This is a genomic window from Clostridium sp. Marseille-P2415, assembly GCF_900155545.1.
Lineage (GTDB): Bacteria > Bacillota > Clostridia > Lachnospirales > Lachnospiraceae > Lacrimispora.
The window spans coordinates 981413-1039083 of record NZ_LT732526.1 but is presented as its reverse complement, the minus strand read 5'-3'; the positions used below and the strand labels follow the sequence as shown (position 1 = coordinate 1039083).

The window sequence follows — 57671 nt, the reverse complement described above, 5'->3', positions numbered from 1 at the left end:
TAGAATATCCATATTATGATAGCGATTATTTAAGTACATATTACGAACATTATTCACAGAAATTTAAAAAATATGAAAAATGCTGTTGTAGACTACACTTGGAAAAGGCTGATAATTATTATGGTTATATCACATTACGTCCGACTGTTAGTGGGACAAAGCTTGGAAAAACTTATATTGATCCCCATTTGTTACTGGATAAAGAAGCATATTTAATGCTTGAAAAATATGAAGCCCATATTTCAGGACAAAATTTTGATATTAAATGCTTTCCCTGGCAGCGCCAGCAAACTGATATTTCAGTCTGTGCGCACACAGCTACATGGACCGTAATCCGATATTTTGGAAACAAATATAAGAATTATGCGGATACAACAATAGGAAGCATCGTAGAAAAAATAAAAAATGATTGGGGAAGGAAAACACCTTCCTTAGGATTGAATCCAGTTCAAATTTCTGATATCTTCAAAGAGTATGGTTTCAGTCCCTTAATAGTGGGAGGAGAAAAACGAATTGATTACCAATTTATTGATGAAATAATGTCGTATATTGAATCAGGACTCCCGATGGTAGGTTTTTTATCACCATTAGAACATGCAATATCCATCATTGGACATGGCAAAATCAATTATAGCATATTAGAGAATACGGAAATGATAGAACAACTAGCAGATAAAGAGGTAAAAGTCATACCTCATACAAGGCTGATAAGTTCAATTTATGTAATGGATGATCGATATTTTCCTTATATGGAGGTTCCAGTAGGTTTACCAAATAAGGAAAGTGATGTAGAATATGGAATTAATGAGCTATATTATGCAGTTGTACCTTTATACAACCAGATGCAATTAGTATATAGTGAAGTATATGCACGTATGCTAACATGGATTAAGGCGAAAGTAATGAATTGGGAAGAAATAAATGTATGCAGAATATACATTGCATCTTCTAATTCATTAAAGCGTAATGCCGCAGAATCCGAAACGATGACTCAGGAACTAAAAGATGCTGTAATTAATCTTTCATTACCAAAGTTTGTATGGTGTATCGATTTATCTGGAATAGAAAACTATAAAAATCATCTGACATCAGGTAAAATCATTATTGATGCGACCAGTGCAACCTGGGAAGCCGAACCGTGGATATTACGGCATGATTTGGAAAGAATTGAATATAGAGATTATGATAATGATCCGAATATTGTTTATTCTGTAAAGGTAAAGATGAATCCATATAGAATGTACACGAATAATCTTGAACAGATATATTAGGAGGAAATATAAATGTCAAGTTACATTGCGCCAGAGTATACGGCAATTGAAAATATGCTTAAATCATTTGTAAAAGAGCATGAGTTAGATATGGTAACGGTTAATAGTTTGATTCGTGGAAGTATGGAATTATTAGAACCAGAACCACCAACAGCTTCAGTGGCAATATTAGATTCCAAAGATATGTCATCCGCAGTGAGTGTAAAACCTAGTAATATAAGAATTAATTTAAAATTTGCATTTAATTCAATATTTTCATTTAAGTCATTACTCGATGCGAAAGGAATATGGCTGGTATTGACATTATTAAAGGCAATTGTATTTCTTATCTCTGACATGGAGGTCAAGCTTAATGAAAATGAGGCAGTAGTTTTATTTAGCTTATATAGATTGCGTAGTGCAACGTGCGAAGAAATTATTGATTACATTGAAACAGTTAAGACGGAGGAAATTAATATCGAAATTAATAAAAAAGATGTAAAGACGGCATTGAGTAAACTTGAAAAAATTGGTACAATTAAGTTAGAAGCTGGAAAATATAGCATGTGTGAAGCAATCCTGATTCGGAAACACTAACTTAGAAACACGCTTTGCGAGTTTCTAAGTTATCGCGGCAGTCGCCAGATGCAAGCCAGCTTGTATTTGGCTCGTTGCCCGCGTAAATACAAATTACTTGCATTTATATCGTGAGATTCATATAATAATAAGAGTGTAGAGAAAGAAGGAGATGAATATGGCAAAACTTATTTTGAGTCAGGCTTCTCAAAAAGGAATACAAGGTGCAAGAAAAGGAAAATTAAAAACTGGTAAAAAATATGAAGAATTAGTAAAAGAAGCCGATAATAGGATAGAAGAGAATCATTATCGTTATGCTAACGCATATAAAAAGGCGGAAAAATATTTAGCCAGATAATTGAATGTATCTTGGATTCCATGAAAGCTGGATAATGTACTTTTATATATAATCATCTGTAATACTTTTTTATGGGGCTGTCGCACCAGTTGATTAAAATCAGCTGGTGTCCAGCTCTTTTTGAATGCTTTTTTACTTCGATCTATGAATTCCTTTTTTAGTTTTGCTATCCAGTAAAGCCGCTATATAATGATTAACTTTGAGTGTACATCTGACGGAACTCAGTCGGAGTACAGGATTTTATTATTTTAAACATGCGAATAAAAGCGGATTGGCTGGAAAAACCGGAACGCAGAGCAACTTCTGTAATGGAAAGCTGAGGATTAATCAGCAATGTTTCGGCAATGGCAATCCGTTTTTTATTTACATATTTGTAAAAGGATACATTCGTAAATTGTTTGAACAGGCGGGTAAAATGATATTTACTGAAACCAGCCAAAGAAGCCACTTCTTCTAAGGTCAGTTCTTCCGTGCAGTGGCTGCTGATATAATTGCATATAAAAATAAACTTTTCCGTATATTTCTTTTGCCGGATGTTTGCAGCATCCAATAAGTGCACATTTTCGGTATGATTGCGGCCGATTAATGCAAACATTTCTAAAAGCATTGAGTATATCTTAGTTTCGGTAAGCGGTAAATCTTTTTTGTATTCCTCCATTATTTCAAGCATGCAGTGATAGAGTTTATCATGTATTGCAGGGAAGGTTTCAGGAGTGATAATAAAGGTTGGATTCAACAGGAACAGGATAGACTCTAATTCTTTCATTTCATGAAACATTGGAAGTTCTGCCTGAAAAATAATCCGTCTTCCCGCCTTAGGTGCCTTTAGAGAGTGGATCACTCCCGGACAAATTAAGATGATTTCACCCGGTTTCAGTTCAAAAGCATGTGAGTTATACAAAACGGAGTATGTATTTGTAAGAGGCATAATAATTTCAAGAGGAGTATGCCAGTGTGAGGGATAGTCTTCTGCCTCTGTGTTATCATAAAGGCGTATATTGGTATATTCTTTATAGTTAACCGTTTCGTGGATTCCTTTTAGATTTTCTATCATTTAAATGGCCCCTTTGCGAAAAATATTGCTTCAAAAAATTGCTTTATCATTTAAAAAATATTATAAAATATATGCATTAAAATTTCAATATTAAATATAAAAGTATTATTTTTGTAAATCTTAATGATTAAAAATTATAAAAACGCAAGAATAATTAAACATATTTTGTGTATAACATAAAAAAACTTATAAAAATGAAAAATGAATAATAGCAATAATTAACAACACAGAGGCAATAATTTTAAAGAAATCATGATAGGTTTCTGCTAAAGTAAAAGTATCAAATAAACGCGAATATAAATTGAGGAGGAAAGGTATGAAAAAGGGATTCATTTCAGTTTTTTTAACAGCCGGGCTTATAATGGGGCTGCTCTCCGGGTGCGGCGTATCAACTGATACGGGCTCTGCAGAAAGCTCGTCAGGAAGCTCTGCAGAGAGTTCTGCAGAAACGGTCAAAGCAACCGGGGATGAAGAACAAATTACATGGATGTTTTGGGATGACTTGGAAGCGACAGAAGATTTGGTCAGCAAAGGCTATAAAAAAGTAATTGATCGTTTTAATGAACAGTATAAGGGAAAATATTATTGCAACGTGGTCACAACAAATCTGGAAGAATATGATACAAAATTAAATGCGCTGATAGCGGCTGGCCAAACACCGGACGTATTCATATGCAACCCGGGTCCAAACCTGACTCAGTATGTAGATTCCGGTGTGGCAGCAGACTTAACAGATATTTTACAGAATCAGGAATCCGGCTGGTATCAGACATTCACTGATGGAATTTTTGAAAGAATCACCTATGATGGAAAGATTATGGCAGTTCCGACTAACTTTGCAGCCGCCTGTGTATTTTACAATACCGAAATCTTCGAAAAGGCCGGCGCAGAAGTGCCAAAGACCTATGATGAATTGATTGATGTATGTAAGAAAATAAAAGATGCAGGCTATACACCGATTTCCTGTTCCGCCGGCACTCCATGGTGCTTGTCCATGATTGCCGGATATCTTTGTGACAGAGAAGGCGGCCCGGATAATTTAACCGGCGCAAATGCAGGAACACTTGACTGGACGAGCGAGAGCTTCCTTGATGCCGGAAACAAGTTAAAAGAGCTTTCCCAGTACTTCCAGGATACTGCCGCCGGGGATTCCAATGACCAGTCCACTGCAAACTTCTATAATGGAGATGCTGCAATGCTTGTGCAAGGCTCATGGGCAATCGCTCAGATCAATGGGAACAATCCGGAATTTGAAGACAAATGCGGTGTATTCCAATTCCCGGGAATCAACGGAGCAGCAGATCCCAACCGCATGATCGTAAAAACAGACAATCTGGTCATGAGCGCAACCACAAAGCATCCGGAAGCTTCTATTGCATTAATGAAAATGTTCACCGATGAAACCTCTCAGAAATATACCGCAGAAACAGCAGGTAAAATTCCTGTAACAAATGTAGAAATTGATTACAATAAAGCGCCAAAACAGTTTTCTTACATCAGCGATATTATGAAAAATGTAACAGGTACACTGGGATTCTATAATGAATCACTGGCAAGCGTAGAGGCAGGGGATGTTTTTGATGATGCTATGGTAGATATCTTTCTTGGAAATGCTACCGCTGAAGAAGCATTCCAAAAAGTGCAGGATTTTTATGAAAAAAATGTACGGAATAAATAATTTATAGAATTTTTGGAGGTATACGATGTAATCAGGCATTCGTATACCTTCGTTATGAAAAAACATGCTTTCCATTATCTGCAAGGAGGACAATATGAATAAGCTATTGGAAGATAAAAAAGCGGCTGTGATTTTTATTGCACCGGCATTCCTTTTGTTTACACTGATTTTATTTATTCCGATTATTCAGGTTATCTATTATTCATTATGTGACTACTCAGGACTTACGAAACCAGAATTTGTCGGGTTTAAAAATTACATAAATTTATTTATAAATGATAATACGATGAAGATTGCTCTGAAAAACTCCATATTCTTCATGCTTTTTTCTGCAATAACACAGCAGTTCCTTGGACTGTTGCTTGCAGTTTTATTAACAAACATAAAAATAGGCAGAAATTTATTCAAAAATATTTATTATCTTCCTTGTGTATTATCCTCAGCTGCGCTGGGTCTGTTATGGGCATTTTTATTCAATCCCAAAATAGGAATTAACCAGCTTCTAAGCTATTTCGGAATAAAAGGGCCGAACTGGCTGTTTTCTACCGGCGGTTTTATTTCCCTGCCCATGTGGGTAATTGGATTTGTAGCACTTTGGCAATATGTCGGACAGACAATGATGCTTTATATGGCACAGATCAGCGGTATATCAAAAGATATCTCTGAAGCTTCCTATATTGACGGAGCATCAAAAGCACAGTCTTTCCGTTATATTACCATGCCCTTGATCAAGCCAATGTTAGTTACTACGCTTTCGTTAAATTGCATTGGTTCTTTAAAATTCTTTGACTTGATTTACAATATGACACAGGGCGGTCCGAACCATATAACAGAAGTATTGGCATCACACTTATATACGCAGGGATTTAAGTACTATAAGTATGGATATGCCAGTGCAATCTCTATTATATTGCTCATTTTATGCTTAATTGTAACGCTTCTTATTAATAAATTCATAAAAGCAGAAACTTATGAGACTTAGGAGGTGGAGTGATGAAAACAAATAAAATGGAAAGACAAAGAAAACCCATAACCGCTGTCAGTATATTCCTCTATATCGCGCTTACCATTCTGGCTTTTATATATCTGTTCCCATTGCTTTGGATGCTCAGTGTTTCGTTAAAAACAAACCGGGAAGTATTAACATCACCGTTTTCGATCCCCAAAATACTGCAGCTTGGAAACTATATATTTGCGTGGACAAATGGAAAACTGGGGCTAGCGACCTTGAATTCCATGATTGTCTGTGGAAGTGCGCTGGTTATCAGTTTATTGATCGGTTCCATGGCGGCCTTTGCTATTGCCAGGATGAGATGGAGGTTCTTACCGTTTGCCATGCAATATTTCCTGATCGGGATGATGGTGCCGGTCCATTGTGTATTGATTCCTCTTTTCGTACGTTTTTCAAAATGGCAGCTAACCAATCATTTGATCGGTCTGGTCATTCCTTACATCACATTTTCGCTTCCGATGACAATCTTTTTGCTGGCAGGATTTTTTAAGAGTATGCCAAATGAAATGTTTGAAGCCGCCTGTATCGATGGTTGTTCTATTTATGGTTGTTTTGCAAAAATAGCTTTACCTCTATCCAGAGTTGGAATGTTCGTGGCAGGCATTATGACTTTTGTAGGTAACTGGAATGAACTTCTTTTAGCAATGGTATTTATTTCAGATTCAATGAAAAAGACATTACCGGTTACTCTGACCTATTTTGTTGGTCCTTATGCGACAAATTATGTGCAGATGTTTGCGGCCATAATCATAGCAATTGCACCTACCATAGCAGTGTACAGTATTTTCAGCAACCAGATTGTAGATGGATTGACAACCGGGGCTGTGAAGGGATGAGCGCGTCCAGAAAAGGGCGATTGGTTTAGTGGGTGGAAATCCCATACGGCAAGGCGTAGCGAGCCACCGTTAGCGAGTCTTGGGTGTTGTCTGGTAACAGGCAAGGCTAAGCGTAGACAGTCAGGAAACAGGGTTGCAATGCTATCGAGCTTCGAAATTTTACAAAGTCTTAAAGGCCGACGCAGTTTATCCATGCGGAAGGCAACATCATAACAAGCGTTAAGCGAGTTTGTTATGGCTTTGACGGAGTCCAAGGGCCAATCATGTTTTACAATGACTAATCAGTCAACTGGAGAGAGCCTGTGATTTCCTGCAAAGCAGATAACTGCTGCATGCAGGTATGACGTACAACGATGACAAGGAGGAAATCAAAGGAGTCACAGGCAGTCGGACACTCTCATAGTACCAAAGAAGCCAGTAATGATGGCGGAGGGAAGGGGAGTGCATAATAACACTCTTTCTGAGGGCACATTTACCGCACTCAGGGGCGGGAGGATAAATGCAAACGAAATTAGAAAGAATAGCAGACAAATCGGCTCATGAAAGCCGACCGGTATTTACATCACTGTATCACTTGCTGAATGAGGAACTATTGCTTCAATGCCATAAAGAATTAGACGGAAAGAAAGCAACAGGAGTCGATGGAATAACAAAAGAGGAATACAGCCAAAACTTAAGAGAAAACATCAGAAATCTGGTGAAAAGACTTAGGAACAAGGCATATAAGCCGAAACCGACCCTGCGGGTGTATATACCGAAAGCAAATGGAAAGAAGCGTCCACTGGGTATTGCAGTCTATGAAGATAAAATTGTGCAATTAGGACTAAAGAAGATATTGGAAGCGGTATATGAACCAAAGTTTCAGGAGAACATGTACGGATTCCGGCCGAAACGCGACTGTCATATGGCAATCAAAGAAATGTGTATCAGTATCGTGCGAAAGCGTATCAACTATGTTGTAGATGCAGATATCAAAGGTTTCTTCGACCATATGAGTCACGAATGGACAATGAAGTTCGTTGAATACTACATCAAAGACCCGAACATACTCTGGCTGATAAAGAAGTATCTGAAAGCAGGAGTGCTGGAAGAAGGGAGGTATCAGACGAATGAATGGGGATCCGCCCAAGGAAATATCATCAGTCCGATATTGGCAAATATCTACATGCACCATGTGCTGGTGTTGTGGTACAAAGCATACTTTGAGAAACGCGGAACGGGAATGAGTTTTCTGGTAGTGTATGCAGATGATTACCTGGCAGGCTTTGAANGCGCGTCCAGAAAAGGGCGATTGGTTTAGTGGGTGGAAATCCCATACGGCAAGGCGTAGCGAGCCACCGTTAGCGAGTCTTGGGTGTTGTCTGGTAACAGGCAAGGCTAAGCGTAGACAGTCAGGAAACAGGGTTGCAATGCTATCGAGCTTCGAAATTTTACAAAGTCTTAAAGGCCGACGCAGTTTATCCATGCGGAAGGCAACATCATAACAAGCGTTAAGCGAGTTTGTTATGGCTTTGACGGAGTCCAAGGGCCAATCATGTTTTACAATGACTAATCAGTCAACTGGAGAGAGCCTGTGATTTCCTGCAAAGCAGATAACTGCTGCATGCAGGTATGACGTACAACGATGACAAGGAGGAAATCAAAGGAGTCACAGGCAGTCGGACACTCTCATAGTACCAAAGAAGCCAGTAATGATGGCGGAGGGAAGGGGAGTGCATAATAACACTCTTTCTGAGGGCACATTTACCGCACTCAGGGGCGGGAGGATAAATGCAAACGAAATTAGAAAGAATAGCAGACAAATCGGCTCATGAAAGCCGACCGGTATTTACATCACTGTATCACTTGCTGAATGAGGAACTATTGCTTCAATGCCATAAAGAATTAGACGGAAAGAAAGCAACAGGAGTCGATGGAATAACAAAAGAGGAATACAGCCAAAACTTAAGAGAAAACATCAGAAATCTGGTGAAAAGACTTAGGAACAAGGCATATAAGCCGAAACCGACCCTGCGGGTGTATATACCGAAAGCAAATGGAAAGAAGCGTCCACTGGGTATTGCAGTCTATGAAGATAAAATTGTGCAATTAGGACTAAAGAAGATATTGGAAGCGGTATATGAACCAAAGTTTCAGGAGAACATGTACGGATTCCGGCCGAAACGCGACTGTCATATGGCAATCAAAGAAATGTGTATCAGTATCGTGCGAAAGCGTATCAACTATGTTGTAGATGCAGATATCAAAGGTTTCTTCGACCATATGAGTCACGAATGGACAATGAAGTTCGTTGAATACTACATCAAAGACCCGAACATACTCTGGCTGATAAAGAAGTATCTGAAAGCAGGAGTGCTGGAAGAAGGGAGGTATCAGACGAATGAATGGGGATCCGCCCAAGGAAATATCATCAGTCCGATATTGGCAAATATCTACATGCACCATGTGCTGGTGTTGTGGTACAAAGCATACTTTGAGAAACGCGGAACGGGAATGAGTTTTCTGGTAGTGTATGCAGATGATTACCTGGCAGGCTTTGAACATAAGGGGGAAGCCAAACGATACTACGAAGAGATGCAGATACGGCTGTGTAAATATGGGTTGGAACTAGAGACGAGTAAAAGCAGACTTGTAGAATTCGGGAGATATGCGAAAGAAAGAAGAAAGCGAAAAGGGGAGGGAAAACCCGAGACCTTTGATTTCTTGGGATTTACATTCTATTGCGGAGAAAACCAGGAGGGAAAGTTCTGTGTGATACCGAAAACCAACGGGAAACGAATGCGGACAAAACTGAAGGAGATGAAGCAGTGGCTGAAGAACAATCGAACAAAGCCATTAAAAGAGATAATGCTGATCCTTAATCGTAAGCTGGTTGGACACTACAGATACTACGGTGTGACGTATAACATACCATCGCTGATGAAGTATCACTATTACACAACGCGCCTGTTATACCGCTGGATGAATCGAAGGAGTCAGAAGAAAAGCTACAATTGGGAGGAATTTAAGCAGATGCTGGATTATTATCCGCTGGCATATCCCAAGAGGTACTACAATCTCTATGCGTAGCGGGAATCTGTAAATGTTATTATGAAGAGCCGTATGCGGGAAAGCCGCACGTACGGTTCTGGAAAGGACTTCGCATTGTGAGGTGCGATTTTACTAAACAAACCCTGAATTTGTAGGAGGAGAAAGAAAGCAAGACGGGAAGAAACGCGTAAAAAAGCAGAACAGTTAGCAGGGTTGGATAAACGTGCTTTCATGATTGTAAATGACAAAGGAGAATTGACAGGAAAGAGGGGCTGCCGCGCCGGCTGATTAAAATCAGCAGTGTTCAGTCTCTTTTTCTGTTTCATACCTGATTCCTATATTGCGCCTATTTTGCCAAATAGTGTTGCTTAATCCCAAAAAGTATCTTATAATTATGCAATATGTTGTTAGACGATATTTACCATGGGAAAAATATAGTTATTGCAATTTCTAAAAATCAGAAAATAAAGATTGTATTTCCTTCTTTTATCGGAATCGCCCAAAACAATGTACCTATTAAAAAATGTGCAGACCGCACATCGTAAAAAGGATTTAATATGAGAAAATTAGCTTTATCAGATGAAATTTTGTTAAGAATTGAGAAACCGGCCCGGTATATCGGAAATGAAGTAAACATGGCAGTCAAAGATCCGTCTGCTGTGGACATCCGCTTTGCCATGTGCTTCCCGGACGTTTATGAAATCGGAATGTCCCATCTGGGTATGCAGATTCTATACGATATGTTTAACCGCAGAGATGACATTTACTGCGAGCGTATCTTCTCCCCATGGACGGACTTAGATCAAATCATGAGGGAACAGCACATTCCGCTTTTCGCTCTGGAGTCACAGGATCCCATTAAGGAATTTGATTTTATTGGAATCACGCTTCAGTATGAAATGTGCTATACTAATATTTTGCAGGTCCTTGATCTGGGCCAGATACCGCTTCATGCGGCTGACCGGACAGAATCCGACCCGATCATAATCGGCGGCGGTCCGTGTGCCTACAATCCTGAGCCGCTGGCCCGGTTCTTTGATATGTTCTATATCGGAGAAGGGGAAACCGTTTATTTTGAACTGATGGACCGTTACAAGGAGAACAAGAAAAACGGCGGAAGCCGCATGGATTTCCTTGAGATGGCGGCGGAAATCGATGGAATCTATATTCCGGCCTTTTACGATGTGGACTATAAAGAAGATGGCACCATCGGGAGCATGAAGCCCAACAATCCTCATGCAAAGGAAAAAATAACAAAGCAGCTGGTTGTCAGCATGGATGATGCTTATTACATTGAAAAGCCAGTGGTCCCGTTTATCAAAGTGACCCAGGACCGGGTAGTGCTGGAGATCATGAGAGGCTGCATCCGCGGCTGCCGGTTCTGCCAGGCCGGGAACGTTTACCGTCCTTTAAGAGAACACAGCCTGGAATATTTAAAGGAATATGCCAGCAAGCTGTTAAAAAGCACCGGGCATGAGGAAATTTCCTTAAGTTCCTTAAGCTCCAGCGATTACAGCCGTTTGGAGGGAATCGTAAATTTCCTCATCGATGAATTTAAGGATAAGGGTGTCAACATTTCCCTTCCTTCCCTTCGAATTGATGCTTTTTCCCTTGATGTCATGAGCAAAGTCCAGGATATCCGGAAAAGCAGCTTGACCTTTGCACCGGAGGCAGGTTCCCAAAGGCTTCGTGATGTTATTAACAAAGGCCTGACGGAAGAAATTATCTTAAAAGGAGCCATGGAAGCCTTTCACGGCGGCTGGAACCGGGTCAAGCTTTACTTCATGCTGGGCCTGCCCACCGAGACGGTGGAGGATATGGAAGGGATCGCAGAGCTGTCGGAAAAAGTGGCAGAAGTCTACTATGAGATTCCAAAGGACCAGAGAAACGGAAAGGTTCAGGTGGTAGCAAGCTCCTCCTTCTTTGTTCCAAAGCCCTTTACCCCATTCCAGTGGGCCAGGATGTGTACAAAGGAAGAGTTTTTGGAGAGAGCCTATATTGTTAAGGATAAGTTCCGGAAGATGCTGAATCAGAAGAGCTTAAAATATAATTATCACGAAGCCGATTTAACGGTTCTGGAAGGTGTTCTGGCCCGCGGAGACAGAAGAACATCGGCTCTGATTGAAGAAGCTTATAAAAACGGTGCCATTTACGATTCCTGGTCCGAACATTTTAAAAATGATATCTGGATGAAGGCTTTTGAAACCTGCGGCCTTGATGCGGATTTCTATACGACCAGAGAAAGAGACTTAGAGGAAGTATTCCCCTGGGATTTTATCGATGCAGGCGTTTCAAAGGAATTTTTAAAGAGAGAGTGGCAGAACGCCATCAGCGAAAAAGTTACTCCAAATTGCCGTCAGCAGTGTACTGGCTGTGGGGCCATGAGTTTCAAAGGAGGGGTCTGCTATGAAGGTAAGAATTAAATTTTCCAAACATGGCCCGGTCAAATTCATCGGCCATCTGGATGTGATGCGTTATTTCCAGAAGGCCATGAGAAGGGCTGATATTGATATCAAATACAGCGAAGGCTTCAGTCCTCATCAGATCATGTCCTTTGCAGCACCGCTGGGTGTGGGACTTACAAGCAATGGAGAATATATGGACATTGAAGTGAAGTCCATAACGGATTGTAAGACCATGACGGATCAGTTAAATGAGGTAATGGTGGACGGAATCCGGATCATTGAATGCCATATGCTTGATGACCGGGCCAAAAATGCCATGTCTTTGGTTGCGGCTGCAGACTATACCCTGACCTTCCGGGAAGGAAAACAGCCGGATGATATGGAAGAATTTCTTAAGGGCCTTTCTGAATTTGCAGGCCAGGACCATATCTTAATAACCAAAAAAACGAAAAAAGGCGAAAAAGAGGTAGATATAAAAGCTTCTATTTATGAGCTTTCAGCAAATGACGGGACTATTTTTATGAAGGTATCTGCCGGAAGCGCGGATAATTTAAAGCCGGAACTGATGATGGAAACCTATTACCAGTGGAAAGGCCAGACCTGTCCGGAATTTGCTTTCCATATCCAGAGAGAAGAGGTCTACGGCAATGCCGGAGATGAGGAGAATAAAATTCTTGTGCCTTTGGGGCTTATAGGAGAATCCATTGAATAAGCTGATCATAACAAGATGGAACGGTTCGGTCATTACCCTGCTTCAGTCGGGAAAAGAAACGGTTCAGATCGATATTGAACCGGAGCAGAACCATTCCGTTTTAGGTAATATTTATATAGGAAAAGTAAGCAATATCGTTAAAAATATCAACGCAGCTTTTGTAGATATAGGCAATGGGCAGACGGGATATTTAAGTCTTAATGATGCCGGCATCCATTATGCTGATGACCGGCCCTATGACGGAAAACTTCGCCAGGGAGACGAAATCGTGGTTCAGGTGGAGAGGGAGGCCGTAAAGACAAAAGCTCCGGTCCTGACCGGTAACTTAAACATTACGGGCCGATATTTCGTACTGACCACCGGAAAAAAACAGATCGGTTTTTCCTCTAAAATTACGGACCAGGACTGGAAACGTGAGATGAAGTCCTATCTGGAGTCGGTAAAGGAAGACGGCTTCGGCATGATTGTCCGAACCAATGCCCCCAATGGGACCATGGAAGAACTTGAGCTTGAGCTTGAGCTGTTAAAGGACTCGCTTAAAAAGATTCTGGACAGTGCGAAGCACAGAACGTGTTACAGCCTTCTTTACAGTTCCGCGCCCTCCTACTTAACCGGTTTAAGGGACAGTCTTAAATCTTCCTTAGAGGCTGTGATAACCGATGAGCCGGATATCTACGAAGCCATAAGAGCGTATTTAACCCGGTACCAGCCGGAAGACTCAGAGCTTCTTACATGGTATGAAGATGAACTGCTTCCCCTGGGAAAGCTTTACCGGATCGAAAAAACCATGGAAGAGGCTTTGGGCAAACGGGTCTGGCTGAAATCGGGAGGGTATCTGGTTATTGAGCCTACGGAAGCCCTGGCTGTCATTGATGTGAATACTGGAAAATATTCCGGAAAAAAGGCGCTTCGTGATACCATTATGAAAGTAAACCTGGAGGCTGCCGGGGAGATCGGACATCAGTTACGGCTCAGGAATTTATCCGGCATCATTATTATAGATTTTATTGATATGGAAACAGAAGAAGACAGGCGGATTCTGGTGGAACGGCTGGAAGAAATCCTCTCCGGAGATCCGGTCAAAACAACTGTTGTTGAAATTACAAAATTGAATCTGGTGGAAGTCACCAGAAAAAAAATACGAAAGCCCCTTTATGAACAGGCATCGCAGATGAAGGAGAAGGTTTCACCATGAAAATCATTATAGTGGGTTGTGGGAAAGTGGGAACAACCCTGGCAGAACAGTTAAACAACGAACACCATGATATTATGCTCATTGATAAGAACGCAGGTGTCATAAATTCCATTACAGAGAGAATTGACGTAATGGGCGTAGTTGGAAATGGAGCCGTTTATAAGGTGCAGACAGAAGCGGGAATTCAGGAGACAGACCTCCTGATTGCTACGACCAACTCAGATGAGCTTAATATGCTTTGCTGCCTGATCGCGAAAAAAGCCGGAAACTGCCATACCATTGCAAGAATCCGAAATCCGGAGTATAATTCTGAAATCAGTTATATCAGGGAAGAACTTGGGCTTTCCATGGCCATAAACCCGGAAATGGCCGCTGCTATGGAAATATCAAGATTACTGCGTTTCCCTTCCGCAATTAAAATCGATACCTTTGCAAAGGGAAGGATCGAGATTTTGAAGTTCATTGTACCGGATCATTCCGTCCTCCATAATATGATGGTGCGCGAAGTCCTGACAAAGCTAAACTGCAATGTCCTGATCTGTGCCATTGAACACGGAAATGAAGTTATCATTCCGGGCGGAGATTCCGTTATGATGGCAGGAGATAAGATTTCCTTTATTGCATCCCCTTTGGAATCCAACGAATTCTTTAAACATGTGGGAATTGATAACAATACAGTAAAAACAGCCATGCTGGTGGGGGGCGGTAAAATTACATACTACGTGGCAAGGCTTCTGGAAAACAGCAAGATAAAGGTAAAGATCCTTGAGCAGAATATGGAGCGCTGCAATGAACTGAGCGAGCTGCTGCCCAGAGCCATGGTGATCCATGGGGATGCTTCCAACCAGGAACTGCTGCTCCAGGAGGGAATCGGCCAGACAGATGCTTTTGCTTCTTTAACAGGCTTTGATGAGGAAAATATCATGCTTTCCCTTTATGCAGCCAGCCAGTCCAGGGCAAAGCTGATCACAAAGGTAAACCGGATTGCTTTTGAAAATATTATAAATTCCATGAACTTAGGCAGTATGATTTATCCGAAGCTGATTACGGCCGAAACCATCCTTCAATACGTCCGCGCCATGCAGAATTCTATGGGAAGCAATGTAGAAACTCTTTATAAGATCGTGGCAGACCGGGCGGAGGCACTGGAATTCCGTGTGGTAAATGAGCCCTGTATTGTCGGAATCCCGCTGGAAAAGCTGGAACTTAAAAATAACCTTCTTGTGGCCTACATCATCCGCAAGGGACGTTTTATCAGTCCGCGCGGAAAAGACACTCTGGAAGAGGGAGACCGGGTAATCGTTGTTACCACAGTGACCGGACTCAATGACTTAAAGGATATATTAAGGTAGGAAAAGGCGAAAAGGTTATGAATAAAAAAGTTATAGTCTATCTATTGGGATGGATTTTAAACATTGAGGCCGCCTTTATGCTGCTTCCATGTATCGTTGCTTTGATTTATAAGGAAACCAGCGGCTTCTGGTTTCTGGCTGTTCTGGCCGCCTGCGGGGCGATCGGTTTTCTTTGTACACATAAAAAACCGGAGAACATGGTTTTCTTTGCCAAGGAAGGCTTTGTTTCCGTATCCTTAAGCTGGATCATCTTAAGCTTTTTCGGGGCATTGCCCTTTTATTTAAGCGGGGAGATTCCCAGATTTGAAGATGCCATGTTTGAGGTTATTTCCGGCTTTACAACGACCGGAGCCAGCATATTAACCGATGTGGAATCCCTTTCGAAATGTATGCTGATGTGGAGAAGCTTTACTCACTGGATCGGTGGTATGGGGGTTCTGGTATTTATCCTGTCCATCCTTCCCCTTGCCGGCGGTTATAATATGTACATCATGAAGGCGGAGAGCCCGGGACCTTCTGTAGGCAAGCTGGTTCCCAGGGTGCGGACGACCGCCAAGATACTTTATGGAATTTACCTGTTCATGACGGTGCTGGAAATTATCCTTCTTCTAACAGGAGGGATGTCCCTGTTTGATTCTCTGGCAATCAGCTTCGGTACGGCCGGTACCGGCGGATTTGGCATTAAGAATAACAGCATGGCTTTTTATAACAGTTATTATCTGCAGGGCATCGTTACAGTTTTCATGATTTTGTTTGGCGTGAATTTTAATGTTTATTACCTGTTCCTGACCCGCCATCCCAAAGAGGCGTTGCGGAATGAGGAGGCCAGAGCCTATATTGGAATCATTGGTGCAGCCATCCTGCTTATCACTGTAAATATCCGCGGTGGCTTTGACAGCCTGTTTTCTGCCTTCCACCATGCGGCATTCCAGGTGGCTTCTATTATTACTACAACCGGCTATTCTACCGTGGACTTTGACTTGTGGCCGGAATTTTCAAAATGGATCCTGGTGCTTCTCATGTTTATCGGTGCATGCGCAGGAAGTACAGGAGGCGGTTTAAAGGTATCACGAGTTGTAATCCTTATTAAGGCCGTAAAAAAAGAACTGGAATCATTGATTCATCCGAGAAGTGTAAAGGTTCTGAAGCTGGAAGGAAAACCGGTGGAACACACTGTACTCCGGTCCATCAATACGTTTCTTGGTGCATACATTGTGATTTTTATAAGTTCAGTTCTGATCGTCAGCCTGGATAACTTTGATTTCACCACAAATTTCACTGCCGTTGCAGCTACATTTAATAATATAGGGCCGGGACTCGCGGAAGCCGGCCCAGCCCGGAACTTCTCCCATTTTTCGCCTTTATCCAAATATGTCATGATGTTCGACATGCTGGCAGGGCGTCTGGAAGTATTTCCAATGTTATTGCTTTTCGCACCATCTACGTGGAAAAATAATTAACGCAGCGATCTATGCCAGTTTCTGAAGTTAATTGCCGCCAGGATAATCACAAATACCACGTTAATAATCAAAATGCTGACTGCTGCCACGATTCCGATGTGGTCAGCCGCACCGCCAACCAGCTGAGGCGTAATGATTCCGCCCATGGCAGATATGGCAGTTATCAGAGACATTCCAAGGGTAGAGCCCTGGATTAATGGACCGGCGTTGGCAATGCAGGTTGGATATATCCCTGACAGGAAAAAACCGAATCCCAAAAGAGCAGCGGTTACCAGCGGAAGGCTTTTTGTAGTGATCAGCAGAAAAAAACAGGCCGCACTTCCTAAGGCGTTTATTAAAATAATGGTGCTCCGTTCCAGCTTTTTTGACAGTGCAGCGCAAAGCAGGCGCCCTGCCATAATTACCAGCCAGGTAAAAGATACCAGTGTTGTTGCGTATGCCGGGCTCATGACGCCCGTATTCTGAAGATAGGTCACAAACCATCCATTGATACAGTTCTCAACTCCCAGGTAAAAAAACAGGATAAAAGCAATGCAGTAAAACGGAAAAGATTTGAGAAAACCGCGGATACCGGAAGAGCCATTGATTTTTTTATTTGCTCTGATATTCTTTGACTTTTCATTGAGCAGGGTATAATCCATAGTCCCGTAGGAAACCGCAGAGGTAGCTGTCAGGAAAAGAATGAGATAAAGGATCACTCTCCAGCCGAATCCGAGTTTCATTAGCACAGCTGTCATAAACGGCGCAAGAAATGCACCAATCGCAAAGCTGCAATGGAGTATGTTCAGTTTCCCGGCGGCTCCGTCTTCATAAATGTCATTTACGGCAGCATTATTTAAAATCGTAATACAGCCCCGGACCAGGCCATAGACCAGCATGACGCCATACATGACCGGAAGGGCAGGCAAAAAGCTTAGTATCAGCAGGCAGACAGGTGCAAAAAGTGTAATCATAAAAATCGCTTTTTTTCTTCCCATGAGAGGAACTATCATTGGAAAGAAGAAACTGGCGGAAAGATTCCCCACGGCCATAACGGAAAGAAGACCGCCTGCAGCCAGGAAACTGATGCCGGCTTCCTCAATGATAGACGGCAATATGGCTCCGATGACCAGAACGGCCATTCCACTGACTGCATATCCGTAGCAGCAGCGGACAAAAATGTGATTGCGTTTATCTGTTTTCATTGGTATACCCCCTTGTTTTATCACGCGTTCTCTATTATACTAAGCGGCAGTAAGAAAAACAAGCGAAAGCTTGGGTATAAACACAAAAAGCAGATTATTTTAGACAAAAATATTGACATAACAGTTAAGGAATGCTATATTAATACAGTATGCCGCACAATGAGGTCTATAAGTTTCCGTTTTTACGGAGCACCATAGTTGGCGAGTAATGATAATAGGAGGTGCCATATGTACGCGATTATTGCAACAGGTGGTAAGCAGTACAAAGTAGCGGAAGGCGATATCATTAAAGTGGAAAAGCTTGGTGTTGACGCTGGCGAGGCTGTCACATTTGACCAGGTACTTGTTGTAAACAATGGTGAATTAGCAGTTGGCTGTCCAACCGTAGCAGGTGCTACCGTAACAGGTACAGTTGTTAAGGAAGGCAGAGCTAAGAAGGTTATTGTTTACAAGTATAAGAGAAAATCTGGATACCATAAGAAAAATGGTCACAGACAGGCTTATACTCAGGTTAAGATCGAAAAGATCAATGCTTAATTATGATAAGAGTAACCGTATTTGTAGATTCGGAACATCATTATACCGGAATCCGGATGCTGGGACATGCAGGCTTGGCGGATGATCCTCAGGAAGGACAGGAACTTGTCTGTGCTGCAGTATCGGCGCTTACATTCAATATGTCCAACAGTGTGGAACAATTTACAGACGATTCCTTTGAAGTGGAAGAGGAAGAAAAGACAGGTGCTTTTCAGTTCCGGTTCACTTCAGATATGACTTCAGAATCACAGCTCCTTATGAACTCTTATATATTCGGATTACAGAATATTGAGGAAGAATATGGAGAGCCATATATTAAAATTCGATTTAAGGAGGTGTAAGCAATGTTAAAGATGAACCTTCAATTTTTCGCTCATAAAAAGGGTGTTGGTTCTACTAAGAACGGCAGAGATTCCGAGTCTAAGAGATTAGGTGCCAAGAGAGCTGATGGTCAGTTCGTATTAGCTGGCAATATTCTTTACAGACAGCGTGGAACTCATATTCATCCAGGCATCAACGTAGGCCGCGGCGGTGATGATACATTATTCGCTTTAGTGGATGGCGTTGTAAAATTTGAGAGAAAAGGCAGAGACAAAAAGCAGGTTTCTGTTTATCCAAAAGTAATCAACGAATAATTGGACCGGCTTCATACCTCAACGTATGGAGCCGTTTTTTACGATACAGGTAATCATTTGTGATTCCCTGTATCATATTCATCCTTCTGGTAAGAATGAATCTTAAGTAAGGAACGCGGTGCCATGATAAAGCTTTTTAAGTGCGCCGATATAAAACCCAATTGAAAAAAGAAAAGAAAGGGAACAGGTGAATGAATGTTTGCCGACAGAGCAAAAATATTTATTAGATCCGGAAAAGGCGGCGATGGCCATGTCAGCTTCCGGAGGGAACTTTATGTTCCATGCGGCGGTCCTGACGGTGGTGACGGCGGCCGCGGCGGTGACATTATATTTGAAGTGGACGAAGGCCTTAATACATTAAGCGACTTTCGGCACATTCACAAATATACCGCCAAAGATGGTGAGCCCGGCGGAAAACGGCGCTGCCATGGAAAAGACGGTGAGGATTTAGTGATCAAGGTTCCGGAAGGCACGGTAATCAAGGACTTTGAATCGGGAAAAATCATAGCCGATATGTCTGGTGAAAACCGCCGGGAAGTTATATTAAAGGGCGGCAGGGGCGGACAGGGGAATATGCATTATGCTACCCCTACCATGCAGGCACCGAAATATGCCCAGCCCGGACAACCTTCCCAGGAGCTTTGGGTACAGCTTGAACTGAAAGTCATTGCGGATGTAGGATTGGTAGGGTTTCCTAATGTGGGGAAATCTACGCTCCTTTCAAGAGTCAGCAATGCAAGGCCCAAGATCGCCAATTATCACTTTACAACGTTAAACCCTTATTTGGGTGTTGTGGATGTGGCTGGGGGAAAGGGCTTTGTTATGGCAGATATTCCGGGACTGATCGAGGGAGCCTCCGAGGGAATCGGATTAGGACACGATTTCCTTCGTCATATTGAGCGTACCAGAGTCCTGGTTCATGTAGTGGATGCTGCTTCTACAGAGGGCAGGGACCCGATCGCAGATATTTATGCGATCAATAAGGAACTGGGTGCCTATAATCCGGAACTGTTAAAACGTCCTCAGATTATTGCAGCCAATAAGACAGATGCCATTTATGATGACAGTGAGAACCCTGTTGAAAAGCTGAAGGCGGAATTTGAACCCCAGGGTGTGAAAGTCTACCCCATTTCTGCGGTAAGCGGCCAGGGAGTAAAAGAACTGTTATATGCCATCCATGATCTGCTTCAGACCATTAATCTAAGTCCGATCATCTTTGAAAAAGAATTTGATATCAAGAATCAGTCCGATGCAATGCTTCCTTATACGGTTGAAGTAACGGAAAATGGAGCTTATGTAGTAGAAGGACCGCGTATCGAAAAAATGCTGGGCTATACAAATTTAGAATCTGAAAAAGGCTTTAGCTTCTTCCAGAAATTCTTAAAAGAAAATGGGATTTTAGAAGAACTGGAACAGGCGGGAATTGAAGAAGGGGATACGGTCCGCATGTATGGTCTTGAATTCGACTATTACAAATAAAGCAAGGAGAATATTATGACAAGCAAGCAGAGATCCTATTTAAAAGGATTGGCGATGAATATAGATCCGATCTTCCAGATTGGTAAATCCAGCCTGACTCCGGAAATTACCACAGCCATTGCAGAGGCGCTGGAAGCCAGGGAATTAATAAAGATTACAGTATTGAAGAATTGTCTGGATGACGGAAACAGCATAGCTGCCGTACTGTCTGAACGTACTCATTCTGAGATCGTTCAGGTAATTGGAAGGCGAATAGTCCTTTATAAGCAGGCAAAAGAGGAAACTAAGAGGAAAATTGTACTTCCCCGGTAATCCTGCTTCATTTTTGGGTCAGGGAGTCGAAAAGTATGGGTAAAATAGGTATTATGGGCGGAACGTTTGACCCGATCCACAATGGACATTTGATGCTTGGCAAACAGGCATATAACGAATATGGTTTGGATGAAATCTGGTATATGCCTTCCGGGCATCCACCTCATAAAAAGTACCATCATGTAACAGAGCCAGCCATTCGGCTTGCCATGACAGAACTTGCCATGAAGGGCCAAGCGGGATTTGTGTGTTCAGATTTTGAAATCAGACGAAACGGGAATACGTATACGGCCCAAACGTTAAAGTTACTCCGCGAGGCATATCCTGAGCATACCTTTTATTTCATCATCGGAGCGGATTCGCTGTATGAAATCGAAAGCTGGTATGAACCGGATCAGGTATTGTCACAGGCCGTGATACTGGCAGCCCGACGGGAATATGAGGACGCGGACCGCTCTATGGACCATCAGATCGCTTATCTGTCTGCCAAATATGGAGCGGATATCCAAATGCTGCACTGCAAGGAAATGGACATTTCTTCTGCAGATTTACGTCAGATGGTTGCTAAGGGCCAGTCCATTGCGGATTTTGTACCGCAGGAAGTTATGACATACATCAGTGCCCATGGCTTATATCAGGAGATGGAAACATGAACGATGTAATATTGGATTTGCGAAATGAGCTGAGGGGGATATTAACCCCTTCCAGATTTGAACATACGATCAGCGTATCATTTATTTGTACCGCTTTGGCAATGCGGTATGAGTACGACCTGGATAAGGCGGAACTGGCCGGTTTGCTCCATGACTGTGCCAAGCATTATGGAGATGATGAAATTATAAAAAAATGCCGGAAACAGGATATTTTGTTAACTGACGATGAACTCAGGGCCCCGGTGGTGCTTCACGCGAAATATGGAGCATGGCTGGCTGAGCATAAATATGGTATTAAGGACGAAGAAGTGATAAACGCCATCCGCTGGCATACCACCGGTAAACCGGAGATGTCTCTTCTGGAAAAAATCGTTTTTACTGCCGATTACATCGAACCCCGGCGCGGCAAGGCGGCTGATTTGCCTCTTGTACGTTCTCTGGCGTTTGTAAATTTGGAGGATTGCGTATACCGGATTCTCAAAGATACCCTGGATTATCTGAAAGGAAAAGGAAGTTTTGTAGATTCCATGTCAAACCAGGCATATGTTTATTATAAACAGATTCACAATGAAAAGAAGGGAGAGCAAAGATGAATCAGTCAGTTGAAATGGTGAAAACCGCTTATGCGGCTTTATCTGATAAGAAGGGTGAGGATATCAGCATCATTGATATTCGAAAAGTGTCGGTAATGGCAGATTATTTTATCATTGCCAGCGGCACGAATACGAATCAGGTTCAGGCCATGGTCGATAATGTAGAAGAAGAACTCGGTAAAAAGGGTTTTGTCTGCAAACAGGTGGAAGGTTATCAGTCCGCCAATTGGATCCTCATGGATTACGGCGATATCATCATCCATGTGTTTGACCGTGAAAACCGTTTGTTCTATGATCTGGAAAGAATCTGGAGAGATGGAAAAACAATTGCAGCTGAAGAATTAGAAGCTTTATAAATAGAGAAATTCGAAAAGAGTAGAAAGCGGCTTAACAGAACCTGTGAGCCGTTTTTTTATTTTAGAGGAAGATGTCACTGATGTGACAGCGCGTCAGCGCTAGAGTCTGACAAATCAGACTCTTTTTTTTACCGGGCGATGGTTTACATAAAATAATTATGTAAACCATCGCCCGGTAATATAGTTCTGATTGCAAAATATTAATGGATTCCCAGACGGAACAGACCGATTACCTTCCCTAAAATTTCTACATGGTCTACGATGATCGGATCCATGGAATCGTTTTCCGGCTGAAGGCGGTAATGGCCGTTTTCTTTAAAAAACCGCTTTACCGTTGCCGAATCATCGACTAACGCAACAACGATCTCTCCATTATGTGCGGTCGGGCAGTGCTCAACGATGATCTGATCTCCTTCAAGAATACCCGCATTGATCATGCTGTTCCCCCTCACTTTTAACATAAAGGTTTCCGCATTCGGGAGCAGATCCGATGGGATCGGATAATAGTTCTCAATGTTTTCTTCTGCATAAAGAGGCTGACCGGCCGCTACGGTTCCTAAGACCGGGACATTCACAACCTCCCGGCGCGTCAGATTAAAGCAGTCATCAATAATTTCAATGGTCCGCGGCTTGGTAGGATCTCTTCTTATATATCCCTTCTCCTCAAGCGTTTCCAGATGGGAGTGCACGGAAGAGGTGGATTTTAAATGAACGGCTTCGCAGATTTCCCTGACTGCCGGAGGATAACCCTTCTTTAATATCGTCTCTTTTATATATTCTAAAATTTCCTGCTGTTTGGGTGTGATTTTTTCTTGCGCCATGACACAGCCTCCTCAATCCTTTTTTCATTAAACCTATAGTAACATATGTTCGAAAAAAATGCAAACTTTTGTTCGAAAAAAGCAAAATGAATTGACAAACATATGTTCGCAGTGATATGATTAAGGCGTAAAAGGAACATATGTTCTTGTGCGGATTTTTTTCAGGAGGTATACGTATGATAAAGCAATTGATTACATTATCACTGGTTGTTTTGCTGGGTTCCCATTTTTTTGGCAATTCGTTAATGAATGCACTGGCCGGAGAGGTGGAGACACAGGCGATCGATAAGTATTATACCAGCATTGAGATACAAAAAGGCGACAGCTTATGGAGTATTGCCGGAAGGTATGGGGAGAACAGCGGGATGACCACAGCCCAGTATGTGAAAGAATTAAAGAATATGAACGGGTTAAAGGAAGATACCATTCACAGCGGGCAGTATTTAACTGTCATGTATTTCGTAACAGATTCTGATTAATAAGAACCGGGCAAGGAAACCCAAATCATTGCCGCTCTAAAATCCATTGATTTTATGCAGACAATAACTTAGAATAGTAGTAATATAAATTGCTTTTGAGAGCTTTATTGATCTCAGAATTATTCTTATAGTTAAAGGATTAATTACAATATGAAGATAACATTTGGAATTCTCGCCCACGTAGATGCCGGAAAAACCACTTTTTCAGAACAAATATTGTACAAAGAGCATGTAATCAGGACACTGGGCCGCGTAGATTCAAAAAATGCATGTATGGACCACGATGACATCGAAAGAGCCAGAGGGATCACCATATATTCTGATATGGCCAGTTTTACACATGGTGACCATACGTATTATCTGGTAGACACCCCGGGCCATACCGATTTTTCTGCTGAGATGGAAAGGACCCTGGAAGTGATGGACTATGCAATTCTGGTCATCAACGGAGCCGATGGAATACAGGGCCATACCGAAACCATTTGGAAATTACTGGACCGTTATAAGATTCCTGCCTTTTTATTTATCAATAAGCTGGACATCGTTTCAGCTTCTTATGAAAGGATCTTATCTGAGGTTCAGGAACGCTTTTCGAAGGATATCCTGGATTTTCAAGGCATTTACCTTGAGAATGGAAATGAGGATACTATTACAGATGAGTTAATTGATATTGTATCTGAATGGAATGAAGAATTGCTGGACAAGTGGCTGGAGGGAACCATTACCTTTGAGGATCTGAAACCGGCGATTATTTCTCAAATTAAAAATCGTCGGTTATTCCCCTGTTTCGGCGGCTGTTCTTTGACTGGAGAAGGAGTGGAAAAGTTTATGCGAGCCTTTTATAGCATGACTGAAGCTTCTTATCCTGTATCTGCTCCTTTTAGCGGGAGAGTATTTAAGATTCGTTATGATGGGCAACGGGAACGCATGACTTATTTAAAAATATTAAGCGGTGTTCTGCACGTCCGTGATTCTTTGTCAGAGGTTGAGAAAGTTCGTCAGATAAGGATCTTTCAAGGGGAACGTTTTGCCACCGTTCAAGAGGCTTCTGCAGGAGATGTGGTGGCTGTCACCGGGCTTAGGAATACCAAAGCAGGGCAGGGACTTGGAGAAATCCATGATGCGGTGGTTCCAACGCTTCATCCGGCCCTTCAGGCCAAAGTTTTATATTCACCGGAGATTCCGGACAGGACGGTACTACAGATACTCCATATTCTGGAGGAAGAAGATCCTGCGTTAAGTGTAGTATGGGAAGAGCCCCTGCGGCAGTTAAAAATGAATATTATGGGTAAGATTCAGCTTGAGGTTCTGAAACAGGCCATCTGGAACAGGTTCCAGATATCTGTTTCCTTTGGACAACCGGAGGTTGTATATAAGGAGACAGTAGCCGAACCTGTTATGGGATATGGGCATTTTGAACCCCTTCGTCATTATGCTGAAGTCGCTTTAAGAATAGAGCCTGGCAAGAGAGGAGATGGGATCTCATTTGAGAGCCGGTGCCATGTGGACAGACTGGGAATTAACTTCCAGAATTTGATACGCAATCATGTTATTGAAGCTGTTCATAAAGGAGTTTTAACCGGTTCTGAACTGACGGATGTTAAGGTTGTCCTGGTTGATGGAATTTCTCATATTAAGCATACGGAAGGCGGTGATTTCCGGGAGGCGGTTTATCGTGCAATCCGCCAGGGCCTTATGAAGGCCAGAAATTTGCTTTTAGAGCCATTTTACAGTTTTACCATCTCAGTTCCGGATTCCTTAACAGGAAGAGTGCTAAACGATATTGCTAAGTATTCTGGCCGGTTTGTTGCGCCGGTTCCGGATGGAAGCGGGAAAACTGTTATAATGGGAGAGGTCCCTGTAGCTTCTTTCATGAATTATGGAGAAGAACTGATGGTGATGTCTGGAGGAAAGGGCGGTCTTTCCATGGAATTTTCTCATTATGATATATGTCATAATGAAAATGAAGTTATAGCGTATTATCAATATAATCCCGACGGGGATACTGCGAATCCTTCCTGTTCCGTTTTTTGCCACAAGGGAACCTCATTTGTTGTAAATTGGGAGCAAGCGGAAGACTATATGCATACCCTTCGATAATACGCTTGATCAAAATAATTATCTGTAAAATGTGAAATGAATGGATTGACAAAAACACATTAAGATAATTGATGTACTCCGAACGCAAAGATATATTTGGATTTGGGTTCGGAAAAATTAACAAAACCATATTCCTGATACTCTTGTTATAAATCTGTTACTTTTTAGTGAAAATAGGCGGCAGAAGAGAGGTATTGCTTGACATAAACGGGATAAGCGTTATAATACTACCATGGATTGCGCTGAAAATGGATCCAGGCCTATATAACCGATAAACTTCAATTATATTTTTATATTTGAAACGCAGAATCAATCGCAGGTAATTGATTTCATTGAGCTGGAAAGGTTAGTGATTATGAGTTTAGAAAAGCAGAAGGCTTTTATTATCCATTGTATATTTGGATTTATTTTGCTGATTATGGTATATGCAGGAATTAAATATGTTTTCCCGTTATTAATGCCATTTGTTATTGGTATCGTTGTTGCCATGGCATTCCGTAATGTCATAGATTTGTTAGAGGAGAAAACCCACATAAAAAGAACAATTATCTCTATTGTTGTTTTAATTTCATTCTACAGTCTGGTCGGATTAATCATTAGCTTAATTGGTGCTAAATTTTTCCATTTTATCAGTACTTTGTTTAACAGTCTTCCGTCTTTATATAAAGAGACACTTCAGCCGGTGTTCCAGATGATGACGGACAATATGTTCGATAGATTCCCAAGTATTAAAATTTATATGGATGATTTCATTAATAACATTGGACAGTCCATTTTTACCTATCTTTCTAATATTTCTACCAAAGTAGTCGGTATGGTTACAGGTTTGGCCAGTCAAGTTCCAACGTTATTGATAAAGGTTATTTTCACGATTGTTTCTTCATTTTTCTTTACAATTGACTATTATAAGATAAGTAATTTTCTCATACATCAGTTCAGATCTGAACAGAGGGATGTCATAATAAAAATAAAAGATAATATTATTGGTTCACTCGGCAAGTTTATAAAAGCCTATGCATTAATTATTTCCATAACTTTTTTGGAATTATCTCTCGGTTTCAAACTTTTAAGTATACCAACACCATTTCTCCTGGGCGGTATAGTGGCAATCATTGATATTATGCCCATACTAGGTACAGGAGCGGTTCTTTTGCCTTGGTCTATCATAGCTTTTTCTATGGGAGATACGAAGACCGGTTTGGGAATGCTGGTTCTGTATATCTTTATAACAGTAATCAGACAGATATTAGAACCTAAAATTATAGGCCAACAGATTGGATTACACCCCATCGTGACGCTAATATTGATGTTTATCGGTGCCCAACTAATGGGAATCTTAGGGTTATTGATATTGCCGGTAATCGCTACGATTCTTGTCAAACTTAATAGAGAGGGGAGTATCCACCTGTTTAAGACATAAATTTATTGTTATTATATTGGATGTGAAACTAATTCACAATTCCTGTTCACTTATATATGCTTAAAATTCTCGTAATTTCACTTTATTTCTGGCGCTTCTGCGGCGTTCATCCTCCAGAGCAGCATAATGCTTTTTTGTTGTGTTTACATCGGAGTGGCCTAAAACATCTGCGACCAGATAGATATCACCTGTTTCTTTATACAAGCTTGTTCCATACGTGCTCCGAAGTTTATGAGGAGTGATCTTTTTTAAAGGGGTCACCAGCTTGGAATACTTTTTAACCAGATTTTCAACGCTGCGGACTGCAATTCGTTTTTTTTGAAGGGAGAGGAAAAGAGCCTTTTCATGTCCTTCCTGGGCAATAACCAGATTCCGTTCTTCCAAATAATCGAGAAGAGCATTCTCTACCTCAGAACCAAAGTATACCGTAACTTCTTTTCCGCCTTTTCTATGAATACGAATCCCGCCATTTTTAAAATCAATATCATCTAAATCCAATCCGACACATTCCGATACGCGGATTCCGGTCCCCAGCATAAGCGTCAAAAGGGCCAGGTCACGGACTTTTGTCTTTTCATGGTAAGCTTTTTGTTTCTCAGTCAGAGCCTCACCGCTTTCTACTTCGTCAAGCAAAAGAGCAACTTCATCTATATCCAAACGTATAATATCTTTTTCATGAAGTTTCGGAAGCTGTACAAGCGCAGCGGGATTGTTTAGAAGCCGTTCATTCCGGTAATAATAGTTATAAAAGCTCTTAAGTGAGGAAATTTTCCGCATGATTCCCCGCTCCTTGTTTGTTACTTCCTGATTTTTATCATTAAAGCGGTATTTTAAATATTCCATATATTCTTCAATATCCACAACACGGAGAGCATCCAGATGATCCAATGTAATATCCTGTATATCAAGCTTGCGGATCACAGGGTTTTCCTTAAGAAGAAATTCAAAAAACACTCTAAGATCATATGCATAGGCAATCCTGGTCCGGGAAGATGTACGCGGTTCAATGCCCCGGAAAAAATCCCCACAAAAGCCGGGAAGCTCTTTCACTAGCTGGCGCAGGTGCCTTACATTTTCAATGTCTTTTTGTTGATGATAGGAGAGAGGAGCGCTCATAGTTCAACCTCATTTCTTGGTATATTTTTATTATGATTCGGGGTGGGGACTTTACTCCATTTAAAACCAATGAAATCTTTTGAAATGACAAATAAGACTTACAACAGTCAATTCAATGCGATTTACATATGTAAGTGGTGAAACATATAAAAACGGCCAACGACGTTTGTAAATCAGATAATAGCATGGTTTCAATTAAACAGCCTTATTATGGGGATACGAATCCTAACAGGTAAGGCAGTTATAACATTAAAGCTTCATGATAAACTCCCTAGTTAATGGTAGGTAGATGCATCTCGGTAAATTGCCTGATTAACTATAGAGAAACCTCTTTCGCGAAAGTCTGGTTCAACTATTCGTTAAACTAGACTTTCGCGAATAGTTGAACATACCTATATATTAACATATAACCCAAAAAACTGTTTCTGTTTTGTCATTTTTCCATTAGATACTATTACTATTCATTTAGTATACCATATTGGCATTATCCTAGTCCAATGATATTATAAAAAATGATGTATTTTTCTGCGCATTCCATACAATACGGACAACAATGTAATAATCCGATTATTACTTCCAGTTTATAAAAACTCACGACGGCTGCGCCCTACCACTCTCCGGACGCTCTTCTGGGTCCTCATTCCAGATTCACTGGCAGGGCTGCAGGATTGTCAGAATTCCCGCTTTTCTCCTTGGAGCTACAGGTCAGTTTAGATTCCTCTGGCTCCCAGCTACGCTACAGCATTAATCGACTACTCTCTTGACCTTTCCGGATTTCTTTGCCAGCTCTTCACGATTTCCCGGCTACAAAAGTATACTTTTACGTTATGGGCAACAAATCTGTTAAAAAACAACCAGAGGTCTTGCGACCTTACATATTCTAGTGTATAATATGGATATAATTATACAAATATTATGAATCAGGAGGGATCGTATATGAACATTAAATCATCAGCCGACTTGAGAAACAAATATTCGGAAGTTTCCGAATTGGCAAAAATTTCGGGTGAGCCTATTTATATTACGCTTAATGGGAATGGAGATGGGGTCTTTATGAGCATCGAGGCCTTTGAAAAGAGGGAAGAACTTTTGTTAATGAGAAGCCGGGTGCTAGCGGCCGAAAATGCGCGCTTGGCCGGCGGCAAGACACACAGCCAGGATGAAGTAGACGAAAGGTTTAAAAAACGCTATGAGAATTGAATATTTAGATGCTGCGTTGGCAGATCTAGATAATATCACGGATTATTATGCTCTGACCTTCGGCGTAGAAAGTGCATATAAAGTATATGAGCAGATCAGAGGGAGTATCGTTCGCCTGACAGATTATCCTTACTCTGGTGTACCAGCAAAAGATGATCTTTTAAGAAAATTAGGCTACAAAGAGCTTTATTCAGGGAGATTCGTTGTAATCTACCGGGTAGAACTACAGAATGATAAAATTTTTATTTATCATATTGCAGATACACAAACCGATTATCCAAAGTCATTTAATAATTTGAAAATGGATCATAAATAAGCATAACATTGGATATGCTATCACATTTGTGTTGCCGGTAGCTGCAGTAAGAGCGCTGGCTTACCGACTTCCAATCAGCTGCTACTCTTAACTTCTGTTTCGAACCATAACATCAATCTTAGATACTTAAATATAAGTATCCCTGCTATATACTGGAAAACTAAATATCCATCTAAATATAAAATTAAATTACTTATATGCCACTCTCCCATCAAATGCACGTTTAATGATTTAAAAGAAGTTTGGCCTGGAATCACCCTTCTTCAATTACAATAAGGGCTTCTCGTTGTAGTTGCCCACGTCTGCAAGGCTTACCAGATGGCCCATACATCAAGAAACAATGAGGCCGTTCCTCTTAATGCATCCTTTTTCTGTCATTTGCATACAAAGCTTCGACAATTGTCGTCCCGATGCTCGGTTTATCTGCGATAATAGTTTGATAGATTGTCGTTGTTTTGGGTTTGGGAGTAGTGTATAATTTATTCAAAACATTAAGAAAGAACTATGGAGGTTTGAGTTAATGGATGATTTCACAAAGAAAGATATGGAGGAGGCGCTCCGGGCTATAGATTCAATGATTGACCGAAGCGAGAAAGCACAAGGAAAATTTGCACAAGGCACTTCACAGTACACGTTGCAAAAGAACAGGATTAAAGCGCTTAATATTACCTCATTGCTAATAAGAAAAGAATTAACTGGGCAATATATAACAGATAAATATACGAAAGAAGACTTGGAAAAAGCGTTCGCACCAATAGCTTCACTGATTAGCAAAAGTGAAAAAGCCCAGAAAAAATTAGTACAGGGGACTTGGCAACATACGATGCTGGGCAATAATATCAAATCCTTATATATAGCATCACCATTATTAACAAAGGCATTGAGTTCACTATAGTACCAGCAGTGAAACTGGATAATTAGCTTCTTTGTTTTGTCACTTTTCTCTTTCTTCCAACTCAGTCATTTATCATATTGTTAAAATAAAAGCGACAAAACTATACCATTTTATTTTATTGCTTTATAGTTTTGTCGTTTTTCTAATATTAGCGACTAAGCCCTCTCAGCCCTTTGTTTACAATGAATCCTAAACTTCCAGAGTTTTTCCGCAAATTTTTCGGTTTTTAGCACTTCTGGAACTTTGTGTCAATCCCGAATATAATCAAAAAAAGTTTTACTACTGCCTTGTCTGTCTTATAAATTTTACTTTTGATAACCCCGGCTTTGCATTTAAGCATTCAGAATATTCGGCTCATTCAGTTTAAAGTTCCGAAGATCATTAGCTAATCTCCCTATGTGCCCTCATATCACACCATTCAATAATTGTATCAATCTATCTAAGGCTATAATAATAGTAATCATGTCTTTTCAAAATCTTTTTCAGTTCTTCCAGATTAAGTATTTTGAACTTCCTGAGTTTCGTTCATAAAGAGTAATGATCTAGTTATTTTTTACATCTTAATTATGTATTCGATTTTCGTTATATCCACAATCCATAAAATGCTCATAATATTTTTTTAAATCATCCCCATATGTTGCCACTAAGTCCATGTTATTGTCTTTATATATCATTACGTCAAAATTACTGCATCCTTTACGCCCTTCTGCCATACCATAGAAAACAAAATGTTCTAGCAGTTTTTGTTCATCATTTCCCACCGCAGTCTGCAGATCTGAATTATTATTATAATAGAAGGTTGAGTCAAATACCAGCTTATAATCCTGAACATTTAAAGGTGACTCTTCTTTCTTTTCCGATGTTGAACTAGAGGTCTGCTTAGAAGAAGATTCCCCATAACCATTTTCATAAGGGCATACTCCGTTTGGATGTAAATGGGCTGGATAACCATGATGATAATGATAACTGCCCAAACCACTTTTATTTTTATAATCATGATGTCCGCCTTGAGAATCTGTACGCCCCGAATGCGCCTGTGCAATTATAATACAACCAGGATAACTTGTCTCCATAGACCCAATTATCAAAATTGCAGCAATAAACAAAGCAATCCTTTTAACTTTCTTTGCCAAAAGTCCCAGCTTCCTGCTTATAACTTCTGTACCCATATACTACTTCCCCCGTTTCTGTTTTTTATAAATACATCATATCATAAAATGGCATATATTACAAATATTGAGATGGGATTAATTATTCAAATTATAGCGCAAAGCATATTAAACCTTATTATTTTGTCGCTCATTTTTTTATATTTAATTCATGTTCTTTTATACGGTCTTATAAAAGACTCGTTCCTCTGTCATTTTGATTCTTACTGCCTTCATCACTTTTATCAGCTTTAAGATAACAATTATCTTAAAGCTGATAAGACCATTATATTAAATATTAAGAGTTATCGCTGTTTTCAGCCTTGCCTTATATTCTGCTTCAAATGCTTTCTCAGACGTTTTCTATTATAAGGTATTTATTTTATTCTTCAATTCAATAACTTTACGTTCTATTGTATGAATCACTTTAATAAAATCATAGTCTGATTTTCCAGTAGGATCATCTAATCCCCAATCTTCTCTATATTTACACGGCAGATATGGACAATTTACATTGCATCCCATCGTAATAACAATATCAACTGGTGGAATCTCCTCTAACATTTTAGAACGTTGATTTTTTTCCATATCAATTCCATACAACTCCTTAACCAATCGCACAGCCTCCTGGTTGATTCCAGGTTTCGTCTCCGTTCCTGCAGAATAACTTTCAAATGTATCACTTGCAAAATGCTTTCCCAATGCTTCTGCAATTTGGCTTCTACAGGAATTGTGAACACAGATAAAGGCAACCTTTTTCATTGGTGCACCTCCTTATATTAAAAGTAATTTATCGCCTTTTACTTCATCGGCACTCCAAGCGATTAGAGCAAACTTACCCTTTGAATGTAAGTCTGTTTTATTGATCCATTCAATTTCGTTGCTCGCTTTTGCAGATAATAAGGCATTTGTGGTACGTGTCTGATATAAAGAAGAATTGATCACCCACCATTTTGTTGCTATGCCGGCTCTCTTCAAATCCTCTTCCAGCCGCAAGGCTTCATAGACAGGTGTGGTTTCTGCAAGTGTAACGATAATCACTTCAGTTTCATCGCTGCGCAGCCTTGGAAGCAGTTTTTTCACTGATTCCGGGATATCCCCCTGGGTTCTTTTTACTTCTTTATGATAGCTCTGTGTAGAGTCCAGCAAAAGCAGTGTATGACCTGTTGGTGCGGTATCAATCACAACCACTTCATTGTCGGCTTTTTCTACAATCTCAGCAAACGCGCGGAATACCGCAATTTCTTGGGTACAAGGAGAACGCAGATCTTCTTCTATATAAGCAATATCATCTTCGCTCAAGGTTTTTCTTGCTTTAGTAAGTACTTCTTCCTGATAGCGTTTCAGTTCTTCCTGCTCATCAATATGACTCATAGCAATGTTTGTGTTTTCATCCATGACAAATTTTAAGTGCGCAGCCGGGTCCGTTGTGGCCAAATGGACCTTTCTTCCTCTTTTGTTAAGACCCATTGCAATGGAAGCTGCAATGGTTGTTTTACCAACACCGCCCTTTCCCATTGTAAAAATAACTTTTTTACCACTGTTATACAGATCATCAATAACGTCATTTAATTTTGGGGTTTCCGGAGTCAATAAACGCTCTGTACGCGGTATGAAATTATCTTTTGTTAATAACGTCCTGACATGATCCAGACCTGTAATATTATATGCCCGAAGTGGTACCTGATAAGCTGTAAGAGATTTTAAGTGCTTTGGAATGTTGATCAAAGCTTTCTGCTGCTTATGATAGAATGCCTTTGATACATCATCATCGTATCCTGGAAGAACACCATTGATTACCAGGATTTGATTGTTCACACCGATATCTGATAATTCTTTTGAGGCTCGTGCTGCTTCCTTTAAGGGAGCAGATTCCGGTCTGGAAACTAATATTAATGTTGTTAAATTTCCATTTGCTAATATTTCTACTGTTTTTTTGTAAACTTCTTTTTTATCATCTAAGCCAGATAACTGTCCCAGGCAGGAGGCCCCGTGTGTACTTTCGCTGATAAAATTACTCCAAGCCGATGGGAGCTGCAGCATACGAAGGGTATGACCGGTTGGAGCCGTGTCAAAAATAATATTATCATACTCCCTTAAGGTACTATCATCAGTAATAAAGTTTGAAAACTCATTGAAGGCGGCAATCTCTACGGTACAGGAACCGGAAAGCTGCTCTTCCATACTGGTTAATACTGACTCCGGCAATTTGCCGCGGTATGGAGCGATCACACTCTCCCGGTATTCCGCAGCTGCCCGGACCGGATCCAGGTTAGCAACCGTGAGGCCTGGAACTCCCTCAATAGTAACCCCTTTATTGGTCAATTCTGTAGAAAATACATCTTGCAGATTAGATGCCGGATCTGTACTAATTAACAGAACTTTCTTTCCCGCATCTGCCAAATTAACCGCAGTTGCACAGGCAATGGAGGTTTTTCCAACACCGCCTTTTCCGGTATAAAACAGATATTTTGTAAAAAGAATATTGGATGGATCAAATGTATTCATTATAAACCTCTTTTGAAGAACTGATATTGTGAGGGTTCATTCCCTTTTTCCTTAAGGTTAGCAGTAATTTCCACCTGAACAGCAGCATCCGCCTTTCTTTTGTCCGGTATTTTTTGTTCCTAAAATGTCTTCTTGAAGTTCCAATAAGGAAATGAACTCTTCATTTGTTGGATATCTGCCTTCTATAATAACAGCTCCGTCAACTGTGGTTACAGGAAGACCTTCTGCCCCCTTTTGGTTAATGAAATCATTGACGGCTTTGTTATTAACAAAAGCACCGGGAGCATTTGAAAGATTATACCGTTCTACTTTTATTCCACTTTTCTTTAACGTATTAAGGACAGTAGATATTCTTAGAAGCTCCGGATCCACTCCAACTCCACAGAGCCCTGTTGAGCAACACATTGCAGGTTCGTAGATTTCCATAGTTTTCATACTAAAATCTCCTTTATTATAATTTTTAAAAAATCACATATTTATTTTACTTCCTGAAACCAGCTTCTGGAATTATTTGCAATCTTTACAAGCAATAACATGACCGGAACTTCCACCAATACGCCGACTACAGTGGCTAATGCAGCCGGGGATGTGGTTCCAAACAATGAGACGGCCACTGCAACTGCAAGTTCGAAGAAGTTTGATGCACCGATCATTCCAGCTGGTGCTGCCACATCATGGGGAAGCTTTAACACCTTACTTGCTCCATATGCAATGAAGAAAATAAGAAATGTTTGAATGATAAGGGGGACCGCAATTAATACAATATGGAATGGATTGGATAAAATCACGTCTCCCTGGAAGGAAAATAATAAAACAAGCGTTAACAGCAGGCCAATCACCGTTACATGATCAAATTTTTTAACAAAGATATTCTCAAAATAGGATAATCCTTTACGCTTAACTACCGTGACCCGGGTTAAAATTCCACCCATCAGGGGAATTACAACAAATAATACGACTGAAAGAATTAAAGTATCCCAAGGTACGGATACATTGGATATTCCCAATAAAAACTTAACTATTGGAACAAAAGCTGCTAGTATGATCAAATCATTGGTTGCTACCTGAACAACGGTATAGGCTGGATTGCCCTTTGTCAGATGACTCCATACAAAAACCATAGCAGTACATGGAGCCGCTCCAAGCAACACAGCTCCTGCAAGATATTCTTTAGCAAGGTCAGGTAAAATAAAATTTCGAAAGATCACATAGAAAAACAGAGAAGCGATCCCATACATCGTAAAGGGCTTAATGAACCAATTTGTAATCCAGGTCACAAACAGGCCTTTCGGATTTTTCCCTACGTCCCGGATACTTTTAAAGTCAACTTTCATCATCATAGGATAAATCATAAGCCAAATTAAGATTGCAACCGGAATAGACACCTCGGCATATTCAAATTTGCTTAAATATTCAGGAATTCCCGGCAAATATTTCCCTATCATCACTCCTGACGCCATGCATAGGGCTACCCATATGGTTAAATATTTTTGAAAAAAGCCAATGCCCTGAAGCTTTTCTTTATTCATTACTTGCCTCCTTGCTTCTACATGAACATAAATCTTTACTTTTACATTCTCCTAATTTTTCACAGTCTTTACAGAATGTATTGAGTTTCTGTAAGCGATTCTTCAAGTATTCCCATAGTTCAGCATTTTCGGAAATAAAGATATCATTTAATTTGTAGTAAGCCCATTGTGCTTTTTTGTAACTGATTAAAATACCACAGTTTTTCAGTACGGCGAGATGTCTGGATGCATTGGATTGTGTCATCCCCAGAATCTCTTCCACTTCACAAACGCATAACTCCTCACTATTAACCAGCAATGATAATATTCTGAGCCGGCTTTCTTCAGATAATGCTTTAAATATTTGTATCATGTTGTCCTCCTATACGTTTTAATCTACATGTTATTTACTTCTGATGCTTAATATGTGTATATGCGCATTTACTCATATAGTATGCATACAGAAAGTCATAGGTTCCTATGACTTTGAAAATTTACAATGTTAATTTAAATGATGTTTATACTATACATCTGATATAAATAAATGTCAATATGATCTTTTTCGACAACATAAAAGGAAATACGCAAGGCGCTTTTCCCTGGTCCCTTCCGCTCTCTTCCCCTTTATATTATCCGCTTTAAGATGAAATTATCTCAAAGCGGATAAAACCAATATATTAATTATTAAGAGCTGCCGCCGTTTTCAGTAAAGCCTTTCCCCTTTAACTTCAAATGCTTTCTCAAATGCATTGATACCGTATGTTATTGTACGCCCGGACCAATTTCTCCGCCGGTTTCCGTCCCGGTCTGTTCTTCCGGACTTTCCCGACTTTCCCGACTTTCTTTAACTTCCTTTTCCGGTTTTGTTTCCTTTTCTTTATCTTTTCCCTTTTTCTTATCTTTTTCTTCCTGTGTTTCTTTTGTCTCTTCCATATTGGCACCTGGTCCAACCAGACTTCCATCATCATTGGTAGGAGCTTCCGTACTCTCCTGTTCGGTTGTCTCCGGAACCACCTCTCTCATGGTTTCTGCAGTCGTTTCTTCTGCATCTGCCTCAGCAGAATGCTCTGTTTGTACGGGTGGAGTCTCTTTTGGAGCAGAAGAAGTTTCCTTTTTCTTGCTGCCTGAACTTCCGCCGGTGGAAGCATTCTTTCCGGGCTCTGTGATGCCGCTTTCCTGAGAAATCTTGCCGCTGATCTTCTTTACAGCTGAAGACGGAGAGTAATCAGCCTGATTATAAAGGAACTGATGGAGCTGGCTGACATTGCTCTCTAATGTGGTGGCGATGACACAATCCATTCTGCCGATCTTCATCGTAGTACGTGAAAATGGAAAACCGGCCGTTTCTCCTATGTGGTATTTGCTGATTCCTTTTGCTATGGATAGAACATCATTCATGCCGATGCTGGTGGATATCTGTGGAAATACGGTAGAAACCAAAGTGCTAAGTGTAGCAAAATCAGCCTTTTTCGCTTTCTCCATAGCGAGATTCACCACCTTGCGCTGGCGTTCTGTCCGGTTAAAATCCGTATCCATGAGACGAAGCCTGGCATAGGCTACAGCTTGTACCCCATCTAAATGGTTCATCCCTGCGCTTTTCAACTGATAGGAGCCGATTCCGGTGGATTTAACGGTTTCAGTGATAAAACCGTTGATATAGGCGAATTCTGAATCCGTAATTTCCAAATCAATCCCGCCTAAAATATTTATGACATCAGCAACGGCCTTCCAGTTAAATGTGGCATAATCGTCAATGCTAAGATCCAGATTCTCATTTAATGCATCAAGTGCCTGTTTATGACCGCCTTTAAAATATGCCTCGTTAATCTTGTGATAGGTTCCTTCACTGTTAATCTTTAAATATGTATCCCTGAAAACCGATACCAGTTTTATCTCGCCGGTAGCCTTATCGATGTTGCAGATCATTTCCACATCGGACAGGGTTCCCTTTTCCAGATTCCCGTCTCTGGAATCTACGCCAAAAACTGCAATGGTCCAATATCCTTTCTGGTGGGTGCGCTGTTTAAACAGAAAAAAACCTGCCAACAGTACCAGAGCCAAAATTGTAAGCTCTGTAAGTATCACGCGCTGCTTGTGTTTGTGCTTCCGTTTTTTATCCGCCTTATGTTTTGCGCCGCTTTGCGGCCCGTTATAACGGACACGCGGATTCCTTCCGTCACCTGCACTATAATAGGTCCTGTCCCCTCTCACCGTCTGCTCCGGGTGCTTTTTTTCTGCCGGATGCTTTCTGTCCGCGCTCCGCGCTTTACTACTCCCTTCCCGCCTTTTGCGGGCCCGCATGCGGTCTAATTCATCCTCATAATCCATGACCGAATAATCAATCCTTTCCAATATTTTCTTTGGCAGATCCTATCTATTCTATCAGAAACCGGACCGTGATTTCTTGCTTTTCTCTTAATTTTATCAGTCAATCAGCTTTCTGTAATATGGCCAGTTCGCATCCATTGTCGAAATCGTAACATTATTGGCCAATGCGCTGGACTCGTGTATCACTGTCATATTTCCGCTGCTCTCCCAGCAGAGAAACATAACCACATGTGCTTCCTCTCCCGTTTTTATGATGATATCACCTGGCTGTAAGCCGTCTCTCTGGGTAGCGGATCCGCAGGAAACCAGTCCTCCCGTACTCTCACAGGATAAGCGTTTATTGAGAGCGGACCAGTATACCCAGCTGATCCAGCCGGAGCAGTCTAAGCCCTTCATGGAACGGCCCTTTTCATCCGGTGATACCAGGGACCCGAAATGGTTTTTCTCATAGCCCGCAGATGCCGGTTTTCCGCCCCAGTAATAGGGAACTCTGCCTACGGAGGATAACGCATAATAGATCAGTTTTCTCCGGTCTTCTGAAATATTTTCAGGAAGGCGGCTCATATAACTGTCAATTTCATCATAAGAAAGAGGGCTCGTAATAAACGAAGGGGAAAGGGTTAAGCCGTAAAGTTCTGACCAGTCCTGTTTTGCCAGATTGGAAGCATAGGTTTTGTTTTCTTCCGTCCAGCCCTGCCAGCTGCCTGTTTCCTTCGTTTCATTCCCAATGGCATCAAGGGCAAATAAGCCTTTCTTCGGATCCGACAGCCCGGCGATCACCGCTTTCACATGAAGATCCACGTGTCCGGGACAGACGGAAGGCAAAGAAGCTTCTGTTTCTGCCGGAGCTTCGGTTTCAGATTCTGCTGCCGCAGCTTCCCTAAGTGCAATGCCGGGGCCAATTTCCTTCGCAGCTTCTGTACCTTCGTCTTTTTGAGCTTCACCGGCAGCATCGGCATTGTCTGCGGAGGACTCCAAAGCGGCAGACGCTTCCGGAACCTCCGTCTTTTCTGCCTGTGCCGGTGTGGCCGGCTGTTCCGGTTGGGCACCGGCCGGATCCTCTTCTAAGGAACCGCCGCAGCCGTAGACATCGCTGATGGAATATTGGAAGCTGTGAGAGCTTTCCCACAGCTTGTCAGCGTAACTTAAAAAAGCATCGTAGTCTTCCGGTGCGGTATAATAAAAATATGTATTGGCCATAGCCATGATTTCCTGAATATTGGACTGTGGGGAAATCTGCTTTCCCTTTTCATCATAAAAGGTGATATCGATCTTGTTAAAGGAAAGCCCTTTGAATGAGCCTGCGGGCATTCCAAGGCTTAAAGCAACCCTTTCAGGGCTCTCATTTGCCAGCTGGTAAATAGAAGCCAGCCAATCCGAATCCTTTAGGGAAAGGGCTTCTGCTGCCTCTGCTCCCAGGCTTTTTTCCTGGCTGTCCCCTTCTCCATAAAGAAATGCAAGATTGAATGCGGTAAGAGAAGGAACAAAGGGGGCCGGCGTTTCTTCTGCTTCCGCCGTTTCCTCAGGGAGCTCCTCTGCTTTGGCTTCTGCGGAGGAAATGGTTTTTACTGCCGGCATGATCTTAAGTTTATCGTAGGATGAAAGGTAAGATTGGGAATATGCGCAGAGACACGCACCCAAAAGAGCCATAAGCATGGCAGCTAATATCTGTACTCTGACCGTTCTTTTTAACTTCATCTGCTATCGTTCCTGTAATATTTTCTAGAATAGAACTATAGCACAATCCGGGGCCAAAATACAGAGAAAAAGAATTAATAGTTTATTAAGATTGGTGAAAGAATCAATTGGCTGCGGCTGCATCAGAAAGGATCAGGGCTTCTATGGCAACAGCAACTCCATCCTCATCATTGCTTCTGGTTATGAGGCGTGCACTGCGCTTGATCACTTCCGAAGCATTTCCCATGGCAATGGTATATCCCAGAGGGAGGCCAAGCATGGAAAGATCGTTTTCACTGTCACCTATGGCAAGTATTTCCCTTGGACGGATTTTAGCGTTTACCGCATATTCCAAAAGGGCAGATCCCTTTTGTGCCCTCATATGAGTCAGTTCCAGATTGGAGGAAGCCGATGAAGCAACGGAAAGCCCTTCCTCTTTTTCCAGTAAAAAACGAAGCTGTTTTAAGACTTCCGGGTTTTCATGAACAACAGACATCTTATAGATATCCGGTGAGGAGCCAAGAAGCGCTTCCTCCGAAGTAAAATGAAACCGCTCTGCAATGGTCTCAAAGGTATGTTCTTCAGAAACCATAGGGAGAAAAATCTTATCTTCAAAACTTTTCCGGAAGTCTTCCAGGCTGGAGGTGGTATAGCTTCCGTCTTCTGTCATAAAATCATAAAGAACCGAAAACGGACGGCAAATGCTGAGAATGCGTTTTACCTGGCTGTTTAACAGCGGCTGTTTTCGCAGCCGGCTTCCGCTGCTGTCAAAAACGGCAGCTCCGTTCATGCAGATGATGTCACAGGAAATTCCGGCTTCCTTTAAGGGAGCGGAAGCATCTGCAAAGCTTCTGCCCGTACAGACTACAAAATCGATGTTTTTCCGCTTCAGGGCCTCAATAGCGGCAATATTTAAGTGGGATATCTTTCCGCACCGGTTTAAAAGAGTTCCATCCATGTCAGATGCGACTAATCGTATCATATGATCTTCCTTTCTTATCTATAATTTCTTTTGCAATATCAGGATAATTGGTAATAATGGCTCCAATCTCCTGCTCTGCAAGGTATTCCATCATGTGTTAAGGCTTGGGGCCAGATGGCCCAAGCCCCCTTTCTGAACTTCCTCTAATTGTTAATCAGATTATAATCTTCAATGGACTTATTGATGCTTTCTGCCATCCTGGCAACTGCATCTTCCGGGGTTCCGTTGTTGTTTATCATATTTTCAATCTCTGTCTCTACAATCTGTCTTGCCTCAGGGAATACGCTTAAAAGTGCTCCTGCAGACTCAGGTGCAGAGTCATGAAGCTGGTCAATGGCTGTTTTGAACTGAGGGTATTTCGCAATATTGTCTTTGAATACGGTTTCATCGTGAGCGGCAGCCGTAACAGGAAAATAACCGGTCTGGGAATTCCAGTAGGCCTGACTTTCCGGGGAAACCAGGAATTTTACAAATTCCCATACAGCCTGCTGCTTTGCCGGATCCTCATTGTTTAATGCCCACAGGGAACCTCCGCCAATGGAAACGCCGCCCTTATCATCATCGCTTACTTTTGGAAAATATGCGGTTCCCACTTCAAATTTACCGTTCACATCATTTAATATCTGCTTTAAGGAAGCAGTTGACCCCAGAGTCATGGCTGCTTTGCCCGCACTGAAATCAGCAAGGCCCGCATCGCCGCCCCTCCCGACATTGGGGGCATATCCTTTATCCGATAATTCCTTCCAAGCTGTTAAAGTCTTTACACCGGCTCCGCTTTTATCAAAATCCACAGCCGTTGCAGCCGATTCTCTTCCATTCCCGTTATCAACATACTGTGCCTGCTGCTTGCAGGCGAACTGTTCAAAGAACCAGCCATAAATTCCCAGAGAAATCACTTCTCCCGCTCCGCCTTTATTTATAAGGTCATCGCCGATCTCTCCGATCCCCGGAAGGCTGTCAGGAATTTCCGTAATGCCTGCCTTATCGAAAATGTCCTTGTTATAGTAAAGGATCGGTGTAGAAGAATTAAAAGGCATGGAATACAAAGTACCATTTACGGTGTAGTAAGCTGCAATATTTGGCTCAACCTGGCTTAAATCCCAGCTATCCGCATCAATCAGCTCCTGCATGGGAATGACCCAGCCGGAATCGATCATGAAACGGGTGCCGATGTCATAAATCTGTACCAGATCGGCGCCCATGCTGCCGATTTTAGCACTTTTCAGCTTGTTGATGGCATCGTCATAGCTGCCCTGGTACTGGGCTTCTACGGTAATTCCGGAAGTGTTTTCCTTATTAAATTTATCTACAAGTGTATCGATAGCTTCTCCGTTAACGCCTCCCATGGAATGCCAGAAGGTTATGGTGGTACCCTCCGGGCTGCCGGCAGTTTCAGCTGGCTGGGCTGCAGTTGTCTGTGTTTCTTCGGCTGGCGAACCCGCTTTACCGGTTTCTGTCCCCGTCTGGCTGGCGCAGCCGGACAGCACTCCTGCTGCCATTATGACCGCCATACTCATGGCAAGTGCTCTTTTTCTCATTTTCTTTCCTCCAAATTTTATTTTTTATAAAGAAGTTCGGTTCAGGTCAGCCTTTGACTGCTCCTGAGAACATTCCCCGGATCAACTGTCTCTGTCCGGCGATGAAAACAGAGATGGATGGGATGATGATCATGACAACGCCCGCGATCATCATGGAGATGGACTGGGAGTCCACGCTGTCTAACATGCCGATTCCGATCTGAACCGTTCTCATGCGGTCGGAGCCGGTAACAAGCAGAGGCCACATATACATGTTCCAGGCATTAATAAAGGTGTAAACCGCCATGGCTCCGATTGCGGATTTGGTAAGAGGGATCAGGATGCCATAAATAAATCTTAAGTTGGAACAGCCGTCAATCTTTGCCGATTCATACAAGGAAATAGGAAAAGATTTATAAAACTGCCGGAAGAGAAAAATACCCATGGCTGAGGTAAGATAAGGGATGATTAATACCTTATAGCTGTCAAGCCACTTGAAACCGCTTACGGTTAAATAATTTGAGATTATGGTGGCTTCTCCCGGAATCATCATGGTGGCCATGACAACCATAAACAGAAGATTCTTTCCCTTAAAATTCAAAAAGGAGAAAGAAAATGCCGCCAGGGAACAGGATATGATCTGCCCAAAAGTGATACAGCCAGCCACGAAAAAGGAATTGACGATGAACCGGTCCAGGGGGATTTTAACCATTGCCTGACGGAAATTCTCAAGGGTCGGATTCCCGGGTATTAAGTTCATCTCTGTTGTGAACAGCTCACTGGAGGGCATGAATGCAATGCTGGCCGCATACAAAAGCGGAAGCAGAATAAAAACGGACATGGCCAGATTTATAATCACCAGTAAAAACTTCCCCGCCCTTCTTCGAAAAATGGCTTTCTGATTGGCGGACTGTTTCAGTTTTTCCAGCTCATCCCGGTTCATATCCCTGGCTGCAGCGGTGATCATGGATTCCATCAATAGCTTACCCCCTTCTTTTCCATTCGGAACATGCATAAGGTCAGAATCATGATAATGATAAATAACAGTACGGATTGGGCGGCTGCGCTTCCGAAACGGTAATTAAAAAAAGCATCCCGGTAAATGGAGTATACGATCAAATTTGTAGATTCCCCGGGTCCGCCCAGAGTTAAAACCTTAACCTGGCCAAAGGACTGGAATGCCTGAATGATATTGACTACCAGGGTGTAAAACATGATAGGGCTTAAGCCCGGAAGTGTCAGGCGGAAAAATTTCTGAACGGCATTTGCTCCATCCACAGAAGCCCTTTCATAAATGGTTTCATCAATGTTGCTGAGCCCGGCGCTGAAATAAAGAAAATTGATTCCGCTGTTTAACCAGGCGGTTAACAGGGCGACACAGACCAGTGCATATTTGGGATCACTGATCCAGTTGATATTTAATCCCAGGACCTTATTCACGATTCCAATGGAAGGATGAAGCATGATTTTAAATATCATGGCCGCAGAGCTGGAAGCAATGGCCATCGGAAGAGCGTAAGCAGTACTGAAGATCCGGATTCCCGGAAAAGTTTTGCTGCAGAGAACAGCAGCAACGAGTCCCAAAAGCATGCTTACAGACACTACAATAAGGACAAATACTGCGGTCACCATCAGACTGTTAAAAAAGGACGGGGACTTCAAAAGGTCCGTATAGTTCATAAGGCCTGCAAAAACCTTGGCCTGTCCCATCTTATTTGTTTTATAGAGACTTAAATATATGGTTTTGAAAAACGGGAAAAACAGGAATACCGAAAATATTGCCATAGCGGGGACAATGTAGACATAAGGCCCTGCTTTCTTCACAATTGCTTTTATGTTCATAAGAATGCTCCTTAAACATATAAAATATTTTGTTCCGTATCCATATCGAACAGTTTAATCCGGTCCATATCCGCATAAACCGGTATACTCTCACCGCTTTCTGCCTTAACATTGGGTTTTAACCGTACACACACCTCTGCTCTTCCGATCCGGCCATGAAGAAATATTTCAGCCCCCAATACCTCTTTCATATCCACATTTATAAGAAGCTTCTGTTCCTGCGGTCCCGCTTCCCGGAAATCTTCCGGCCGTATCCCCAGGTAAACACGCCTTCCCACATAACCGCCCTCCACCAGACGGTTTGCGCATACGCCATTGACAAAGAGCCTGTTTTTACTAAATTCCAGACAGATCCGCTCCTCTTTCCGTTCTACCCAGACAGGTATGAAGTTCATGGGCGGAGAACCGATAAAGCCTGCCACAAACTTATTGACGGGATTCTGATAGAGATCATTTGGAGCCGCAGCCTGCTGAATTACCCCGCTGTCCATGACCACGATCCTCGTACCAAGTGTCATTGCTTCTACCTGGTCATGGGTGACGTAAATGATGGTCGCTCCCAGTTCCCTGTGGATTTTGGCAAGCTCAACACGCATCTGGGTCCGCAGCTTTGCATCCAGATTGGACAAAGGTTCATCCATCAGATAGGCTTTCGGCTGACGGACAATGACGCTTCCAATGGCAACTCTCTGCTTCTGCCCTCCTGATAACGCATAAGGCTTCCGGTCAAGCAGATGGCTGATATGAAGAATTTCCGCTGCACAACCGACTCTCCGGTCTATTTCTTCCTTCTGGATCTTATGTACTTTTAAGCCGAAAGCCATGTTCTGGTAGACCGACAGATGAGGATAAAGAGCATAAGACTGAAATACCATGGATAAATCCCTGCTCTGCGGACTTGTCATATTCATAAGCTGTCCGTCTATCCATAACTCGCCGGAAGAAATGTCTTCCAGCCCTGCTATCATGCGCAGTGTGGTGGACTTCCCGCATCCGGATGGGCCTACCAGGATCAAAAACTCCCGGTCTTTGATGTCAAGATTAAAATCTTTTACAACGGTCTGGCCGTTTTTGTAGGTTTTGCATACATTCACGAAAGACAAGCTTGCCATAGGTTCCTGTTCCTTTCCGCATATCCTAAGTTCATTTTAAGGAATGGATGTAAAATGAAAAAGGAACTTTTCGTAAAATGGATGTAAATCATGGTATTGACGCACAAACAAACAGGAGCTATAATAAACTAAATTTATGAAGGAGGCATAAATTATAATAGCAAAGCTAAGCGCCATGCACCTGTTGATACGATCGTGAACATTTTTCCCTGGAAAAATGGTATCAAAGGTTAACGAGGTGAAGGGTTATCGAATTTTCGGCGGATGCCCTTCCATGCCCCTCCGGGCGTGTATCCTGCGCGAAATATGCGGGTAACTGCAAAACAAACGCGTTGGAACCGGAGACATACAACAGAAAATGATGAGAAAGAAAAGCTGCCGTTTTTAAAATTTGATGCCAGACAGCGTGTTTTTTGTTTGCCATTTTTAAGAACGGGTGCAGACATAAAATGAAAATTTAAGGAGATTGTGAAATATGTGTGGAATTATTGGATATACCGGACCTTTGGACTCTAAGAAAATATTGCTTGATGGATTATCCCAGCTGGAATACCGGGGCTATGACAGCGCAGGCGTTGCTCTGTGTATGGAAAACTCCCATATCCGCCTGGTCAGGCACACAGGAAAGGTCTCTAATTTAAAAGAAGGATGCAAAGAAATCACCGAGGTATCCCATTGCGGTCTGGGGCACACCAGATGGGCAACCCACGGAGGCGTAACGACTCAGAACACCCATCCCCACCAGGCAGGACGGGTCACACTGGTCCATAACGGCATTATAGAAAATTATCATCAGCTGACCAAGGATTTTCATCTGGAAGGAAAACTTCGCTCTGAAACCGACAGCGAGGTCGCGGCATGGGTTTTAGAAAGTATTTATCAGGGGGACCCGGTGGAAGCGATCGCGAAGTTAGTTGCTTATTTAGAGGGCTCTTACAGCTTCTGTATGATGTTTGAAGATCATCCCGGAGAGATCTACGCAATCCGAAATGTCAGCCCTCTGGTGGCGGCTTATACCCGCTCCGGTTCTTTTGTGGCTTCGGACTTAACGGCCCTCATCCCTTTTACCAGACGGTATTTTGTGGTTCCGGAGGATCATATCGTGAAGCTTACCTCCTATAAGGTCCATCTGTATGACCTTCACCAACAGGAGACCGCCCCGGAGTTAATGGAAGTAAACTGGAACATGGATGCAGCCATGAAAAACGGATTTCCGCATTTTATGCTGAAGGAAATCCATGAACAGCCGGAAGCGCTTAAAAACACCATACTTCCGCGTCTGGTGAAAGGTCTTCCGGATTTTACTGATGACCAGATTCCGGATGCGGTGCTGGAACACTGCGGCCAGGTTCATATCGTAGCCTGCGGTACAGCCATGCATGCCGGTATGGTGGCCAGGGCTCTTATGGAACCCCTTATAAGGATCCCGGTCACGGTTTCCATTGCTTCCGAATTCCGCTATGAGGAACCGCTCATTGATGATAAGACCCTAGTCATCATCATATCCCAGTCAGGAGAAACCATTGACACCCTGGCAGCTTTGCGGCTGGCGAAAAACTACGGAGCTGCCACCCTGTCAGTGGTCAACGTTAAGGGTTCCACCATTGCAAGGGAAAGCGATTATGTTCTTTATACCCACGCAGGCCCGGAAATCGCTGTTGCCAGCACCAAAGCCTACTCCGTCCAGCTGGCTGCTCTTTACATGGTATGCTGCCGGATGGCCCTGGTCCGGGGAAATTACAGCCGGGATGATGCGAAAGATTTCATGAAGAAACTGCTTGATGCCATTCCTGCTATGGAAGCCATGATTGAACAAAAAGATTCTGTGAAGGCTTTGGTCACACATTTGATCAACAAGCCGGATGCCTTTTTCATCGGACGCGGCCTGGATTACGCCTTTTCTTTGGAAGGGGCTTTGAAATTAAAAGAGATTTCCTATATTCATGCGGAAGCCTATGCCGCGGGGGAATTAAAACACGGTACCATTGCCCTGATCACGGATCAGGTTCCTGTCATCGCCATTGCAACACAGGAGAAGGTTTATTCAAAAACCATTTCAAATATCAGGGAAGTGAAAGCAAGAGGTGCATTTGTGATTTTACTGACAAAGGAAAATGCCGGGGCTTTAGACGGCGTGGCAGACGTCCGGATCAGCATTCCGGAAGTCGGTGACCGTTTTACGGTATTCCCGATCGCGGTCGTGCTGCAGCTCATTGCTTATTATGCTTCCGTGGGGAAGAATCTGGATGTGGATCAGCCCAGGAATCTGGCTAAGTCTGTAACGGTGGAGTGATCTGATTGGCTGACAGCAGGTCTGCCGGATAGGAGGCCAGCCACCGATTGGCTGGCCGGCCTCTCACTCCGCATGTACGTACCGCTCAGTATACGGGAAAAATGTAATGACTATTAGGATTTACAGTTTTCTTAATATTATAAATTTTTAATGTCATGTATTTACAAATAATTTACTTATCTTTACGAATATATAAACTTTGTTGACCCGGAACAGCTCCAAGGTATATACTCTAGTCATATCAGCAATTATAAGGAGATGAATATCTATGAGAAAAAGTGTTTTTGCAGTTACAGCATTATCTATGGCTTTAACCATAGGCAGTGCTATGTCATCATATGCTGCAGGATTTGTGAGTACTTCTCAGGGAGTAAAGTACCAATGGGGATCTGGCGATTACTGTACGAACAACTGGGTCAATTACAAAAATCATTGGTTCTTCTTTGGTGATGACCAACTTATGCGTACCGGGTGGATTCAAAGGGACAATACCTGGTATTACGCATCTGACACAGGCGACCTTCAGGGAGGAATTATGAAAATCAATGGCAATGTCTACTATTTTGACTCTAATTCCCTGAAAATGGTAACTGGTCCATATACCTACAATGGTGTCACTTATAACTTTACTGAAAATGGAACTACTGACGGCAGCCCATACGTATACACAGAATGGAATAGTAATGGCACCATCAAGCGTGGCAAAAAAATTAGTGTTCGTTAAATCTAAACACTTTGGTCAATTTCGACCGTCCCTACAGTCCTTGCAGCTTAAGGTTCTGTAGGGTTTTTTATATGTTTCAAAATAACATCGTCCGTATCTGTTCCATCCCACAAAACGGGTTTATCCAGTTTTTCTCCGAAAGTAAGGGGCTTCATTGAGAGCCATTTCAGCAAAAAATCCCCCCTAAATTCCACCTCTAGAACGAGGGGATAGGGGGGAGAAGTGTGGAATACGTTTTCTTATTCTATGAAAATAATATCGGTTTCAAAAGGAAATAACCTTGCTTTCTCTTCTGCAAAATCCACCTGATAGCCAGTTCCGTCTTTATAAAAGAATCCATTTACCAGGTCAATCTTGACATAACACATTTTTTCGGAATTCTCATCATTATGTTTAAAATACCAGGATTCAAAGGCTTTGATCAGCTTTTCCCTGATTTCTTTATTTTCCGGTCTCAGTGGATGTCCGATCTTGTGAGCAATGCCTTGAAAACGATAAAGATTCTTACAAAGAGCCACATGCTCATTGCTTTCGATCTCTCTGACTTTCCGGGAATCGCCGTAAGTCACCATATAAAAATTACCGTCATCAAAATAAGTATCCACAACCCGGAGAGAAGGTATATTATTTTCTGACGTGGCCAGGGTGAACTGATAATCCCGTCCAAACAGCTCCTTGAGAACACGCATGCTTTTTTCAAAATCATCCATCAATGGCTCCCCTTACTCCACTCCATCTTCGCGTCAGTAAAACTGCGGATCATCTTAACTGCTCCCTCCACGCCTACCGCACTTCGGTTAATGCATAAATCGTAGCTGCTTACATCTCCCCATTTCTTATTGGAATAATAATTATAATAGCCGGAACGCTTTTTATCTGTCTTGATCATAAGGTCTTTGGCTTTTGCATCGTCAATATGATAGAGTTCTTTTAAGGAATGAATCCTGTCATCGTCACTGGCCGTAATAAACACGGATACAAGGTTTGGATAGTCAGCAAGTGCATAGTCGGCACACCTTCCCACAATCACGCAGGATTCCTCATCTGCAAGCTGCTTGATGGTATCAAACTGTGCCAGAAATATCTTGTGATTAATCGGCATATCCATATAACCGGAGGTGGTAAAGCCCATAGAATAGGTGTCCATCACCAGGGAATACAAAAAGCTGTTGGTCGGCTTTTCATCATGGGTCTGAAACAGTTCTTCACATAACCCGCTGTTTTTAGCAGCCAGTGCCAGCAATTCTTTATCATAGCACTTAATGCCTAATTCTTCTGCTAACTTTTGTCCGATGATCTTTCCAGAACTTCCGCATTGCCTTCCTATTGCAATTACTAAATTTCCGCTCATATCGATCACTCCTTCCAGATATCTTATAGTTACATTATACACTGAAATTTCAGAAAAATCCACATTTTTATTTAAATTTAACAATTTCTTCAAATAAAAGACCACTCAGGATATCACCTAAGTGGTACGTAATTTTCTTAATAAATCTTCAAAATATTCCGGAAGCGGTGCTGTAAACTCCATATATTTTCCGCTTCTGGGATGAATGATCCCCAGCACACCGGCGTGAAGCGTCTGCCCCTCCAGCCGGAACGGACACTTGGCAGGGCCATAGACAGCATCCCCCAAAAGAGGATGTCCGATGCTTGCCATATGGACGCGGATCTGGTGGGTACGCCCCGTCTCAAGCTGGCATTCCACATAGGTGAACTGCCGGAAACGTTCCAGAACCCGGTAATGGGTGATGGCCTCTCTTCCGTTCTTTTCGTTGATGCTCATCTTTTTGCGGTCTATTGGGTGCCGGCCGATAGGGGCATGAATGGTACCTTCGTCTTCTTTCAGTATACCATGAACGACCGCATAGTACTTCCGGGTGATGGTATGTTCTTTAAGCTGTTGTGCAATAGAATTGTGGGACATGTCATTCTTGCATACAATGAGTACCCCGGTGGTATCCATATCGATTCTGTGAACGATTCCCGGACGCATGATACCGTTAATCCCTGACAAATCATCACGGCAGTGAGCCATGAGTCCGTTGACCAGAGTTCCGCTGTAATGACCGGCGGCCGGATGAACGACCATCCCTTTTGGTTTATTGATGAGGATAATATCCTTGTCCTCATATAAAATGTCCAAAACCATTTCCTCCGGTACAATTTCAGGCTCGGTTGCTTCCGGTATGGAAAGCTCGATCCGGTCTCCGGCATTTACCTTATAATTGCTTTTTACCGGATTATCGTCTACCAATACCATCTGCTCCTTCATAAGCTTCTGAAGATAAGAACGGGAAATTTCTCCGCACCGTTCGGATAAATACCGGTCAATGCGTACTCCGGCTTCTTCTGCCGACACTACAAACTGTTGTTTCAACCCGGTTCCTCCTTTTTAGGGAGGGAAAGGCAGGATAAATCCTCTTCCTTATAATAAAACAGGAACAGAAGCATGAAAAGGAACATGGAAACTGTAACATAACAGTCAGCCACATTGAAAATCGGAAAATCGATCAGCTTAAAATACAAAAAATCCACGACATAGCCGCGGGTAAAGCGGTCAATCATATTTCCTACCGCTCCGGCGGACAAAAACATGGCTATCAGGTGCAGAGGCAGATATTTTCTGTTTGCAGGCATGCGAATTACCGCATAAACCGCTCCGGATAGAACTACAAGCGCAACCAGCAGGAAAAATACCAGTTTTCCCTGAAGCATTCCAAAGGCCGCACCGCGGTTCTCGGAATAAAATAACTCAAATACCCCAGCCCAGATTGCGTAGGGAGGCTGATTCATGAGATGCTTTACTGCCAGAAGCTTGGTCCACTGATCCAAAACTATGGCAAGAAAAAAGCCGATGATAATCCCAAGGGTTAATTTTGTTTTCTGATTCATGAAAATCTCCTTATGCTAAAATATGGCAAAGCCCTAAAACCATCTCATCTTCCGTGACCTTCTTGTCAACACAGGCTTTCCCAATCTGTTCTAACAGGATAAACCGGATCGTACCGGAATCCATCTTTTTATCGCTTTTCGTCGTTTTTATAATATCCTTGGCAGTAAGTCCCTTCACCATAACAGGCATCCCAAACTGCTTCATAACCGCTAAAAGCCGTGGAAGCTCTCCTTCCTCTATCATTCCCCTTTTTACGGAGATCGCCATAGCCCCAATGCAGCCAAGCCCTACGCAGTGACCGTGCAGCAGGCCAAAATTGGAAAGCTTTTCTATGGCATGTCCCAGGGTATGACCCAAATTTAAAAGAGCACGTTCTCCCTGCTCCGTAGGATCCTTTTCTACCACATCACGCTTGATCTGGTTGCTTATGCGCACCATTTCTCCCAGAACAGACAAATCTCTGTTCCGGATCTCATAAGCGTGCTCCATGAGCCACTTATAATAAGAGGAGTCCCTTATCAATCCATGCTTGATAACCTCTCCCATACCGGAAGAAAACTGTTCCTCTGACAGAGTTTTTAAAGCTGCAATATTCGTATAAACCAGCTTTGGCATATGGAAAGCCCCTACCATATTTTTGTAGGCATCAAAATCAACACCGGTTTTTCCGCCAATGCTGGAATCAACCTGGGACAGCAGGGTGGTAGGTACCTGGATAAAGGAAATTCCGCGCAGATAGGTGGCGGCTGCAAAACCGCACAAATCTCCAACAACTCCTCCTCCCAAGGCCAGAAGGAAATCGTGGCGGTCAAACTGCTTTAAGATCAATGTTTCGTATAAATCCCGGACCGTATCCAGATTTTTATTTTCTTCCCCGGCAGGAAAGATAAAATGTTCCGTCTTTTTGCAGCAGGAAGAAACGAGTTTTTCCACTTCATCAAGATAAAGAGGTGCCACGTTTGAATCCGTGACAATGCAGACCTTCCGCCCGTCTGATTCCAGTTTTTTGAACTCCGCTGTCAGTCCTTGAAACGTTGATTCCATAACAATGTCATAAATAAAGGTACCATTCCTGTGTACCGGAATTCTATCTCCCATGATGCCCTCCTCCATCGTATCATTTATTTTCCTCTATTATGGAAGAAAGCAAACAACCTTCCTTTCAGCCTCCTGTACTGCAATGCATTGGAGAAGTCTGGGATATGGAAAATTGTCTGCTTGTACCAATCAAAAAATCCATTATTCCTTTATGGGAAAATCTGCTAAAGGCGTAAATTCATCCCGCCCATATCCAAGCTTCCGCTATTTAATAAGTCCTGAAAATCACCGGACAATTCTACCGATTCCGGCGTGGCTATGAATATGTAGTTTGATATCTTCTGCAAATTACCGTTCATGGAGTATGTAGCACCCGAAGTAAAATCAATGATCCGCTGGGCCACTTCCGTATGGATCCCCTCCATATTAAGGACAACGGCCTTCCCAGCCAGCATGTGATCGCAAATCTCCTTTGCATCTTCAATGGAGGTGGGTTTTACCATGGATACTTCCATCGTACGCGACTGTTTCATGGGAACTACCTTGGGAGAACGGGACAGGAAACGAGGCTTCTGTTCATACTCCTCTTCTTCATCGTAGTAATCCTCCTCTGTTTTCTTGGAAAAAAGGGGCCGCTTTGCAGGTTTAACATTCCCATCATCATAATCATCATCCAAATAGTAATCGTCATCTTCATCTGTATCATTCAAGCGCATGCTATCCATCAGTTTGCCTAAAATGCTCATACTTCATTCTCTCCAATCTTATACCATGGACACGAAGCACGAAAAGACCTCGCTGCGTATCCAGGCATATATTCTCACTAAATTCATGCCCGATCCATACGGGGCAGGCCCTGCTTTGCTGCGCCTGCATGCATTAAGTGTTTTTATAATATCTTGTACCGAAAATTCCGGTACCGACCCTCACCAGAGTAGCACCTTCTTCTATTGCAATTTCATAGTCTCCGGTCATACCCATTGAGAGCATTATCATATTAACATTATCAATGTTTTTGCATTGCATGTCAACATAAAATTTCTTTAATTTTTTAAAAATGGGGCGATTTTCTTCAGAATTTTCTACAAAAGGTGCAATAGTCATAAGGCCTTTTATCCTAACATGTGGAAACCTGGCGATTTCGCGGATCGCACGTTCTGTCTCATCCAGCTTGAATCCAAATTTGCTTTCTTCTTCTGCTACATTAACCTCCAGGAGGATGTCCACATTCAGATTTCTTTTGGCTGCTTCCTCCTCGATCTGTTCTGCCAGGCGGACGGAGTCCACACTGTGGATCAACACTGCCTTACCAATGACCTGCTTTACCTTATTGCGCTGCAGATGACCGATCATGTGCCACCGGATATCATCCGGAAGAGCCTTCTGTTTCTCACAAAGTTCCTGTACCTTATTCTCGCCAAAATCCCGGATTCCAGCAGTATATGCCTCTGTTATCATGGCAGCCGGCTTTGTCTTGCTGACCGCTACCAAAGTTACTTCCTGCGGATTCCTTCCGGCCCTCCTGCAGGCGGCTAAAATCCGATTGTTTACTTCCTCCAGATTTTCCCTTACCAAGTCAATCACCTCTTATTTATAAATTAATTCCCCTTCATTGACCGACGCTGCATTCAGGACGATATGGTCGTATACAGCCAGGCCGTAGGTCATATTCTTTTTTACCGTATAGTATTCATCATTGGACGCCAGCACATCAATCTGTTTAAAAACAGCATATCCCTTGTTTATGTTATACACTCCCTGAAGGGAAGCGCTTGCCCCGATTTGATAACGTTCCGCAGAGTTGGGTTTTATGATATAATCCCCGGCTTTAAATCCATCCTCTGCCCCCATTTCAACATAATAATTATCTCCCTCGGAATAATAAATCTCTGTCGGAACAAAAACAACGGAGGTTCCGGATTCCGAATATACCTCTTTATTGAAGCCTGTTGTCGTACTGTCACCGCCCTGAGTCATGTAATCCACAGGCACCAGATAAAAATCCTTTTTTGTCACGGATGTCACAGGAATCTTTAATCCCTCCGTACGGTCAGAAACAATTTCAAAATCAACATAACGCTCAGAAGCAAACTGGACCATGTATTTGTCAAAATCCAATTTTCCAAACGTCTTTCCGTCTGTTCCGGTAAATACGGAGAAGCTGCCGGTAGCTCTTAAATTTAAACCGGAAAATTCCACGGTAAGGCTGGATTGATCTCCATAAGCCTTCCCATCTCCTTCTGTGATGGGAAACACCAGGGACCACAGATCAGAAGTGATGACCTTATAGACAGGTGCGCCCTTTTCAATCAGTTTTCCAGATTTTGTTATGGTCTTCGTATATTTACTGCGGTCAAACACGGCTTCTGAAATTGCCGACGGCTGCAGTCCCTCATAGGAATCCACTCCATAGGAGACAATGCCGGCCTGATCCGCTGTTACCTGTTCAAAATTTACGCCGGCCTGATCCATCAGACCCCCAAGATTGTCCAAGGCGTTAAAATTCATGTATTCCATAACCTCAGCCTCTAAGGCATATTTGGTATCATAAACAGTCCGAAACTGGTTATTGTCATAAGTAAGGCTGAATGCGGTCAGCTGTTTTTTTAGTTCCGAAAGATTCTCCGGAGTCAATGTGATATTTTCCTCTGAATTTTCTGCCAGAAAAGAAGTGATGCTTCCTGTTTCGTCTATGGAATAGACCCGGGTGCCAATGGAAGCCCGCTTGCCTTCCCTTACATAGTAATTGACATAGCCGGAACGGTCTGCATTCTTTACTTCCTCCTGACGAAGGATTATTCCTGTGTAATCCTTGTTGTCAACAATGCTGCCCTCCTGCACCTCATAAAACTGTACTTTATCCCTGCGGATATATACGGATACACTGAACACCATATAAACAAAGATCAGCGCAAAGATAATCATGCCAACATTAATATTCAGAGGCCGCCGGTACCGGATGATCTTTTTGCTCTTTTTTGGGTGGGCAGCCCGTTTTAACGGCTGCTGTACCTTTTGTTTTGCCAACCTGACGCCTCCTTTCCTTTCTAGCTATTATAAAAGGAAATGCCAAAAAATTCAAGCAAAACCGGAAGAAACACGCTCTGCGAGTTTCTTCCGGTTATCGCGGCAGCCGCCAAGTGAACATGTAAACATGTTCGTTTGGCTCGTTGCCCACGTAAATAAAGGGGCTGTCGCACTAAGTAATTAGTGCGCAGCCTCTTTGCTTGCAAAAATTTAAGAGCCGGGCTTTGTAAAGCCCGGCTCTTGGTGTAAAATATATTTATGCTACTAAATAAAATTCTACAAAAAGATTATACTATGGTTCAAGATTTTTATCAATTAAAACTACCATTAAATATCGATTGTATAATCCCAGATAATGATTCTGTGCGTTTGCTAAGTCAGGTTGTAGAGGAGATGGATATTTCAGAGTTATATTCGACTTATTCCCGAATTCGGAAAAATACTGCAACGCCAAGACAGATGCTGAAGATTATGCTGTATGCTTACATGAACCGCATCTATTCTGCAAGAGATATTGAAAGAGCCTGTCATCGTGACATTAATTTCATGTTCTTATTAGAGGATTCCAAAGCTCCGGATCATGCCACCATTGCCAGATTCCGTTCACTCCATTTTTCTTCCTGTTCAAAGAAAATGTTAGCTCAAATGTCTGTCCTGCTGTTTGAACTTGGTGAAATCTCCGGAAAGGATATCTTTATTGACGGTACCAAGATTGAAGCCTGTGCGAATAAGTACACGTTTGTCTGGAAAAAATCAGTGACTAAAAATCTCGCAAAACTGTTAGAAAAACTTGCAGCTTTTGTAGAAGAATGTGAAGAAGAATACGGTATTAAAGTTGTGTACCATAATCAAGTTCAACTGCATCATGTAAAGAAACTCCGCAAAAAACTTTATAAGATCAAAGCCGAAGAAGGAATTGAATTCGTCCATGGAATCGGAAAACGTAAAACACAGTTGCAGCGCTCAATTGAGCGACTAGAAGAATATCTGGATAAGCTGAAAGAATACACAAAGAAAATCTACCAATGCGGTAGTCGTAATAGTTATTCAAAAACGGATCCAGATGCAACCTTTATGCGAATGAAAGAAGATGCGATGCTGAATGGACAGCTGAAGCCAGGCTATAACCTTCAGCATGGTGTGGATTCGGAATACATCACATGGCTTACGATCGGGCCACAGCCAACAGATACCACAACACTGATCCCATTTCTGAAAGATATGGAAGAACATTTAAATTTCAAATATAAAAACATCGTAGCGGACTCTGGATATGAAAGCGAGGAGAATTACCTATATATTGAAGAAAATGAACAGGTTTCATTCATCAAGCCTGCAAACTATGAGATTTCCAAGACGCGAAAATATAAAACAGATATAAGCCGCAGAGAAAACATGGAATATAACACAGAAAACGACTGCTATACCTGCAAAGCCGGGAAAAAACTTGTTTTAACAGGTACGAAACAAGGGAAAAGCAAAACGGGTTATGTAATCAGAAAAAACATCTATACCTGTGAGGACTGCTATGATTGTCCGTACAAAAGGGAATGTATCAAAGGAAACAACAGTAAGATACCTTTTGAAGAACGAGTAAAACGGCTTGAAGTATCAAAGGTGTTCCAACAAAAACGAGCAGAAGATCTGGAACGTATTCTCTCTGATGAAGGCTGTCAGCTTCGAATGAACAGAAGCATCCAGGCTGAGGGTTCATTTGCTGATGTGAAAACAGATATGAATTTCCATCGCTATCTATGCAGAGGGAAAAACAATGTACTTGCGGAAAGCGTTCTTCTTGCAATGGCTCACAACGTGAATAAGCTGCACCATAAGATCCAAAGAGAATGTACAGGAACACATCTGTTTAACCTTAAAGAAAGCGCATAAATTTAAAAAACCTTAAATAGCAGACAACTAAAAGCCGCTGAACAATCAGAGGTATAGTAGTTGTCTGCTATTTTTCTTTGTTCGTAAATCCAGAATAAAAATGAACTCTAAAAGCACTCAAAAGAGCTGGGCACCAGCTGATTTTAATCAACTAGTGCGACAGCCCC

General features: G+C 42.1%; 55 protein-coding genes (1 of these 55 cut by a window edge). 30 read left to right on the top strand and 25 right to left on the bottom strand.

The window, feature by feature from the left end; all coding sequences use genetic code 11:
- The 3 genes from BQ9856_RS09815 to BQ9856_RS09805 all read left to right on the top strand — a co-directional run.
- Window positions 1-1271: the 3' portion of a hypothetical protein gene (locus tag BQ9856_RS09815; protein ID WP_077610871.1), read on the top strand. The gene continues 145 nt to the left of window position 1, outside the view; only the last 1271 of its 1416 coding nucleotides appear in the window; its start codon lies off the left edge, out of view; the stop codon is at window positions 1269-1271.
- 12 nt (window positions 1272-1283) lie between these two features.
- Window positions 1284-1847 (top strand): hypothetical protein, encoded by a 564-nt coding sequence (locus BQ9856_RS09810; protein WP_077610870.1) that lies wholly within the window; start codon window positions 1284-1286, stop codon window positions 1845-1847.
- Window positions 1848-2004: 157 nt separating this feature from the next.
- Complete coding sequence (locus BQ9856_RS09805; protein WP_077610869.1) at window positions 2005-2184, top strand: hypothetical protein; 180 nt, start codon at window positions 2005-2007, stop codon at window positions 2182-2184.
- A 193-nt stretch (window positions 2185-2377) separates the two neighbouring features.
- Here BQ9856_RS09805 and BQ9856_RS09800 read toward each other — a convergent pair whose 3' ends face one another.
- Window positions 2378-3238: a helix-turn-helix transcriptional regulator gene (locus BQ9856_RS09800; protein ID WP_077610868.1), complete on the bottom strand. Its 861-nt coding sequence runs from the start codon at window positions 3236-3238 to the stop codon at window positions 2378-2380.
- A 316-nt stretch (window positions 3239-3554) separates the two neighbouring features.
- On the opposite strand from BQ9856_RS09800, the gene BQ9856_RS09795 reads away from it, so the two are divergent.
- The 10 genes from BQ9856_RS09795 to BQ9856_RS09750 all read left to right on the top strand — a co-directional run bounded on the left by BQ9856_RS09795 (window position 3555) and on the right by BQ9856_RS09750 (window position 16918).
- Complete coding sequence (locus BQ9856_RS09795; protein WP_077610867.1) at window positions 3555-4916, top strand: ABC transporter substrate-binding protein; 1362 nt, start codon at window positions 3555-3557, stop codon at window positions 4914-4916.
- A gap of 94 nt (window positions 4917-5010) precedes the next feature.
- Window positions 5011-5898 (top strand): carbohydrate ABC transporter permease, encoded by an 888-nt coding sequence (locus tag BQ9856_RS09790; RefSeq protein ID WP_077610866.1) that lies wholly within the window; start codon window positions 5011-5013, stop codon window positions 5896-5898.
- Between the two features lie 11 nt (window positions 5899-5909).
- On the top strand, window positions 5910-6764 hold the full coding sequence (locus tag BQ9856_RS09785; RefSeq protein WP_077610865.1) for a carbohydrate ABC transporter permease: 855 nt from the start codon (window positions 5910-5912) through the stop codon (window positions 6762-6764).
- Window positions 6765-7263: 499 nt separating this feature from the next.
- Window positions 7264-8064 (top strand): reverse transcriptase domain-containing protein, encoded by an 801-nt coding sequence (locus BQ9856_RS09780; protein ID WP_077610864.1) that lies wholly within the window; start codon window positions 7264-7266, stop codon window positions 8062-8064.
- A 470-nt stretch (window positions 8065-8534) separates the two neighbouring features.
- Entirely contained in the window at window positions 8535-9833 is a 1299-nt protein-coding gene (gene ltrA, locus BQ9856_RS09775; protein WP_077609315.1) for a group II intron reverse transcriptase/maturase, read from the top strand.
- Window positions 9834-10351: 518 nt separating this feature from the next.
- On the top strand, window positions 10352-12217 hold the full coding sequence (locus BQ9856_RS09770; protein WP_077610863.1) for a TIGR03960 family B12-binding radical SAM protein: 1866 nt from the start codon (window positions 10352-10354) through the stop codon (window positions 12215-12217).
- Complete coding sequence (locus BQ9856_RS09765) at window positions 12201-12911, top strand: TIGR03936 family radical SAM-associated protein (RefSeq protein WP_077610862.1); 711 nt, start codon at window positions 12201-12203, stop codon at window positions 12909-12911. Before BQ9856_RS09770 ends, BQ9856_RS09765 begins: the two co-directional genes overlap by 17 nt.
- Window positions 12904-14106, top strand: coding sequence for an Rne/Rng family ribonuclease (locus tag BQ9856_RS09760; protein WP_077610861.1), 1203 nt, complete (start codon window positions 12904-12906; stop codon window positions 14104-14106). Before BQ9856_RS09765 ends, BQ9856_RS09760 begins: the two co-directional genes overlap by 8 nt.
- On the top strand, window positions 14103-15458 hold the full coding sequence (gene trkA / locus BQ9856_RS09755; RefSeq protein ID WP_077610860.1) for a Trk system potassium transporter TrkA: 1356 nt from the start codon (window positions 14103-14105) through the stop codon (window positions 15456-15458). The genes BQ9856_RS09760 and trkA overlap by 4 nt, the downstream gene beginning before the upstream one ends.
- A 17-nt stretch (window positions 15459-15475) precedes the next feature.
- A complete protein-coding gene (locus BQ9856_RS09750; protein WP_077610859.1) occupies window positions 15476-16918 on the top strand; it encodes a TrkH family potassium uptake protein in 1443 nt (480 codons plus the stop codon).
- Here the strand turns inward: BQ9856_RS09750 and BQ9856_RS09745 are convergent.
- Window positions 16915-18102 (bottom strand): MFS transporter, encoded by a 1188-nt coding sequence (locus tag BQ9856_RS09745; protein ID WP_077610858.1) that lies wholly within the window; start codon window positions 18100-18102, stop codon window positions 16915-16917. The two genes, BQ9856_RS09750 and BQ9856_RS09745, sit on opposite strands and share 4 nt — an antisense overlap.
- A gap of 228 nt (window positions 18103-18330) precedes the next feature.
- Between BQ9856_RS09745 and rplU the strand changes: the two genes are divergently transcribed.
- The 8 genes from rplU to rsfS all read left to right on the top strand — a co-directional run bounded on the left by rplU (window position 18331) and on the right by rsfS (window position 22667).
- The gene (rplU, locus tag BQ9856_RS09740) at window positions 18331-18639 is read left to right on the top strand and encodes a 50S ribosomal protein L21 (RefSeq protein ID WP_077610857.1); all 309 of its coding nucleotides are present in this window, start codon (window positions 18331-18333) and stop codon (window positions 18637-18639) included.
- A 2-nt stretch (window positions 18640-18641) separates the two neighbouring features.
- Window positions 18642-18980, top strand: coding sequence for a ribosomal-processing cysteine protease Prp (locus tag BQ9856_RS09735; protein WP_077610856.1), 339 nt, complete (start codon window positions 18642-18644; stop codon window positions 18978-18980).
- Window positions 18981-18983: 3 nt separating this feature from the next.
- Window positions 18984-19274 carry a 50S ribosomal protein L27 gene (rpmA, locus tag BQ9856_RS09730; protein ID WP_077610855.1) on the top strand — a complete coding sequence of 97 codons (291 nt, stop codon included), beginning with the start codon at window positions 18984-18986 and terminating at the stop codon, window positions 19272-19274.
- A gap of 195 nt (window positions 19275-19469) precedes the next feature.
- Window positions 19470-20753: a GTPase ObgE gene (obgE, locus tag BQ9856_RS09725; RefSeq protein ID WP_077610854.1), complete on the top strand. Its 1284-nt coding sequence runs from the start codon at window positions 19470-19472 to the stop codon at window positions 20751-20753.
- Window positions 20754-20768: 15 nt separating this feature from the next.
- A complete protein-coding gene (gene yhbY, locus BQ9856_RS09720) occupies window positions 20769-21065 on the top strand; it encodes a ribosome assembly RNA-binding protein YhbY (protein WP_077610853.1) in 297 nt (98 codons plus the stop codon).
- Between the two features lie 35 nt (window positions 21066-21100).
- Window positions 21101-21718, top strand: coding sequence for a nicotinate-nucleotide adenylyltransferase (gene nadD, locus BQ9856_RS09715; protein WP_077610852.1), 618 nt, complete (start codon window positions 21101-21103; stop codon window positions 21716-21718).
- The gene (gene yqeK, locus BQ9856_RS09710) at window positions 21715-22311 is read left to right on the top strand and encodes a bis(5'-nucleosyl)-tetraphosphatase (symmetrical) YqeK (protein WP_077610851.1); all 597 of its coding nucleotides are present in this window, start codon (window positions 21715-21717) and stop codon (window positions 22309-22311) included. The genes nadD and yqeK overlap by 4 nt, the downstream gene beginning before the upstream one ends.
- Entirely contained in the window at window positions 22308-22667 is a 360-nt protein-coding gene (gene rsfS / locus BQ9856_RS09705) for a ribosome silencing factor (RefSeq protein ID WP_077610850.1), read from the top strand. Before yqeK ends, rsfS begins: the two co-directional genes overlap by 4 nt.
- A 200-nt stretch (window positions 22668-22867) precedes the next feature.
- Here rsfS and lexA read toward each other — a convergent pair whose 3' ends face one another.
- Entirely contained in the window at window positions 22868-23488 is a 621-nt protein-coding gene (gene lexA / locus BQ9856_RS09700) for a transcriptional repressor LexA (RefSeq protein WP_077610849.1), read from the bottom strand.
- 176 nt (window positions 23489-23664) lie between these two features.
- Between lexA and yneA the strand changes: the two genes are divergently transcribed.
- The 3 genes from yneA (at window position 23665) to ytvI (ending at window position 27487) form a co-directional block, all read left to right on the top strand.
- Window positions 23665-23967 (top strand): cell division suppressor protein YneA, encoded by a 303-nt coding sequence (gene yneA / locus BQ9856_RS09695; RefSeq protein ID WP_077610848.1) that lies wholly within the window; start codon window positions 23665-23667, stop codon window positions 23965-23967.
- A gap of 150 nt (window positions 23968-24117) precedes the next feature.
- Window positions 24118-26067, top strand: coding sequence for a GTP-binding protein (locus tag BQ9856_RS09690; RefSeq protein ID WP_077610847.1), 1950 nt, complete (start codon window positions 24118-24120; stop codon window positions 26065-26067).
- Window positions 26068-26422: 355 nt separating this feature from the next.
- Window positions 26423-27487 carry a sporulation integral membrane protein YtvI gene (gene ytvI / locus BQ9856_RS09685; protein ID WP_077610846.1) on the top strand — a complete coding sequence of 355 codons (1065 nt, stop codon included), beginning with the start codon at window positions 26423-26425 and terminating at the stop codon, window positions 27485-27487.
- A gap of 60 nt (window positions 27488-27547) precedes the next feature.
- On the opposite strand, the gene BQ9856_RS09680 is transcribed toward ytvI, so the two are convergent.
- Complete coding sequence (locus tag BQ9856_RS09680) at window positions 27548-28603, bottom strand: tyrosine-type recombinase/integrase (protein WP_077610845.1); 1056 nt, start codon at window positions 28601-28603, stop codon at window positions 27548-27550.
- A gap of 936 nt (window positions 28604-29539) precedes the next feature.
- On the opposite strand from BQ9856_RS09680, the gene BQ9856_RS09675 reads away from it, so the two are divergent.
- From BQ9856_RS09675 to BQ9856_RS09665, 3 genes are all read left to right on the top strand, one after another.
- Complete coding sequence (locus BQ9856_RS09675) at window positions 29540-29803, top strand: type II toxin-antitoxin system Phd/YefM family antitoxin (protein WP_077610844.1); 264 nt, start codon at window positions 29540-29542, stop codon at window positions 29801-29803.
- Window positions 29793-30119 carry a type II toxin-antitoxin system RelE/ParE family toxin gene (locus BQ9856_RS09670; protein WP_077610843.1) on the top strand — a complete coding sequence of 109 codons (327 nt, stop codon included), beginning with the start codon at window positions 29793-29795 and terminating at the stop codon, window positions 30117-30119. Before BQ9856_RS09675 ends, BQ9856_RS09670 begins: the two co-directional genes overlap by 11 nt.
- A gap of 520 nt (window positions 30120-30639) precedes the next feature.
- Window positions 30640-31014, top strand: coding sequence for a hypothetical protein (locus BQ9856_RS09665; RefSeq protein WP_077610842.1), 375 nt, complete (start codon window positions 30640-30642; stop codon window positions 31012-31014).
- A 560-nt stretch (window positions 31015-31574) separates the two neighbouring features.
- On the opposite strand, the gene BQ9856_RS25170 is transcribed toward BQ9856_RS09665, so the two are convergent.
- From BQ9856_RS25170 to BQ9856_RS09600, 13 genes are all read right to left on the bottom strand, one after another.
- Window positions 31575-32183 (bottom strand): YHYH domain-containing protein, encoded by a 609-nt coding sequence (locus BQ9856_RS25170; protein WP_077610841.1) that lies wholly within the window; start codon window positions 32181-32183, stop codon window positions 31575-31577.
- A gap of 345 nt (window positions 32184-32528) precedes the next feature.
- The gene (locus tag BQ9856_RS09655; protein WP_077610840.1) at window positions 32529-32924 is read right to left on the bottom strand and encodes an arsenate reductase ArsC; all 396 of its coding nucleotides are present in this window, start codon (window positions 32922-32924) and stop codon (window positions 32529-32531) included.
- A gap of 12 nt (window positions 32925-32936) precedes the next feature.
- Complete coding sequence (gene arsA, locus BQ9856_RS09650; protein WP_077610839.1) at window positions 32937-34670, bottom strand: arsenical pump-driving ATPase; 1734 nt, start codon at window positions 34668-34670, stop codon at window positions 32937-32939.
- A gap of 57 nt (window positions 34671-34727) precedes the next feature.
- Window positions 34728-35105: an arsenite efflux transporter metallochaperone ArsD gene (arsD, locus tag BQ9856_RS09645; protein ID WP_077610838.1), complete on the bottom strand. Its 378-nt coding sequence runs from the start codon at window positions 35103-35105 to the stop codon at window positions 34728-34730.
- 41 nt (window positions 35106-35146) lie between these two features.
- Window positions 35147-36199 carry an ACR3 family arsenite efflux transporter gene (arsB, locus tag BQ9856_RS09640; protein ID WP_077610837.1) on the bottom strand — a complete coding sequence of 351 codons (1053 nt, stop codon included), beginning with the start codon at window positions 36197-36199 and terminating at the stop codon, window positions 35147-35149.
- Window positions 36192-36551, bottom strand: coding sequence for an ArsR/SmtB family transcription factor (locus BQ9856_RS09635; RefSeq protein WP_077610836.1), 360 nt, complete (start codon window positions 36549-36551; stop codon window positions 36192-36194). The genes arsB and BQ9856_RS09635 overlap by 8 nt, the downstream gene beginning before the upstream one ends.
- A gap of 389 nt (window positions 36552-36940) precedes the next feature.
- Window positions 36941-38506 carry an LCP family protein gene (locus tag BQ9856_RS09630; protein ID WP_077613322.1) on the bottom strand — a complete coding sequence of 522 codons (1566 nt, stop codon included), beginning with the start codon at window positions 38504-38506 and terminating at the stop codon, window positions 36941-36943.
- A gap of 96 nt (window positions 38507-38602) precedes the next feature.
- Window positions 38603-40204 carry an NlpC/P60 family protein gene (locus BQ9856_RS09625; RefSeq protein ID WP_077610835.1) on the bottom strand — a complete coding sequence of 534 codons (1602 nt, stop codon included), beginning with the start codon at window positions 40202-40204 and terminating at the stop codon, window positions 38603-38605.
- Window positions 40205-40307: 103 nt separating this feature from the next.
- Complete coding sequence (locus tag BQ9856_RS09620; RefSeq protein ID WP_077610834.1) at window positions 40308-41165, bottom strand: Cof-type HAD-IIB family hydrolase; 858 nt, start codon at window positions 41163-41165, stop codon at window positions 40308-40310.
- Window positions 41166-41308: 143 nt separating this feature from the next.
- A complete protein-coding gene (locus BQ9856_RS09615) occupies window positions 41309-42703 on the bottom strand; it encodes an ABC transporter substrate-binding protein (RefSeq protein ID WP_077610833.1) in 1395 nt (464 codons plus the stop codon).
- 46 nt (window positions 42704-42749) lie between these two features.
- On the bottom strand, window positions 42750-43523 hold the full coding sequence (locus BQ9856_RS09610) for a carbohydrate ABC transporter permease (protein ID WP_442855581.1): 774 nt from the start codon (window positions 43521-43523) through the stop codon (window positions 42750-42752).
- Between the two features lie 134 nt (window positions 43524-43657).
- Window positions 43658-44524, bottom strand: coding sequence for a carbohydrate ABC transporter permease (locus BQ9856_RS09605; RefSeq protein ID WP_077610831.1), 867 nt, complete (start codon window positions 44522-44524; stop codon window positions 43658-43660).
- Between the two features lie 11 nt (window positions 44525-44535).
- Window positions 44536-45636, bottom strand: a complete 1101-nt coding sequence (locus tag BQ9856_RS09600; protein WP_077610830.1) for an ABC transporter ATP-binding protein — start codon at window positions 45634-45636, stop codon at window positions 44536-44538.
- Window positions 45637-46111: 475 nt separating this feature from the next.
- Here BQ9856_RS09600 and glmS point away from each other — a divergent pair, with 475 nt between their 5' ends.
- Window positions 46112-47929: a glutamine--fructose-6-phosphate transaminase (isomerizing) gene (gene glmS, locus BQ9856_RS09590; RefSeq protein ID WP_077610828.1), complete on the top strand. Its 1818-nt coding sequence runs from the start codon at window positions 46112-46114 to the stop codon at window positions 47927-47929.
- 268 nt (window positions 47930-48197) lie between these two features.
- Window positions 48198-48653, top strand: coding sequence for a hypothetical protein (locus BQ9856_RS09585; protein ID WP_077610827.1), 456 nt, complete (start codon window positions 48198-48200; stop codon window positions 48651-48653).
- A gap of 239 nt (window positions 48654-48892) precedes the next feature.
- Here BQ9856_RS09585 and BQ9856_RS09580 read toward each other — a convergent pair whose 3' ends face one another.
- From BQ9856_RS09580 to BQ9856_RS09545, 8 genes are all read right to left on the bottom strand, one after another.
- On the bottom strand, window positions 48893-49363 hold the full coding sequence (locus BQ9856_RS09580) for a pyridoxamine 5'-phosphate oxidase family protein (RefSeq protein ID WP_077610826.1): 471 nt from the start codon (window positions 49361-49363) through the stop codon (window positions 48893-48895).
- Entirely contained in the window at window positions 49363-50004 is a 642-nt protein-coding gene (locus BQ9856_RS09575) for a cytidylate kinase-like family protein (protein ID WP_077613321.1), read from the bottom strand. The genes BQ9856_RS09580 and BQ9856_RS09575 overlap by 1 nt, the downstream gene beginning before the upstream one ends.
- Window positions 50005-50121: 117 nt before the next feature.
- Entirely contained in the window at window positions 50122-51036 is a 915-nt protein-coding gene (locus BQ9856_RS09570; RefSeq protein ID WP_077610825.1) for an RluA family pseudouridine synthase, read from the bottom strand.
- Window positions 51033-51551 carry a signal peptidase II gene (gene lspA / locus BQ9856_RS09565; protein WP_077610824.1) on the bottom strand — a complete coding sequence of 173 codons (519 nt, stop codon included), beginning with the start codon at window positions 51549-51551 and terminating at the stop codon, window positions 51033-51035. The genes BQ9856_RS09570 and lspA overlap by 4 nt, the downstream gene beginning before the upstream one ends.
- A 10-nt stretch (window positions 51552-51561) precedes the next feature.
- Window positions 51562-52650 carry a 3-dehydroquinate synthase gene (gene aroB / locus BQ9856_RS09560; protein WP_077610823.1) on the bottom strand — a complete coding sequence of 363 codons (1089 nt, stop codon included), beginning with the start codon at window positions 52648-52650 and terminating at the stop codon, window positions 51562-51564.
- A 164-nt stretch (window positions 52651-52814) separates the two neighbouring features.
- Window positions 52815-53336, bottom strand: a complete 522-nt coding sequence (locus BQ9856_RS09555) for a cell division protein SepF (protein WP_077610822.1) — start codon at window positions 53334-53336, stop codon at window positions 52815-52817.
- Between the two features lie 133 nt (window positions 53337-53469).
- Complete coding sequence (locus tag BQ9856_RS09550; RefSeq protein WP_077610821.1) at window positions 53470-54165, bottom strand: YggS family pyridoxal phosphate-dependent enzyme; 696 nt, start codon at window positions 54163-54165, stop codon at window positions 53470-53472.
- Between the two features lie 12 nt (window positions 54166-54177).
- Complete coding sequence (locus BQ9856_RS09545; protein ID WP_077610820.1) at window positions 54178-55617, bottom strand: HlyD family efflux transporter periplasmic adaptor subunit; 1440 nt, start codon at window positions 55615-55617, stop codon at window positions 54178-54180.
- Window positions 55618-55875: 258 nt separating this feature from the next.
- On the opposite strand from BQ9856_RS09545, the gene BQ9856_RS09540 reads away from it, so the two are divergent.
- Window positions 55876-57504, top strand: coding sequence for an IS1182 family transposase (locus BQ9856_RS09540; RefSeq protein WP_077610819.1), 1629 nt, complete (start codon window positions 55876-55878; stop codon window positions 57502-57504).
- Window positions 57505-57671: the final 167 nt, after the last annotated feature.

Coding starts and splice junctions, on each gene's coding strand:
- BQ9856_RS09765 (WP_077610862.1), top strand. CDS start 12,201: ATGAAGGTAAGAATTAAATTTTCCAAACATGGCCCGGTCAAATTCATC.
- yqeK (WP_077610851.1), top strand. CDS start 21,715: ATGAACGATGTAATATTGGATTTGCGAAATGAGCTGAGGGGGATATTA.
- ytvI (WP_077610846.1), top strand. CDS start 26,423: ATGAGTTTAGAAAAGCAGAAGGCTTTTATTATCCATTGTATATTTGGA.
- BQ9856_RS09635 (WP_077610836.1), bottom strand. CDS start 36,551: ATGATACAAATATTTAAAGCATTATCTGAAGAAAGCCGGCTCAGAATA.
- BQ9856_RS09785 (WP_077610865.1), top strand. CDS start 5,910: ATGAAAACAAATAAAATGGAAAGACAAAGAAAACCCATAACCGCTGTC.
- BQ9856_RS09540 (WP_077610819.1), top strand. CDS start 55,876: ATGCTACTAAATAAAATTCTACAAAAAGATTATACTATGGTTCAAGAT.
- BQ9856_RS09770 (WP_077610863.1), top strand. CDS start 10,352: ATGAGAAAATTAGCTTTATCAGATGAAATTTTGTTAAGAATTGAGAAA.
- BQ9856_RS09625 (WP_077610835.1), bottom strand. CDS start 40,204: ATGAAGTTAAAAAGAACGGTCAGAGTACAGATATTAGCTGCCATGCTT.
- aroB (WP_077610823.1), bottom strand. CDS start 52,650: ATGGGAGATAGAATTCCGGTACACAGGAATGGTACCTTTATTTATGAC.
- rsfS (WP_077610850.1), top strand. CDS start 22,308: ATGAATCAGTCAGTTGAAATGGTGAAAACCGCTTATGCGGCTTTATCT.
- nadD (WP_077610852.1), top strand. CDS start 21,101: ATGGGTAAAATAGGTATTATGGGCGGAACGTTTGACCCGATCCACAAT.
- BQ9856_RS09615 (WP_077610833.1), bottom strand. CDS start 42,703: ATGAGAAAAAGAGCACTTGCCATGAGTATGGCGGTCATAATGGCAGCA.
- BQ9856_RS09790 (WP_077610866.1), top strand. CDS start 5,011: ATGAATAAGCTATTGGAAGATAAAAAAGCGGCTGTGATTTTTATTGCA.
- BQ9856_RS09670 (WP_077610843.1), top strand. CDS start 29,793: ATGAGAATTGAATATTTAGATGCTGCGTTGGCAGATCTAGATAATATC.
- rplU (WP_077610857.1), top strand. CDS start 18,331: ATGTACGCGATTATTGCAACAGGTGGTAAGCAGTACAAAGTAGCGGAA.
- BQ9856_RS09665 (WP_077610842.1), top strand. CDS start 30,640: ATGGATGATTTCACAAAGAAAGATATGGAGGAGGCGCTCCGGGCTATA.
- BQ9856_RS09555 (WP_077610822.1), bottom strand. CDS start 53,336: ATGAGCATTTTAGGCAAACTGATGGATAGCATGCGCTTGAATGATACA.
- rpmA (WP_077610855.1), top strand. CDS start 18,984: ATGTTAAAGATGAACCTTCAATTTTTCGCTCATAAAAAGGGTGTTGGT.
- BQ9856_RS09735 (WP_077610856.1), top strand. CDS start 18,642: ATGATAAGAGTAACCGTATTTGTAGATTCGGAACATCATTATACCGGA.
- BQ9856_RS09630 (WP_077613322.1), bottom strand. CDS start 38,506: ATGGATTATGAGGATGAATTAGACCGCATGCGGGCCCGCAAAAGGCGG.
- BQ9856_RS25170 (WP_077610841.1), bottom strand. CDS start 32,183: ATGGGTACAGAAGTTATAAGCAGGAAGCTGGGACTTTTGGCAAAGAAA.
- BQ9856_RS09610 (WP_442855581.1), bottom strand. CDS start 43,523: ATGTCCGTTTTTATTCTGCTTCCGCTTTTGTATGCGGCCAGCATTGCA.
- arsD (WP_077610838.1), bottom strand. CDS start 35,105: ATGAAAACTATGGAAATCTACGAACCTGCAATGTGTTGCTCAACAGGG.
- BQ9856_RS09750 (WP_077610859.1), top strand. CDS start 15,476: ATGAATAAAAAAGTTATAGTCTATCTATTGGGATGGATTTTAAACATT.
- BQ9856_RS09575 (WP_077613321.1), bottom strand. CDS start 50,004: ATGAGCGGAAATTTAGTAATTGCAATAGGAAGGCAATGCGGAAGTTCT.
- BQ9856_RS09680 (WP_077610845.1), bottom strand. CDS start 28,603: ATGAGCGCTCCTCTCTCCTATCATCAACAAAAAGACATTGAAAATGTA.
- BQ9856_RS09580 (WP_077610826.1), bottom strand. CDS start 49,363: ATGGATGATTTTGAAAAAAGCATGCGTGTTCTCAAGGAGCTGTTTGGA.
- lspA (WP_077610824.1), bottom strand. CDS start 51,551: ATGAATCAGAAAACAAAATTAACCCTTGGGATTATCATCGGCTTTTTT.
- yneA (WP_077610848.1), top strand. CDS start 23,665: ATGATAAAGCAATTGATTACATTATCACTGGTTGTTTTGCTGGGTTCC.
- arsB (WP_077610837.1), bottom strand. CDS start 36,199: ATGAATAAAGAAAAGCTTCAGGGCATTGGCTTTTTTCAAAAATATTTA.
- trkA (WP_077610860.1), top strand. CDS start 14,103: ATGAAAATCATTATAGTGGGTTGTGGGAAAGTGGGAACAACCCTGGCA.
- BQ9856_RS09585 (WP_077610827.1), top strand. CDS start 48,198: ATGAGAAAAAGTGTTTTTGCAGTTACAGCATTATCTATGGCTTTAACC.
- obgE (WP_077610854.1), top strand. CDS start 19,470: ATGTTTGCCGACAGAGCAAAAATATTTATTAGATCCGGAAAAGGCGGC.
- BQ9856_RS09655 (WP_077610840.1), bottom strand. CDS start 32,924: ATGAAAAAGGTTGCCTTTATCTGTGTTCACAATTCCTGTAGAAGCCAA.
- BQ9856_RS09810 (WP_077610870.1), top strand. CDS start 1,284: ATGTCAAGTTACATTGCGCCAGAGTATACGGCAATTGAAAATATGCTT.
- BQ9856_RS09805 (WP_077610869.1), top strand. CDS start 2,005: ATGGCAAAACTTATTTTGAGTCAGGCTTCTCAAAAAGGAATACAAGGT.
- BQ9856_RS09690 (WP_077610847.1), top strand. CDS start 24,118: ATGAAGATAACATTTGGAATTCTCGCCCACGTAGATGCCGGAAAAACC.
- BQ9856_RS09620 (WP_077610834.1), bottom strand. CDS start 41,165: ATGATACGATTAGTCGCATCTGACATGGATGGAACTCTTTTAAACCGG.
- ltrA (WP_077609315.1), top strand. CDS start 8,535: ATGCAAACGAAATTAGAAAGAATAGCAGACAAATCGGCTCATGAAAGC.
- BQ9856_RS09600 (WP_077610830.1), bottom strand. CDS start 45,636: ATGGCAAGCTTGTCTTTCGTGAATGTATGCAAAACCTACAAAAACGGC.
- BQ9856_RS09745 (WP_077610858.1), bottom strand. CDS start 18,102: ATGAAAACAGATAAACGCAATCACATTTTTGTCCGCTGCTGCTACGGA.
- BQ9856_RS09605 (WP_077610831.1), bottom strand. CDS start 44,524: ATGAACATAAAAGCAATTGTGAAGAAAGCAGGGCCTTATGTCTACATT.
- arsA (WP_077610839.1), bottom strand. CDS start 34,670: ATGAATACATTTGATCCATCCAATATTCTTTTTACAAAATATCTGTTT.
- yhbY (WP_077610853.1), top strand. CDS start 20,769: ATGACAAGCAAGCAGAGATCCTATTTAAAAGGATTGGCGATGAATATA.
- BQ9856_RS09795 (WP_077610867.1), top strand. CDS start 3,555: ATGAAAAAGGGATTCATTTCAGTTTTTTTAACAGCCGGGCTTATAATG.
- BQ9856_RS09800 (WP_077610868.1), bottom strand. CDS start 3,238: ATGATAGAAAATCTAAAAGGAATCCACGAAACGGTTAACTATAAAGAA.
- BQ9856_RS09675 (WP_077610844.1), top strand. CDS start 29,540: ATGAACATTAAATCATCAGCCGACTTGAGAAACAAATATTCGGAAGTT.
- lexA (WP_077610849.1), bottom strand. CDS start 23,488: ATGGCGCAAGAAAAAATCACACCCAAACAGCAGGAAATTTTAGAATAT.
- glmS (WP_077610828.1), top strand. CDS start 46,112: ATGTGTGGAATTATTGGATATACCGGACCTTTGGACTCTAAGAAAATA.